The organism is Gymnodinialimonas ceratoperidinii (assembly GCF_019297855.1).
Lineage (GTDB): Bacteria > Pseudomonadota > Alphaproteobacteria > Rhodobacterales > Rhodobacteraceae > Gymnodinialimonas > Gymnodinialimonas ceratoperidinii.
In genome coordinates this window covers 1,837,912-1,892,434 of the sequence record NZ_CP079194.1, presented here as the reverse complement: position 1 = coordinate 1,892,434, position 54,523 = coordinate 1,837,912, and the positions used below count along the sequence as shown (strand labels likewise).

61 protein-coding genes and 1 tRNA gene (2 of these 62 running past the window's edge) are annotated in these 54,523 nt (G+C 63.1%); 36 read left to right on the top strand and 26 right to left on the bottom strand.

Annotated features, from left to right (window positions below; translation table 11 throughout):
• On the top strand, nt 1–204 hold the 3' portion of the coding sequence (locus KYE46_RS09250; protein WP_219000340.1) for a GNAT family N-acetyltransferase. 84 nt of this gene lie to the left of the window's left edge; only the last 204 of its 288 coding nucleotides appear in the window; the start codon falls outside the window, past its left edge; the stop codon is at nt 202–204.
• 285 nt (nt 205–489) lie between these two features.
• Nucleotides 490–2,535 carry an NADH:flavin oxidoreductase gene (locus tag KYE46_RS09245; protein ID WP_219000339.1) on the top strand — a complete coding sequence of 682 codons (2,046 nt, stop codon included), beginning with the start codon at nt 490–492 and terminating at the stop codon, nt 2,533–2,535.
• 138 nt (nt 2,536–2,673) lie between these two features.
• Here KYE46_RS09245 and KYE46_RS09240 read toward each other — a convergent pair whose 3' ends face one another.
• The 6 genes from KYE46_RS09240 to KYE46_RS09215 all read right to left on the bottom strand — a co-directional run bounded on the left by KYE46_RS09240 (nt 2,674) and on the right by KYE46_RS09215 (nt 9,949).
• On the bottom strand, nt 2,674–4,374 hold the full coding sequence (locus KYE46_RS09240; RefSeq protein WP_219000338.1) for a PQQ-dependent sugar dehydrogenase: 1,701 nt from the start codon (nt 4,372–4,374) through the stop codon (nt 2,674–2,676).
• Between the two features lie 50 nt (nt 4,375–4,424).
• Nucleotides 4,425–5,645: an alginate lyase family protein gene (locus KYE46_RS09235; protein WP_219000337.1), complete on the bottom strand. Its 1,221-nt coding sequence runs from the start codon at nt 5,643–5,645 to the stop codon at nt 4,425–4,427.
• Entirely contained in the window at nt 5,646–7,154 is a 1,509-nt protein-coding gene (locus tag KYE46_RS09230; protein ID WP_219000336.1) for an HlyD family secretion protein, read from the bottom strand.
• The gene (locus KYE46_RS09225; protein WP_219000335.1) at nt 7,151–8,728 is read right to left on the bottom strand and encodes a glycosyltransferase; all 1,578 of its coding nucleotides are present in this window, start codon (nt 8,726–8,728) and stop codon (nt 7,151–7,153) included. The genes KYE46_RS09230 and KYE46_RS09225 overlap by 4 nt, the downstream gene beginning before the upstream one ends.
• Nucleotides 8,729–9,019: 291 nt before the next feature.
• Nucleotides 9,020–9,709 (bottom strand): tyrosine-type recombinase/integrase, encoded by a 690-nt coding sequence (locus KYE46_RS09220; RefSeq protein WP_247716813.1) that lies wholly within the window; start codon nt 9,707–9,709, stop codon nt 9,020–9,022.
• Nucleotides 9,710–9,873: 164 nt separating this feature from the next.
• A tRNA-Thr gene (locus KYE46_RS09215) sits at nt 9,874–9,949 on the bottom strand.
• Between the two features lie 221 nt (nt 9,950–10,170).
• Between KYE46_RS09215 and KYE46_RS09210 the strand changes: the two genes are divergently transcribed.
• From KYE46_RS09210 to KYE46_RS09200, 3 genes are read left to right on the top strand one after another with little or no spacing between them, the layout of a single operon-like run.
• Complete coding sequence (locus tag KYE46_RS09210) at nt 10,171–11,046, top strand: hypothetical protein (RefSeq protein WP_219000333.1); 876 nt, start codon at nt 10,171–10,173, stop codon at nt 11,044–11,046.
• Nucleotides 11,043–11,561, top strand: a complete 519-nt coding sequence (locus KYE46_RS09205) for a GNAT family N-acetyltransferase (protein ID WP_283095190.1) — start codon at nt 11,043–11,045, stop codon at nt 11,559–11,561. Before KYE46_RS09210 ends, KYE46_RS09205 begins: the two co-directional genes overlap by 4 nt.
• Nucleotides 11,558–11,860 (top strand): hypothetical protein, encoded by a 303-nt coding sequence (locus KYE46_RS09200; protein WP_219000331.1) that lies wholly within the window; start codon nt 11,558–11,560, stop codon nt 11,858–11,860. Before KYE46_RS09205 ends, KYE46_RS09200 begins: the two co-directional genes overlap by 4 nt.
• On the opposite strand, the gene KYE46_RS09195 is transcribed toward KYE46_RS09200, so the two are convergent.
• Nucleotides 11,857–12,129 (bottom strand): DUF2312 domain-containing protein, encoded by a 273-nt coding sequence (locus tag KYE46_RS09195; protein WP_219000330.1) that lies wholly within the window; start codon nt 12,127–12,129, stop codon nt 11,857–11,859. The genes KYE46_RS09200 and KYE46_RS09195 overlap by 4 nt on opposite strands.
• 128 nt (nt 12,130–12,257) lie before the next feature.
• On the opposite strand from KYE46_RS09195, the gene KYE46_RS09190 reads away from it, so the two are divergent.
• Complete coding sequence (locus KYE46_RS09190; protein ID WP_219000329.1) at nt 12,258–12,473, top strand: hypothetical protein; 216 nt, start codon at nt 12,258–12,260, stop codon at nt 12,471–12,473.
• 159 nt (nt 12,474–12,632) lie between these two features.
• Here the strand turns inward: KYE46_RS09190 and KYE46_RS09185 are convergent, their stop codons facing one another.
• Both KYE46_RS09185 and KYE46_RS09180 read right to left on the bottom strand, forming a co-directional pair.
• Nucleotides 12,633–13,160, bottom strand: coding sequence for an ester cyclase (locus tag KYE46_RS09185; protein WP_219000328.1), 528 nt, complete (start codon nt 13,158–13,160; stop codon nt 12,633–12,635).
• A 21-nt stretch (nt 13,161–13,181) separates the two neighbouring features.
• The gene (locus KYE46_RS09180; protein WP_219000327.1) at nt 13,182–14,228 is read right to left on the bottom strand and encodes an ABC transporter ATP-binding protein; all 1,047 of its coding nucleotides are present in this window, start codon (nt 14,226–14,228) and stop codon (nt 13,182–13,184) included.
• A gap of 100 nt (nt 14,229–14,328) precedes the next feature.
• Between KYE46_RS09180 and KYE46_RS09175 the strand changes: the two genes are divergently transcribed.
• The 4 genes from KYE46_RS09175 (at nt 14,329) to KYE46_RS09160 (ending at nt 17,599) form a co-directional block, all read left to right on the top strand.
• On the top strand, nt 14,329–15,309 hold the full coding sequence (locus tag KYE46_RS09175) for an ester cyclase (RefSeq protein WP_219000326.1): 981 nt from the start codon (nt 14,329–14,331) through the stop codon (nt 15,307–15,309).
• Nucleotides 15,310–15,373: 64 nt separating this feature from the next.
• Nucleotides 15,374–15,808: a protein tyrosine phosphatase family protein gene (locus KYE46_RS09170; RefSeq protein WP_219000325.1), complete on the top strand. Its 435-nt coding sequence runs from the start codon at nt 15,374–15,376 to the stop codon at nt 15,806–15,808.
• Nucleotides 15,805–16,677, top strand: a complete 873-nt coding sequence (locus tag KYE46_RS09165) for a DMT family transporter (RefSeq protein ID WP_219000324.1) — start codon at nt 15,805–15,807, stop codon at nt 16,675–16,677. Before KYE46_RS09170 ends, KYE46_RS09165 begins: the two co-directional genes overlap by 4 nt.
• Nucleotides 16,678–16,681: 4 nt before the next feature.
• The gene (locus KYE46_RS09160; protein ID WP_219000323.1) at nt 16,682–17,599 is read left to right on the top strand and encodes a lysophospholipid acyltransferase family protein; all 918 of its coding nucleotides are present in this window, start codon (nt 16,682–16,684) and stop codon (nt 17,597–17,599) included.
• Here KYE46_RS09160 and KYE46_RS09155 read toward each other — a convergent pair.
• Nucleotides 17,584–18,285, bottom strand: coding sequence for a DUF1223 domain-containing protein (locus KYE46_RS09155; RefSeq protein ID WP_219000322.1), 702 nt, complete (start codon nt 18,283–18,285; stop codon nt 17,584–17,586). The genes KYE46_RS09160 and KYE46_RS09155 overlap by 16 nt on opposite strands.
• A 248-nt stretch (nt 18,286–18,533) precedes the next feature.
• Here KYE46_RS09155 and KYE46_RS09150 point away from each other — a divergent pair, with 248 nt between their 5' ends.
• Nucleotides 18,534–19,127, top strand: a complete 594-nt coding sequence (locus tag KYE46_RS09150; protein WP_219000321.1) for a phosphatase domain-containing putative toxin — start codon at nt 18,534–18,536, stop codon at nt 19,125–19,127.
• A gap of 58 nt (nt 19,128–19,185) precedes the next feature.
• Here the strand turns inward: KYE46_RS09150 and acnA are convergent, their stop codons facing one another.
• Nucleotides 19,186–21,972: an aconitate hydratase AcnA gene (acnA, locus tag KYE46_RS09145; protein WP_219000320.1), complete on the bottom strand. Its 2,787-nt coding sequence runs from the start codon at nt 21,970–21,972 to the stop codon at nt 19,186–19,188.
• Between the two features lie 259 nt (nt 21,973–22,231).
• Between acnA and ccmA the strand changes: the two genes are divergently transcribed.
• The 5 genes from ccmA to KYE46_RS09120 are packed head-to-tail and all read left to right on the top strand — an operon-like array spanning nt 22,232 to nt 25,089.
• Nucleotides 22,232–22,867, top strand: coding sequence for a heme ABC exporter ATP-binding protein CcmA (gene ccmA, locus KYE46_RS09140; protein ID WP_219000319.1), 636 nt, complete (start codon nt 22,232–22,234; stop codon nt 22,865–22,867).
• The gene (ccmB, locus tag KYE46_RS09135) at nt 22,864–23,520 is read left to right on the top strand and encodes a heme exporter protein CcmB (protein ID WP_219000318.1); all 657 of its coding nucleotides are present in this window, start codon (nt 22,864–22,866) and stop codon (nt 23,518–23,520) included. Before ccmA ends, ccmB begins: the two co-directional genes overlap by 4 nt.
• A gap of 44 nt (nt 23,521–23,564) precedes the next feature.
• A complete protein-coding gene (locus KYE46_RS09130; protein WP_219000317.1) occupies nt 23,565–24,308 on the top strand; it encodes a heme ABC transporter permease in 744 nt (247 codons plus the stop codon).
• A complete protein-coding gene (gene ccmD, locus KYE46_RS09125; RefSeq protein WP_247716812.1) occupies nt 24,308–24,493 on the top strand; it encodes a heme exporter protein CcmD in 186 nt (61 codons plus the stop codon). Before KYE46_RS09130 ends, ccmD begins: the two co-directional genes overlap by 1 nt.
• The gene (locus KYE46_RS09120) at nt 24,490–25,089 is read left to right on the top strand and encodes a DsbE family thiol:disulfide interchange protein (protein WP_247716811.1); all 600 of its coding nucleotides are present in this window, start codon (nt 24,490–24,492) and stop codon (nt 25,087–25,089) included. The genes ccmD and KYE46_RS09120 overlap by 4 nt, the downstream gene beginning before the upstream one ends.
• A 46-nt stretch (nt 25,090–25,135) precedes the next feature.
• On the opposite strand, the gene KYE46_RS09115 is transcribed toward KYE46_RS09120, so the two are convergent.
• The 3 genes from KYE46_RS09115 to KYE46_RS09105 all read right to left on the bottom strand — a co-directional run bounded on the left by KYE46_RS09115 (nt 25,136) and on the right by KYE46_RS09105 (nt 26,408).
• Complete coding sequence (locus KYE46_RS09115; RefSeq protein ID WP_219000316.1) at nt 25,136–25,633, bottom strand: MarR family winged helix-turn-helix transcriptional regulator; 498 nt, start codon at nt 25,631–25,633, stop codon at nt 25,136–25,138.
• A 101-nt stretch (nt 25,634–25,734) separates the two neighbouring features.
• Entirely contained in the window at nt 25,735–26,010 is a 276-nt protein-coding gene (locus tag KYE46_RS09110) for a succinate dehydrogenase assembly factor 2 (protein ID WP_219000315.1), read from the bottom strand.
• A complete protein-coding gene (locus KYE46_RS09105; protein ID WP_219000314.1) occupies nt 26,007–26,408 on the bottom strand; it encodes a helix-turn-helix domain-containing protein in 402 nt (133 codons plus the stop codon). The genes KYE46_RS09110 and KYE46_RS09105 overlap by 4 nt, the downstream gene beginning before the upstream one ends.
• A gap of 109 nt (nt 26,409–26,517) precedes the next feature.
• Here KYE46_RS09105 and KYE46_RS09100 point away from each other — a divergent pair, with 109 nt between their 5' ends.
• From KYE46_RS09100 to KYE46_RS09085, 4 genes are all read left to right on the top strand, one after another.
• Nucleotides 26,518–27,720: a pyridoxal phosphate-dependent aminotransferase gene (locus KYE46_RS09100; protein ID WP_219000313.1), complete on the top strand. Its 1,203-nt coding sequence runs from the start codon at nt 26,518–26,520 to the stop codon at nt 27,718–27,720.
• Between the two features lie 64 nt (nt 27,721–27,784).
• Complete coding sequence (locus KYE46_RS09095) at nt 27,785–28,624, top strand: carbohydrate ABC transporter permease (RefSeq protein WP_247716810.1); 840 nt, start codon at nt 27,785–27,787, stop codon at nt 28,622–28,624.
• Nucleotides 28,625–28,703: 79 nt separating this feature from the next.
• Nucleotides 28,704–29,318, top strand: a complete 615-nt coding sequence (locus KYE46_RS09090; protein ID WP_219000312.1) for a class I SAM-dependent methyltransferase — start codon at nt 28,704–28,706, stop codon at nt 29,316–29,318.
• Between the two features lie 70 nt (nt 29,319–29,388).
• On the top strand, nt 29,389–29,805 hold the full coding sequence (locus KYE46_RS09085; protein WP_219000311.1) for a hypothetical protein: 417 nt from the start codon (nt 29,389–29,391) through the stop codon (nt 29,803–29,805).
• A 39-nt stretch (nt 29,806–29,844) separates the two neighbouring features.
• Here KYE46_RS09085 and KYE46_RS09080 read toward each other — a convergent pair whose 3' ends face one another.
• Entirely contained in the window at nt 29,845–30,717 is an 873-nt protein-coding gene (locus tag KYE46_RS09080) for a hypothetical protein (RefSeq protein ID WP_219000310.1), read from the bottom strand.
• 100 nt (nt 30,718–30,817) lie between these two features.
• On the bottom strand, nt 30,818–31,231 hold the full coding sequence (locus KYE46_RS09075; protein WP_219000309.1) for a DUF6314 family protein: 414 nt from the start codon (nt 31,229–31,231) through the stop codon (nt 30,818–30,820).
• A 111-nt stretch (nt 31,232–31,342) separates the two neighbouring features.
• On the opposite strand from KYE46_RS09075, the gene purB reads away from it, so the two are divergent.
• The 5 genes from purB (at nt 31,343) to KYE46_RS09050 (ending at nt 37,377) form a co-directional block, all read left to right on the top strand.
• Nucleotides 31,343–32,647 carry an adenylosuccinate lyase gene (gene purB, locus KYE46_RS09070; RefSeq protein ID WP_219000308.1) on the top strand — a complete coding sequence of 435 codons (1,305 nt, stop codon included), beginning with the start codon at nt 31,343–31,345 and terminating at the stop codon, nt 32,645–32,647.
• A gap of 89 nt (nt 32,648–32,736) precedes the next feature.
• Nucleotides 32,737–33,837 carry a FliG C-terminal domain-containing protein gene (locus KYE46_RS09065; RefSeq protein ID WP_219000307.1) on the top strand — a complete coding sequence of 367 codons (1,101 nt, stop codon included), beginning with the start codon at nt 32,737–32,739 and terminating at the stop codon, nt 33,835–33,837.
• Nucleotides 33,838–33,884: 47 nt separating this feature from the next.
• Nucleotides 33,885–34,901, top strand: coding sequence for a ligase-associated DNA damage response exonuclease (locus KYE46_RS09060; RefSeq protein ID WP_219000306.1), 1,017 nt, complete (start codon nt 33,885–33,887; stop codon nt 34,899–34,901).
• A complete protein-coding gene (locus KYE46_RS09055) occupies nt 34,898–35,782 on the top strand; it encodes an alpha/beta hydrolase (RefSeq protein WP_219000305.1) in 885 nt (294 codons plus the stop codon). The genes KYE46_RS09060 and KYE46_RS09055 overlap by 4 nt, the downstream gene beginning before the upstream one ends.
• Nucleotides 35,779–37,377: an ATP-dependent DNA ligase gene (locus KYE46_RS09050; RefSeq protein WP_219000304.1), complete on the top strand. Its 1,599-nt coding sequence runs from the start codon at nt 35,779–35,781 to the stop codon at nt 37,375–37,377. Before KYE46_RS09055 ends, KYE46_RS09050 begins: the two co-directional genes overlap by 4 nt.
• A gap of 47 nt (nt 37,378–37,424) precedes the next feature.
• Here the strand turns inward: KYE46_RS09050 and KYE46_RS09045 are convergent, their stop codons facing one another.
• Together KYE46_RS09045 and KYE46_RS09040 are read right to left on the bottom strand one after the other, a co-directional pair.
• Nucleotides 37,425–38,108, bottom strand: a complete 684-nt coding sequence (locus KYE46_RS09045; RefSeq protein WP_219000303.1) for an LCCL domain-containing protein — start codon at nt 38,106–38,108, stop codon at nt 37,425–37,427.
• 175 nt (nt 38,109–38,283) lie between these two features.
• On the bottom strand, nt 38,284–39,063 hold the full coding sequence (locus KYE46_RS09040; protein ID WP_219000302.1) for a gamma-glutamyl-gamma-aminobutyrate hydrolase family protein: 780 nt from the start codon (nt 39,061–39,063) through the stop codon (nt 38,284–38,286).
• 173 nt (nt 39,064–39,236) lie between these two features.
• On the opposite strand from KYE46_RS09040, the gene KYE46_RS09035 reads away from it, so the two are divergent.
• The 4 genes from KYE46_RS09035 (at nt 39,237) to dtd (ending at nt 42,592) form a co-directional block, all read left to right on the top strand.
• Complete coding sequence (locus KYE46_RS09035; protein WP_219000301.1) at nt 39,237–39,788, top strand: cytochrome b/b6 domain-containing protein; 552 nt, start codon at nt 39,237–39,239, stop codon at nt 39,786–39,788.
• A gap of 117 nt (nt 39,789–39,905) precedes the next feature.
• Nucleotides 39,906–41,033: a TFIIB-type zinc finger domain-containing protein gene (locus KYE46_RS09030; RefSeq protein WP_219000300.1), complete on the top strand. Its 1,128-nt coding sequence runs from the start codon at nt 39,906–39,908 to the stop codon at nt 41,031–41,033.
• Nucleotides 41,034–41,222: 189 nt separating this feature from the next.
• A complete protein-coding gene (locus tag KYE46_RS09025) occupies nt 41,223–42,152 on the top strand; it encodes a carbohydrate kinase family protein (protein WP_219000299.1) in 930 nt (309 codons plus the stop codon).
• Nucleotides 42,149–42,592 (top strand): D-aminoacyl-tRNA deacylase, encoded by a 444-nt coding sequence (gene dtd, locus KYE46_RS09020; protein WP_219000298.1) that lies wholly within the window; start codon nt 42,149–42,151, stop codon nt 42,590–42,592. The genes KYE46_RS09025 and dtd overlap by 4 nt, the downstream gene beginning before the upstream one ends.
• A gap of 2 nt (nt 42,593–42,594) precedes the next feature.
• Here the strand turns inward: dtd and KYE46_RS09015 are convergent, their stop codons facing one another.
• Together KYE46_RS09015 and dksA are read right to left on the bottom strand one after the other, a co-directional pair.
• The gene (locus KYE46_RS09015) at nt 42,595–43,761 is read right to left on the bottom strand and encodes an FAD-dependent oxidoreductase (protein WP_219000297.1); all 1,167 of its coding nucleotides are present in this window, start codon (nt 43,759–43,761) and stop codon (nt 42,595–42,597) included.
• Nucleotides 43,762–43,838: 77 nt separating this feature from the next.
• On the bottom strand, nt 43,839–44,261 hold the full coding sequence (gene dksA / locus KYE46_RS09010; protein WP_428845053.1) for an RNA polymerase-binding protein DksA: 423 nt from the start codon (nt 44,259–44,261) through the stop codon (nt 43,839–43,841).
• Between the two features lie 164 nt (nt 44,262–44,425).
• Between dksA and KYE46_RS09005 the strand changes: the two genes are divergently transcribed.
• From KYE46_RS09005 to KYE46_RS08975, 7 genes are all read left to right on the top strand, one after another.
• Complete coding sequence (locus tag KYE46_RS09005; RefSeq protein ID WP_219000296.1) at nt 44,426–45,268, top strand: AAA family ATPase; 843 nt, start codon at nt 44,426–44,428, stop codon at nt 45,266–45,268.
• 138 nt (nt 45,269–45,406) lie between these two features.
• Entirely contained in the window at nt 45,407–45,829 is a 423-nt protein-coding gene (locus KYE46_RS09000) for a GNAT family N-acetyltransferase (protein WP_247716809.1), read from the top strand.
• A gap of 50 nt (nt 45,830–45,879) precedes the next feature.
• Nucleotides 45,880–47,208: a DUF2927 domain-containing protein gene (locus tag KYE46_RS08995; RefSeq protein ID WP_428845088.1), complete on the top strand. Its 1,329-nt coding sequence runs from the start codon at nt 45,880–45,882 to the stop codon at nt 47,206–47,208.
• Between the two features lie 21 nt (nt 47,209–47,229).
• Nucleotides 47,230–47,394, top strand: coding sequence for a complement resistance protein TraT (locus KYE46_RS08990; RefSeq protein WP_219000293.1), 165 nt, complete (start codon nt 47,230–47,232; stop codon nt 47,392–47,394).
• Nucleotides 47,395–47,407: 13 nt separating this feature from the next.
• On the top strand, nt 47,408–48,592 hold the full coding sequence (locus tag KYE46_RS08985; RefSeq protein WP_219000292.1) for a vWA domain-containing protein: 1,185 nt from the start codon (nt 47,408–47,410) through the stop codon (nt 48,590–48,592).
• Between the two features lie 57 nt (nt 48,593–48,649).
• Nucleotides 48,650–48,853 (top strand): hypothetical protein, encoded by a 204-nt coding sequence (locus tag KYE46_RS08980; protein WP_219000291.1) that lies wholly within the window; start codon nt 48,650–48,652, stop codon nt 48,851–48,853.
• Between the two features lie 52 nt (nt 48,854–48,905).
• Nucleotides 48,906–49,604, top strand: coding sequence for a M48 family metallopeptidase (locus KYE46_RS08975; RefSeq protein WP_219000290.1), 699 nt, complete (start codon nt 48,906–48,908; stop codon nt 49,602–49,604).
• 70 nt (nt 49,605–49,674) lie between these two features.
• Here KYE46_RS08975 and KYE46_RS08970 read toward each other — a convergent pair whose 3' ends face one another.
• The 6 genes from KYE46_RS08970 to KYE46_RS08945 form a co-directional block, all read right to left on the bottom strand.
• Nucleotides 49,675–50,214 (bottom strand): RSP_2648 family PIN domain-containing protein, encoded by a 540-nt coding sequence (locus KYE46_RS08970; RefSeq protein ID WP_219000289.1) that lies wholly within the window; start codon nt 50,212–50,214, stop codon nt 49,675–49,677.
• Nucleotides 50,211–51,407: an RSP_2647 family RNA methyltransferase gene (locus KYE46_RS08965; RefSeq protein ID WP_219000288.1), complete on the bottom strand. Its 1,197-nt coding sequence runs from the start codon at nt 51,405–51,407 to the stop codon at nt 50,211–50,213. The genes KYE46_RS08970 and KYE46_RS08965 overlap by 4 nt, the downstream gene beginning before the upstream one ends.
• Nucleotides 51,408–51,463: 56 nt before the next feature.
• Nucleotides 51,464–52,090 carry a DUF6778 family protein gene (locus tag KYE46_RS08960; RefSeq protein ID WP_219000287.1) on the bottom strand — a complete coding sequence of 209 codons (627 nt, stop codon included), beginning with the start codon at nt 52,088–52,090 and terminating at the stop codon, nt 51,464–51,466.
• Between the two features lie 209 nt (nt 52,091–52,299).
• On the bottom strand, nt 52,300–53,064 hold the full coding sequence (locus tag KYE46_RS08955) for an HpcH/HpaI aldolase family protein (protein ID WP_219000286.1): 765 nt from the start codon (nt 53,062–53,064) through the stop codon (nt 52,300–52,302).
• A 187-nt stretch (nt 53,065–53,251) separates the two neighbouring features.
• On the bottom strand, nt 53,252–54,403 hold the full coding sequence (locus KYE46_RS08950; RefSeq protein WP_219000285.1) for a FliM/FliN family flagellar motor switch protein: 1,152 nt from the start codon (nt 54,401–54,403) through the stop codon (nt 53,252–53,254).
• Between the two features lie 67 nt (nt 54,404–54,470).
• Nucleotides 54,471–54,523, bottom strand: partial view of an ATP-binding protein gene (locus KYE46_RS08945; RefSeq protein ID WP_219000284.1) — the final stretch only. Its footprint extends 2,629 nt past the window's final position; only the last 53 of its 2,682 coding nucleotides appear in the window; its start codon lies off the right edge, out of view; its stop codon occupies nt 54,471–54,473.

Here is a 54,523-nt window from a genome sequence, read left to right as displayed (position 1 = left end):
CTGACATACTCCCGGCTCGGCAACGCCTCGATCATCATCAATCACACCGGCGTTCCCGACGCGCTCCGTGGGCGTGGCGTCGGTCAGGCATTGGTACAGCGCAGCGTCGAGGACGCCCGCGCCGAGGGTCGAAAGATCGTGCCGCTCTGCCCCTTCGCAAAAGCGCAGATTGCCAAACGTGCCGAATGGCAGGACGTGCTGTAAGCGCCAGCCTCGGGACCAATCACACTCGGCGCGTTGTCCCTTGAGGAACCATCTTCTCGATTGCCACCGAGTCTCTTGACAGGTGAGCCATCTCGGCTGAGCGTCTCCCAGAGATATGCAATCAAGCCTAGGCCTTATCCGGCTGCGGCCAATGGGAATTTCTGAAACCTTGCCGACGACAAAAGCCGACATTTCCCGTCGACCGCGCGTGTTGTCGACACCAAGCCAACGACGCGCTACCGCGAGCTTCCTTCCACGAGAACGCGTCTTTCGATGAGGCCAACCATGTCCCATGATCCCCTCTTGCAGCCCTACCAGTTGAAACACCTGACGCTTCGCAATCGGATCATGACGACAAGCCATGAACCCGCCTACCCCGAGGACGGCATGCCCACGGATCGCTACCGCGCCTATCACGAAGAACGCGCCAAGGCGGGCGTCGCGCTTGCGATGACGGCAGGCTCGGCGGCGGTGTCGAAGGACAGCCCTCCGGTGTTCAACAATGTGCTGGCCTACAAGGACGAGGTTGTGCCCTGGATCCAGCGATTGACCGATGGATGCCATGAGCATGGCTGCGCGGTCATGATCCAACTCACGCATCTGGGCCGCCGCACCACGTGGAACAAGGGTGATTGGCTGCCCTCGGTATCGTCGTCCAAGCACCGCGAACCAGCGCACCGCGCCTTTCCGAAGCTGCTGGAAGACTGGGACATTGAGCGCATCATCACCGACTTCGCAGATGCAGCCGAGCGGATGCAGGCGGGTGGCATGGACGGGATCGAGCTGCAGGTCTACGGACATCTGCTCGACCAGCTGTGGTCGCCGCTCACCAATGATCTGACCGGTCCCTACGGGGCGGACACGCTGGAGAACCGGATGCGGTTCCCGATGGATGTCTTGGCCGCGATCCGCAAGCGTGTCGGAGACGCGTTCATTGTCGGTCTCCGCTACACGGCGGATGAGGTCCAGAAAGGCGGCATCACCGAAGAGGAAGGGTTGGAAATCTCCAAACGACTGGCGGCGACCGGTCAGGTGGACTTCCTGAACGTGATCCGAGGACGCATACACACCGACCCCGCAATGACCGATATCATCCCGGTTCAAGGCATGAAGAGCGCGCCGCACCTGGATTTTGCAGGCCGCGTGAAGGCTGCAACCGGCATGCCGACGTTTCACGCGTCGCGCATTCCCGATGTCGCAACGGCGCGTCATGCGGTGCAAGCCGGGCTTCTGGATATGGTGGGCATGACCCGCGCCCATATGGCGGACCCCCATATCGTCAGGAAAATCGTCGAGGGGCGCGAGGAGGATATCCGCCCCTGCGTCGGCGCAACCTATTGCCTCGACCGTATTTATCAGGCCGGAGATGCGCTCTGCATCCACAACGCGGCTACGGGACGCGAGCTCGCGATGCCGCATGACATCACACCCGCAGATCAGAAGCGGAAGGTTGTCATCGTCGGCGCGGGCCCGGCCGGGTTGGAAGCCGCACGGGTCGCGGCGGAACGTGGGCATGAGGTTATCGTCTTCGAAGCGCAACCCGAACCCGGCGGCCAAGTGCGCCTGACAGCCCGCAACGCGCGTCGCAAGGAAATGATCGGCATCATCGATTGGCGCATGGCACAATGCGCCGCCAAGGATGTCGTGTTTCACTTCAACACGTGGGCGGAGCCAGAGGATGTGACGGCCCTGTCCCCCGATGTCGTGATCATAGCGACGGGGGGCCTTCCCAACACCGAGCTGTTCGAAACCGGCAAAGAGGCCGAGCATGTCGTCACGTCTTGGGACATCATCGCCGGCGACGTGAAGCCTGCGGAACATGTTCTGATCTACGATGAAAGCGGAGACCACGCCGCACTGCAGGCCGCCGAAGTGGCCGCCAAAGCTGGTTCGAAAGTGGAAATCATGACCCCCGATCGCACCTTCGCCCCAGACGTCATGGCGATGAACCTGGTGCCTTACATGCGAAGCCTACAGGACAAGGACGTGACCTTCACCGTGGCCCGCCGCCTTCTTGGAGTGGCCAAAGCGGGCAACAAGCTGAATGCCAGTATCGGGACGGACTACTCCGATTACGTGAGCATCGGCACCTACGACCAGATTGTCGTCAACTATGGCACCCTGCCGCTGGATGATCTGTACTTCGATCTCAAACCGTTGAGCTACAACGGTGGTGCAGTTGACTACGACAGCCTGATCGATGGGGCTGAACAGCATGTCATCCGTAACGAAAACGGGCAGTTCCAGCTCTTTCGCATAGGTGATGCCGTCTCCGCGAGGAATACCCACGCAGCAATCTATGATGCGCTGCGACTGGTTAAGGATATCTGAGGTTCATAACGGTCTATAAGCGCAAACTAATAAACATCGTTTGTAGCAAGATGCCCTCAATCAAGTTTCTCAGTCGTGTTCGAAAACCGCCTAAGATAGTGCCAAAATTCGGCGAACTCTGAGCATTGAGGATCGCGCTTAGTCACCGTATGTCACCAGCTCCCCCACATATACCGAAGTCGTGGATTTCATCGTAATAAGCACGCGGCGATCATCTAATCTGTGTATCCGTGCATCAGACCGAAGATAATCGCCCAAGTCTGTCAGTGAAGTCGTTAACCACGGGGTCGTATCAGGTCTTGAGTCGTGATCGTATCCTACGGTCAATTGCTCGACGCGGCCGGTGCGACCATCAGCATCCGTCTGCGCAAGGTCGCTGCCGCGCACTAGGAACACCTCGCCGCCATGGGTGAAGTTGGCCAGTAGAATGCCGAAGTCGCTGTCGGGCAGTTGTATTGCCCCGCCTCCGCTCAATGCTAGTAGACGACGTTCGTCGGGCTCATCGGCTGGTTGCGAAAGGAATGCGGCCGGTTCGACGAAGTCATGATCCTCTCCCGTGAAACGGACGCCACCGCCCGCTATGTGCTGCGCAGGACCCTCACGCTCGGGCCAGCCAAAATCCTCACCCCCACGCGCAATGTTCACCTCGTCGAAATCATCATCGCCGATATCGACGATCACGAGGCGCCCATCGGGAAGGAAGAACAGGTTGTGCGGGTTTCGCAATCCCCGCACAAACACCAAGTCGTCGGCTTCCCGACCAGCGCGTATGCTTTCAATCGGGTCCAGCCTCAGGACGCTGCCGAAAGGGGCCCGCACTGGCAGTTCATCCTGCGACCCGTCGTTGAACCTGTTGTCGCCAACGGAAACGAAAAGGTCGCCATATCCTTCATCTCCGACACCAAGATACGGATTGAAAGCGATTTGCCGAATGCCGTGGTTTTGAGTTCCCATCCCGAACTGGAACACTACTCGCGCGCCGGACACCTCGAAACGCCCTTCGAGAAATGCGGCAGGCGACACGGTCAATTCGACCAGTGACGCCACATGGGCGGCATCGGGCGCCATTGGCGACAAGAACGGCCCCGGCAAATCGGACTCTGCGGTCGTGTTCACGCTGAGGTAGAGACGGCCGTTCGATGCAAACGCGGGATGCGCCGCCACACCGCGCAGCCCCCCGTGCATCGAGCTGCTCACGTCTACCTCCAGGTCGAGGCGGTCCGCCAACAGCGCGGAGATCGAAAGGCGGTCGCGCATGTCTCCATCATCCCCAATCAGGAACAACGCCGCGTCATCGCGCACGCCGACCGACGCGATCACGACCTGGCTGCCGATGGCGACGGCGGATTGCGCATGGGGCGCCCGCCCCGAGGACGAGCTGGACGGCAAGTCCGCAAGGCGCCGGACGCTGAGAACCAGGTCACCGGCAGCCACGATCGGACCTCGCCCTATGTCTTCCGAGGTGTGAACCTCCGGAAAGGTCTGCCGCACACGGATCGCAATCCTGTGCCGGATCCCGTCCGATTCAATCTCAACCCAATCCGTTCCGGGCTGTTCCAGATCGGGGGTGTAGAGCGCGACGTCGCCCGTCAAGCGGACATCACCGTGGAACGGTCCCTCAACAACCCGCGCGCTGCCATCAACTGCAAGGATCGGCAAATCCCGAGCGCCGATCAGTATCTGGTGATTGATTATTTCTGCATGCGCGAGCGAACCAGCGCTCAAGGAAATCGAGACGAAAATGGCGCGGATAAAGGTAGGTTTCATTTCCACGGCCACTAATCCTTTACTGCGCCGAATGATGCCGGCAGCGGCATATTGGTGATTGCTGCCTTCCACGACAGAATGCCTTTTTCATGTATGCAATGTGGCAGGCGGCATGATGTGGTTCAGTTCGTGGCGATCTCCGGCCTGTAAAACAACAAGCTCGTGGCGCCCCCGAGACTGCGATTATACAATGGACGTCGCCCCTCCATCAGTGTGCGCGCGCGCGGATCGGCTGTCCTTGCAAAATAAGGTTCCAACCACGATAAATACTGGCTGTCCGTCATCTGGAGAAGTACCTGCTCATCGTCGACCCCAAGTGCGCGGACCAATTCGGGGTTATGGGTAAGATCCAATGCCATCCCCGCGATGTCGTGAATGCTGACCCCGTCAATTTCGATTGAATACGCCCTTATGCCCTGTCGCTCCATCATCTCGGCCAGCATCACCAGGTACATGGTGGCAAAGTTCTGATAGTGAACCGCACGCCGACCCCGAAGCATTTCCATCGGTAGGTGTCCGTCTTCCTCCGCCTCGTGCAACGCAAGCATGAAAGATCTTACGCCGAACTGGTACAGTTGATCGTGACGCGCCATGATGCCGATCGCCATCGCATAGACGCCGCGCCGATAGAGGTGGTTGTTGCAGCACGCCCGGCTTGGCAGCCCACTGATGCTGCTGTGGCGTAGAGCCACTGCCACCAGCCATGCGTCAATTTCAGCCAGATCGTCGGACCGACTCTCAACAACGATATCCCGCACGGACATGAGTGCGAACGCAATGCTGAAAAGGGTGCTTTCAGTGGTGTACCAAGCTTGCGGCGAAAACTCGGAATAGACGAACTCCTCCAGCGCTCCCGCCCGTGCCCACTGCAGCAAGACATCGACGATACAATCGGCATGGTAGCCGTCATTTAACACGGTTTCAGCGGCCGACAGCGCGCTCATTGCATCTTCAAACTCAAGGAAGACCTGAACCATTTCGCGCCAGGCAGTGTTGTCGACGTAGAATCCCGGCAGAACGATCTCATGATCGGGAACCGGTAACGCCATGACGGCCTGGCAGCTCTTCCCAAGCATATGCACATCAATCCAGTTCTGGAGTTCCGGTGACTCCGCCCGCGCGAGGTAGGCACGCCTGGCAGGAGCGTCGAAGTAGCCTGCCAAGGGATCTTCGACATGGTATCCCGAGACGTCAATCGAGGTGAGGATCTCGTAGGCATCCTCGGCTTCCTGGGCAATCGACGCGTCGGACCCAAAGCCGAGACCAAACGCCAGCGACAGGGTAAGGACCTCGGCCCCATGCCAAAACTTCCCGATGCCCGGCAACATCCAGCGATAGAACATTCAACCGCTCTCCAGTCCGTCAGCCACATCTTCAACGTCCCATATTTGGGATAATCGATCCCAAAGTGATAGGTTACGGCGCCGGATCGAAACCTCGACGGGTTGACCTATCAAAGAGGAATTCAGCGCTTCGCCGACAGTTAATATGACCGACGCCAACGTCGGCTCCTGTCTAAGCCATTGTGGGAAACCGACGCGAGGCTGCTGCCTTGGATCAAGGGTAATGCGCTCAACCAGTCCGTGGATCGTTTCTCCGGTCGCGACATTGGTGACCAATGCAGTTTGTCCCACGAACATTGAGCCGATATCCAGAACATGCACCAAGGCTTCTACTCGCAGCGCATCCTCGACCGTGCGCGCCAGAACGGCCACCGTGTCGCCGGGAACTACCCATGCGGCATCTTCCTGATGCCAGGTCACAATGCACTCGCAAGGGGAATATCCGACCAAGCTCGACAGGCGAACTTCCAGCGCACTGAGTTCGCCTTCAGTTAATGAAAGTGTGCGCCGGATGTCCTGCACCGACGCGCGCCCTCCCACCATCGAAAGCAAATCCGTCGCGTTTGCATCTCCAAGTGGCACACCTTCATGCGTCACGGCCTGCGGCGTGCCCTCAGCAGCGGTCAGACCGTCGCTCTGAGGTTCGCCGATCGCCACCGATGCGCTTTCAGCCGATGCCGACTCAGCGTCTTGTAGCATCTGCGTCAGGAATTCTACACGCGCCCGCAGCTCGTCCGCGTCGGCCACCAGTGATGCTGAATGTACCGTATACAGCAGATCATCTCGGCTGACCGACTGACCCAACGTCTCAATGGGTGTCCTGATTTGCCCCATCTCGGCGCTCATCATCTCCACCGCAGGCGCCGTGACAGTGGCGAATTGCGCCTTAATCAGAAAGAAGCGCTCGAACGCGGACGCACCGACGAAGCCGATTGCGCCCAAGATCACGACCGCCGACAAAGCGATGCCCGCGATGTTTTTCAACCGCCGCGCAGGGGGAACCGGCGTAGCCGGGCTCGACGTCACAGCTGTCTGCGTCTCGGGATCATGGTCTTCGATCAAATCGCTCGTCGTCGGCACATGTCCCGCATGGTAGCTGCGCACGAGCCTTCGTAGAGCTTCGCGACTGCGTCCGTTCATCTTTCTGAACGTAAAACGCGTTAGATTGTCCGACACATCTTTCTGCTCTTCGTTTACTTCCGCAGTCCCAACGAACACAGCAACCACGCCGTAAAGATCGACGTGCAAACTGACTTCGACCGTTGCGCCGCTAGCAAGTGGGTCATTAGCCGATTGCCGCTGACTGATGGGCTTGGTGTAAACCTCGAATTCGTCGAGTGTCAGTGCATGACCTTTGTAATGGTTCGACCCCACCGTCACGAGAAACGGCAATTGCACGGGCTCGATCAGGTTGGTATTCCGGTGGATCATGCGAACGCCGTCATGTCCTCTATTTCGTAAAAAATTTTTCGTGGCGCCCGATGCCTGATCGAAATCCGTGCGCGTCATCGGCCACCTCCCAAGAATTCAGCGGCGCTGACGGCAGAGGTAAACGCACGCATGGCCTGAGAACTTGTCCCGCTGCTTACAGACCCGAGTTGGCCGGTGAACAAGCCGATGCCGACAAGAAAAGTGCCGATGGACGCGGCATACAACAGAAACCCGCTCCATTCCTGTACTCGTATTGGCTTTCTTTTGTTTGATATGGCCTGGCGGGTCCAACTCTGGCGATCCGGATGAAACAGGATCCAACTCTTCATGAACGCGCCCCAGATTTGGTTGTAGTACATCAGGAATGGCCAACTTGCGGAGAACCGTCCGTAGTTCATGGCTGCGCCGATGCTCATCACGGTGCGGGTCAGGATCGCCCACGCCAAATAGTAAAATATGAAGACTGGCGAGATGAAAATTGCGAGCAAGAGGGTTGCAAATGGACCCGCAAGGGAGGTCCAGATCGACAGTCTTTGATCAATCAGGGACCACCAGACGAATAGTCCGATCGAGCTCGGTCCCAATGCAATCGCCCGGCCGTTGGTGCGCAACATGTTCCCGAACCATCTGCGCATCAGTTGTGTTGTAGATGGAATGAAACGGCCTGGAGAGGGAAGCTCCTCCTGCCCGAAACTCGCGACGTCCGGCACGTAGAGCATCTTCCCGCCGCGCCGCAGAACATTAAACCATGTGCTCTTGTCATCCCCAGTCAGAAACTTGATCTCTCCAAGGCGCCAATGGTCGGTGCTATCGTCCTCGACCTGGGCAATGAGATCCGACGACGTGGCGATGTCGGTGCGAAAAAGAGAGTAGCGCCCGGTAAGTACAAGCAGCTTCCGAGAAAGCGCCATCGATGCCATGATTGTATGCCGCTGTGCCAACCGTAGCGCATACCAGTTCCGCGTCAGAAAGCTTCCGTGGACATACGCATCATTGTTTGTCGTCACAGCAGCCAAGTCGGGGTCAGCAGAAAAGAACGGCAAAACGCGGGATATTGCGTCGCGCTCGAGCACGACATCGCCGTCCATCAAGATTGTCACTGACCTTGATGGCGGAAGGTCGCGCGCAACTACACGCAGCGCCTCACCGATGGCCGCTCGTTTCCCTGCGCCCAATTGGAACTGGGCGACGATCTCGACATTCTCCGGACAGCCGGCAGAAAAATAAACACGGTTCAGCAAGCGACGATCGCGGTCGGAAGTGATGGAGGCAACGATGGTCGTTGGCACCCTGCTTTCGACCGCAGCGTCGATCACCGACTCGTAACAACGAATGAAATAATCGTCGGGGATCTTGTAGGACAAAACGACAGCATAAACGCGACGGACGAGTTGCTGCGACGCCTCGGCTTCTCGCCGCATGCGTGGAAATACACGCTTTAGATAGATCCGCGCTCGGAGTTGGTGACACAACCACCAGGAATATCTCCAGAACGCGATGAACCCGATCGTAAGGAAAAACGGCACCGCCGCCTCTGGTCGCGCGCTCGACAATGCCAAATGCCAGATAAATGTCGTTACACCAATAAAGATTGCAGCCGACCTAAACTCACAAGCCCAAGCCGACTGGTGCTGTTGCGTTGCACACAACATCTCAACACCCCCCACCAAAAAATACTCTATACTATCAACACATTGCGTCCCATTAGTTACAGCTTGGTAACCATTCTTAACCCAACATGTGATTCGTTTGGTAAGAATCTGGACATGCGACATGGGTTTGCTGCACAAATCGGGTGAACGGCGAGGTTACCCCTTCCCCGGACAGTCGTGTTCTGTGGCTTGATAAACTGGGCGGCACCACCATGCGGTTTCTAATTACTATCGAGGCGCTATAGCTCGCCGCACCGACCTTCGAGAAGAACGGGGCGACACGATGGACCGCTATGATCGGGATGGATGTTGCGACAGGCGGCGAGAGCTTCTGTTGGACCGGACCCGCTCTGACATTGTCCCATCGCCGTCCTTCGAATTCCTCACTGACTCAACTACATCGACCCAGCCCGTGCCTAAGCCCCAGCCAGTCGATCCAACTGACCGCACCAAAAGGGACACGCCGCCAATTTTGGCGCGGAGGCGCTTGGCGGTCTCATAATTCCCCTTGGCCTCCACCTTGCGCAAACAGGCCAAAACGGTTGGCGAGGTGATTGCAGTGATTGGCAGAGCGCCGAAGTCCGCGCAGGCCATGCCCAGCAACCATTCTATTTTCGCCTTCGTCGCGTCCGCTTTCCCTTCGCGTCGGCCCTTGTCGATGAAGGCTTTGGCTTGCGCCGCGAAGGTATTGCCTCGTATTTCTCTATCCACCCGCTTCTGTTCTTGTTTGACCGCTCCCGGATCACTGCCATCGGCCAAAGTGGAACGGGCCTGATCCTTCAGCTTCCGGGCGGTCGCGAGGCCGACACTGGGATAGGCTCCAAACGACAGGCGCTTTTCCCGGCCATCAATCCTGTACTTCAGATGCCACAGTCGCGACACCGACGGGGTCACTGTTATGTAGAGACCGTCTTGGTCGCCGACCTTGTAGGGTTTCGCCTTGGGTTTCAGGATACGAATCTTCGCGTCGCTAAGGGGCATCTGGGGGCATCCTGTTTTTCGCGTTTCCGCGACGCCTCCAAAAGCGCCCCCAATGCGGGGGCATTCCATGGGATGTGGCTGGACAAGACCGGACAACCACCCATCGCATATCCCTTACGCATAAAGCCTTGGTGAAGGCCATTGGATGATCTCAAATTGGAAAATGGTGCCCCCACACGGACTCGAACCGCGGACCTACTGATTACAAATCAGTTGCTCTACCAGCTGAGCTATAGGGGCACGTGCAGCATCGTGGCTACGCGACGCGCTATAGCAAGGTTTTGGCCCGGCGGGCAACGGCGAAATTGAGGGGGTGCTCGCGAGCGTCAGCCCCGCCTCTTCCGATGCTCCATCATAGGCAATTCGCCCAGCGAGGCGCGGTGCGTTGGAACGGGAATTGCGTCGCGTTGCCGGTTACGGTTACAGTCTCGCAAAACTCTGATCAGGGCAGAAATCAGACCATGCAGGTTGTCTATCATCTCGGCGCACCCTGCACCGATGCAGACCAGCTCCTCGTCTCTCTTCTCAAGAACCGTTTGCGGTTGGCGCAGGCGGGGATATCCGTGCCGCCGCCGGGGCGGTATCGTTCGGTCATCCGGGATACGGCGCGGGCGCTGAAGGGGCGACCCGCCGGCGAAGATGTCCAGGATGCGCTGCTCGACGCGATCGTTGATGACGCGGAAGTCGATCGCCTAATCCTCTCGGACCCGCGTTTCGTCTGCATCAATCGCCTGGTGGTCCAGGGTGCCCAGATCTGGCCCATGGTGGATCGCTCCGCCACCGGTTTGCGGGCCTTGTTCCCCGAGGCCGAGATCGAATTCTTCATCGGCATGCGTGATCCCGCAACCCTGATCCCGGCGCTGTTCAAGGCCTCTCGCTTCACCGAATTCGAAGAATTTACCGAGAACATGCAGCCCCATGCTGTGACCTGGTCCGAGACGATGCGGCGCTTGCAGATGGCGCATCCCGACTGCCGGATCACGACTTGGTGCAACGAGGACACGCCGCTCCTGTGGGGCGAGATCCTGCGCGCGATGGCAGGTGTGGGCCCTACTGCCAAACTCGTCGGGGTCGATGACCTTGCGGCCACGATCATGGAGGAAGAGGGCTATCGGCGCATGCGGGGATGGCTGGACCAGAACCCGCCTGAAACCGAGACCCAACGCCGTCGCGTCCTCGCCGCGTTCCTCGAGCGTTACGCGAAGGAAGAAGAGATTGAAGAGACGCTGAACCTGCCGGGCTGGACCGAAGACCTGATGGATACGCTGTCCCAAAGCTACGACGAGGACATGGAGGTGATCAGCCGCATTCCCGGTGTGACCCTGCTGACACCGTGACCGTCCCGGCGCGGCTCCGGATCGGCGCGCTGGAGGCCCATCGCATCACGCACGGAGATGCAGAATTCATTAGCGATCTCATGAGCTTGCCAGAGATGCGCGCGCACCGACCCGATCCGAGTGCGCCCTCGAAGGACCAGCTGGACGACAGCCTCGCCAAGGATCTCGATCATTGGGCGCACCATGGTATCGGCCGCTACGTCGTCTGCCACGAAGCGAAACCCGTGGGCCTCTGCGGCCTGACCCGACGCCCCGGATACCCCGGGTGGAACCTCTCCTATCACCTGCATCCCGAACACTGGGGAAAGGGATGGGCGGGGCTGATGGCGCGGGCCATGGTCGCACTGGCCGAAACCCATACGAAAGAGGCTTACCTCCACGGACTGGTGCGCCCGGCCAACCCGGCTTCGGCCCGTGTGCTGGAAAAGGCATGCTTCACCGAGGCCGGTACCGTCGCACTCGGCGGTGCGGAAAGCCGTCTCTGGATACGCGCCTTGGGCACCGCGCGAACTTGAGGATCGAGATCTACGCGTCAGATCTTAACGCCCTGCGCGCTTCGCCAGATCGTGCGGCCATCGCCTACGCCGTCCTGCACACCCATGCCCAAGCCGGACAACACGGCGCGCCGGACCAGCTGCGCGAGATCTTGCGCCGCGTCCTCTACACACCCGAGGTGGAGCTTGCCCCTTGGCTGACGGCACACGCCCGCGCCCATAACGGCGCGGTCTCACACCACCTTCACCAACACATCCGCGCAAGCATGCCAACGCTCCAAATGGGGCGCTGGCTTCCCCTGCCCCGCACCTCGGCTTAGCTCATGCCGAGCGCTTCCTTGTACATCTCGAGAACGGCTTCTTCCTCGGCAATATCGTCAGGCTCGCGCTTGCGCAGAGCAACGACCTTGCGGATCACCTTGGTGTCGTAGCCGCGCGACTTCGCCTCGGCCATCACCTCTTTCTGCTGCTCGGCGATGTCCTTCTTCTCCGCTTCCAGCCGCTCGAAGCGCTCGATGAACTGGCGCAATTCGTCCGCGGTCACGCGGTAGCTGTCAGGGCGGGCGTCGGTCTCTTGCATGTCATCCATTGGGATTTGATCCTTCTTGACTCAATGGGCCTCTCGATCCCCTTCCGTAGCCGCGCCGACCCGCGCCCGCAAGACTTGCAGCCCACGCCAGTTTCACTAGTGTCTGGCGAAACGAAAAGGGGTCGAAGATGGGTTGGTTGGTCTTGATAGGCAGCGCGCTGGCGGTAATCGGCCTGTGTCTGCTCGGTTATTGCATCTATCAAGCCATCAAGGCCAAGCGCTCCGGACTGGACGACGCCGCGATGCGCCTGCGATTGCAGAAGATCGTGGCGATAAACATGGGCGCGCTTCTGCTGTCCGTCCTGGGCCTCATGTCCGTGGTTCTAGGCGTCTTCCTCGGCTGAACACGCTCCCCCGCTCCCCTTCATCTTGGCCAGAACAACTCCGGGGGAGAGAGGCTCTTGCCGAAGGGAAGAGCCTCTTGGGGGCAGCGCCCCCCGCCCGCCGCTCGACGGGCCATGAACGACCTGCGCCCTTAAGGGCGCGCTATCTGCAACGTTTCATCAACCCGGCGCGGGCGGCTCTTTCGTTCCAGCGTCGAAAGCTTCCCACCCCTCGCCCCCGAATACGTCGACGCCCAACTGCGCGAGCACATCCGGGAAGTCGACCATCACGTAGTTGTCGACGATCTTGCCGTCCACGACCTTCCAGAAATCCATGTAGCGGATGGTCACCCGGCGCCCGGTGGGCTCGACCCCCATGAACCGGCCCGAGTGCGTGGCCTCCTGTCGACCGAAAGCCGCGGCCCATTCGCCCATGTAAAGCCGGGCTTCGTCGACGCAGACCTTGTCCGAGAACGCGGCCTGGAACGGTTTTTGCCAGTTTTCCTGAAACTCCCGCAGACCCTCCTTGGTGCCGCACCCGCGGTTGCCCATCCAGCGGAAACCCTCGGCGAAAAACTCGCCGATGTCGGCGATCCGGTGATCGTTCAACCCGTCGACCATCCCTTCGATGACGGCGCGGGTGGCGTCGGTCTTGTCCATGTCGGTGTCGCGCGTCAGCACGGCCTGCTCGGGGCGGCTTCCCTTCATCTCACTCTCCTGATCGTGGTGTTACAGTCGCTGCCCGGTCTGCGCATCGAAGAGATGCGTGATCCCTTCGGGCAGTGCGATGCCCACCGGTGCGCCGATCTCCGCGCGGTAATCCTTCGCGGCCTTCACCGCCACCAGCGTCCCGCCGGCCCGGACCGTCACCATCGTGGCATCGCCCAACAATTCCATCGAATAGACCTGCGCGTTGATCTGGCCCTGCCCCGGTTCGGTCACTTCGGCGTCTTCTGCCCGGAACCCGAGGGTCACCTCGCCCGAGGCCCCGACCAGTCCGGGAACCGAGACGTTTTCGCCCTGGAATGTCCCGTCCACGATCTCGCCCTGCATCAGGTTCATCGCGGGCGAGCCGATGAAGCCTGCCACGAAGGTATTGGCCGGATTGTCATAGATATCCGTCGGCGTGCCGACCTGCTGGACCACCCCTGCCTTCATCACCACGACACGGTCAGCGAGCGTCATCGCCTCGATCTGGTCATGGGTCACGTAGATCGTGGTCACCTTCAACTCATGGGACAGGTTCTTGATCTGCGCCCGGGTCGAGACCCGCAGCTTGGCGTCGAGGTTCGAGAGAGGCTCGTCCATCAGGAACACCTGCGGCTCGCGCACGATCGCGCGGGCGAGTGCCACACGCTGGCGTTGGCCACCCGACAATGCGGCAGGCTTGCGGTGCATGAAATCTTCCAGCTCCACCATCGCGGCGGCGCGGGCCACGCGGGCCTCGTGCTCGGCCTCCGGCACCTTGCGCACCTTCAGGGGGAAACGGATGTTCTCCCAGACCGTCATGTTGGGGTAGAGCCCGTAGCTCTGGAACACCATCGCCACGTCGCGATCCTTCGGGTCCAGTCCCGTGACCTCGCGGTCACCGATCCAGATTTCGCCTTCCGTGGGGTCTTCCAGACCCGCGATCATCCGCATGGTCGTGGTCTTGCCACAGCCCGACGGACCAAGGAGCACGAGGAATTCCTGATCCTCGATCTCTAGGTGGAAATCATCCACACCAATGAAGTTTCCCCACCGTTTCGATACGTGGTTCAGCCGGATCCGTGCCATGATTCATCCTTCCGCGCGCTTTTTCTCCCGGCCATCTAGACAGTCCGAACCGATTGGCGCAAGGATTTTGCATAGGTTTGCAAAAATAGAGGAGAGAGTGATGCGAGACCTGCTGCAAGACAAGGCCCGGGTATGGGAGCATCTGACCCGTCTCGCGCAGGGCGGAGATGTGGCCCGGGCCTACGCGCCCGACGCCATGGCAGAGATCGCCTTTCCCTATGACACCGCCACGGGCGCGCAGATCGCGGGCTTTTACGCTGACCTGACCCGCGCCCTGCCCGACGCCGAGTGGCGCCCCGAGATTTTCATCGCTGGCGACAACCACCCTGACACGCGGACGACGGACAGACGATTCTCACCTCTCGTGGGCTCTTTCGGGCATTGGCAGGGGACGTTCACTGAACCGCTTCTCGGCATTCAACCCACGGGCGGCGTTGTGCATTTGCGGATGTGCGAGGTGCATCACCTCGACAGCGCGGGCAAAATTAGTCGCGCGTGGATCCTGCCCGACTTCCTCGACCTGATGGATCAGGCCGGTCAATTTCCGCTCCCGCCGATGAACGGTGCGCGGGGCATGTGGCCCGGCCCCCGCGGCGGGGGCGGCGTGCGGATGGGAAGCGTCGATGAAATAGGCGGCGCGGCCTCGATGGCGCAGGTGCTCGACATGCACAACGCGCTCAACACCCATGTGGGGCCGGACGTCAGCGGGTTGACCATGGCCCATTGGGACCCCAACTTCATGTATTATGCCGCGGCGGGCATCGGCATCTGCCGTGGCGTCGAAGGTTTCCGACGCAATCATCAGATCCCGTTCCGCGAAGCGGTGCCGGACCGTCACTCCCGCGGCCATTTCGTGCGCATCGCCGACGGACCCTTCGCGCTGACCGGCGGGCGGCTCTACGCCACTCACACCGGCCCCTATCTCGGGATGCCCGCGACCGGCAGGCAGGTTCATATCGACGTGATGGACTTCTACCATTTCGACGCGGACGGTCTGATTTGCGAAAACTGGTTGCCCTTCGATGTTCTAAGAACGGCCAACCAGATGGGGGTCAACTTGCTGCCGCAAGATGGTGGGTGAGGTCTGGCCCTTTCGCGGCGTTTGAGGCAGGTTGCGCGCAACAAACTCAAGCCTCGGAAAACCCATGGACCTTCGCCAGATCACTAAGACCTATTCCGTCACCCCCCAGATCGCGCCCGAGGATGTCGCGACGCTGGCCCAGATGGGAGTGAAGACGCTGATCTGCAATCGCCCTGACATGGAGAACCCGCCTGCCCTGCAGGCGGCCGCCATCCAGGCCGAAGCCGAGGCCCATGGCATCGATTTCGTCTTCAACCCGTTTCAGGGCCACACGATGACTCAGGATCACGTGGACGAGCAGCACGACGCGGTTGCCGATGCAGAAGGCCCCGTCGTGGCCTATTGTGCCTCGGGCAATCGGTCGACGGTGGTCTGGGCCTTCGGCGCTGCGGGCCACGTGCCGGTCGATGATATCATCGCCCGTGCCACCTCGTTCGGCTATCCGTTCGAGCAGCTGCGCCCTGCTTTGGAAGCCGCTGCGGCGCGTAACAAGGGGTGAGCAAGCTCTCCGACACGTCACAGGGCATCATCCTGATGCTCGCTGCGATCTTCCTGTTCTCGGCCATGGATGCGACCGCGAAAGTCCTGATGGCGCGTTTCGACGTGCTGGAAGTCGTCTGGGCGCGCTATGCGGGGCAGATGTTCGTCGTGGCGCTGATCCTGCTGCCGCGCCTGCCGTCGCTGATCCGGACGCACCATCTGGGCCTGCAACTCCTGCGCTCCGCGTTTCTGTTCGGCGCGACATGGTGCTTTTTCACCTCCCTGTCCTTCATGGAAATCGCCTCGGCCACGGCGGTGATGAACATTCATCCGGTTTTGCTGACCCTCGGCGCGGCGCTTCTGCTGCGCGAGCGGCTTGGACCTCGGCGGATCGTGGGCATTGCATTGGCACTGACCGGCGCGTTGATCATCATCCGTCCGGGCGGCGATGTGATGTCATGGTCGTCCCTGCTGCCCCTCGGCGCGGGCATCTGCTATGCCTCCTACGCGCTGACCACCCGGTTTCTCGGGCGCGACGAGCCGATCCTGACGTCGTTCCTCTATACCGCATTGATCGGCACCATGGCCGCCACCGCCCTCGTGATCCCGGTGTGGGAGCCTCCTGCCGCATCAGATTGGGGCATCTTCCTGTTTCTCGGCATCGTCGGTGCGGCGGGGCAGTTCCTGCTGATCCAGTCTCTGAGCATTGCCGAGGCCGGCGCCGTGGCGCCCTTCGGCTATGCGGGCGTCGTCTACTCGACCTTCTGGGGCCTCGTCATCTTCGCAGAGGTCCCCGACGCCGCCACGATTGTCGGTGCGCTTGTGATCGTCGGGGCCGGTGTCTATGTCTGGCATCGCGAAAAGCGCGCCGTCGCTGTTGGAGCCTGATCCCATGTCCACCCCCAGGCGCAGATTGTCTGACTGGATCGTCGACCGCCTGTGGCGCGGGCTGATGTGGGGCGCGCTGCGCCTGCCCCACGGCACGCGTGTCGCGGCGATGGGTTGGCTGTTTCGCAATATCGTAGGTCCACTGACCGGCCGCGCGTCGCAAGCCAACGCCAACCTTCAAATGGTCTATCCCGAGATGCCAAAGCCCGAGCGTCGCCGGCTGACCAAGGCGGTCCTTGAAACCGTAGGCCGCGTCGTGATGGAGAACTACGCCACCGCCCATCAGATGAAGCGGGCGTTGCTGTGGCAACCCTCGGGCCCCGGTTGGCGTGCCTGCGAGGAGGCGCGGGCCGAGGGCCGTCCGATCCTGTTTGTCTCAGGCCACTACGGGAACTATCAGGCAGGACGGGCGGCCTTGAACGTGCGGGGCTACCGCATGGGCGGGCTCTACCGTCCGCTCAACAACGATTACTTGAACGCCCATTACATCGCGACGATCGAGGATGTCGGCGGCGGTGCCTTTACCCGAGACCGACGCGGGCTCGCCGGGTTTGTGAAGCACATCCGCTCGGGCGCGCAGGGGGCGATCCTGATCGATCAATACCTCTACGACGGAGAAATCCTCGACTTCATGGGTCACCCCGCGCCGACCTCGACCGCCGCGGCGGAGATGGCCTTGAAGTATGACGCGCTCCTGGTGCCCATCTACTCGACACGGCTGGACAATGGGCTCGATTTCTCCATCGAATTGGAAGAACCCATCCCCCATTCAGAGCCGATCGCGATGACGCAAGCGTTGAACGACAGCCTCTCGGCGCGGGTTCACGCGGCGCCGGAGCAATGGTTCTGGGTGCATAATCGATGGAAGCCAGAACGCGCCGAGAAGGCACGCCGCCGCGCCGCGCGTCAGTCGAGCCGGTAGGCGCCGAGAATCTGCCCGTACCCGTCGGCCTGGACGATCACGACATGGGGCATGTCCTCTTGCGGCACGACCTGCGCCTCGAAGGAGGTCGCGCCGGACCAATTCGCCACCACCTGCCAGGATCGCACGACATTGTGGTAGGTCGTGGTCAGCCCCGCGTTCTCGCCGCGGGTGATCTCGACCTGTTCGTGGGGCGAATAGGTCACCACCTGCACCACCATCGCGGGCGCTTGGCCCTGCCCGATCCATGATGCGCTGACATGCCAGCCTTCGGCGTTGTCCTCGATCTCGAAGCTCACCGGGTTGGGCGCGCTGCGCCGCGCGGCAATCGCCTCGGCCGCCTCCATCACGCGGTTGCCGACGACATGATCGATTCCGTCGATGACCATCTGCGGCGTGTAGACCACCGTTGATCCTGCAGCGTAGCTGTAGGCGTGCTGGCGCTGCGTGAAGGCCGGCTGAGCGAAGGTATCGGCCCACCCGATGTAGTCCCAGTAGTCGACGTGCAGCGCCAGGGCGATGATGTCGTCACGCTCCGCCAATTCGGCGAGAAACGAGTCTGCGGGCGGGCAGGATGAACAGCCCTGAGACGTGAACAATTCCACGACCACCGTCTCCTCGGCCAAGGCAGCCGTTGAGGACGCAGCGAGCGTTGCCGCGCAAAGTAGTCCGAAGCGATGGGTCATCTGGCGTTCATCCGTCCTGAAGCGTGTATCCTGATAGCTATGGCATGAAGGGGCCGAAGGCCAATCAAGCGTTCGCGAGAGGTTGTGACAGACCTTTGAGGAGCCGATGCAAGCGGACAGGCGGCAACCGCCGCCACATGGCGCGCTGCATCATCGGGAATTGCAATCATCCCGGCAGTTTGACCCTGCGTCTGGTCAGACGCAAGCCGGGTAGACGCCGCAAGCGCGCCCGTGCTACCGAAACCGCCATGTCACAGCCACCGCCCCCTTCCGCCGCACTCGCGTGGTTCCAGTATTGGCTGAAGGATCACGGGGCCCTGCGCGCGCTCTGGCGCAACTTTCACAAACTCGATGACGACGTCTGGCGCCACAACCACCCAAGCCCGAAACGCCTGGCACGCCTGAAGGAAAAGGGCGCGGTCTCGGTGCTGAGCCTGCGGGGCTCCTCCTCGGACCATAGCCAGCGTGAGGCAGCCATCTGTGCCGAGCTTGGCCTGAACTTTCGCGGATTGAGTCTGCGCGCGGTGCGCCTGCCGCAACGCAAGGCGCTGCTGGAATTGATCGCAGCCCTGCGTGACATGCCCAAACCTTTGGTTATTCACTGTAAATCAGGCGCGGACCGTACCGGCCTTGCCTCGGTGATCTACCTTCACGTCTTCAAGAACGTGCCGCTGGCCGAAGCACGGGAACAATTGGGGATGCGGTTCATCCACAACCCCTATGGACGTGCGCGGATCGTGAATGTCCTGTTGGACGCCTATGCTGCCGCCCATGAGACGACCGGCATCGGGTTCGAGGAATGGGTCCGGACCGTTTACGACCCTGATGCGCTGACCACCTAAACCCAAACGCAAACGGGGCCCCCGAAGGAGCCCCGCTGCAATGCTTTCGCGCAGTGGCTTACTCCGCCGCGATCGGATCGCGCGCGAGGTTGCGCAGCACGTAGTGCAGCACGCCGCCGTTCTCGATGTACTCGATCTCGACACCGGTATCGATCCGGCACTTCAGCGTGATCTCCTTGGTGCTGCCGTCACCCATGGTGATGGTCGCGGGGACTTCCGCCAGCGGCGTCACCGTGTCGAGCCCATGGATCGACACCGTCTCGTCGCCTTTGAGGCCGAGTGTCTTGCGGGTATCGCCGCCGGTGAACTCGAAGGGGATCACGCCCATGCCGACGAGGTTGGAGCGGTGGATACGCTCGAAGCTCTCGGCGATCACGGCCTTGACGCCCAGAAGGTTCGTGCCTTTGGCCGCCCAGTCACGGGAGGAACCCGCGCCGTACTGTTCACCGCCGAAGATCACCAGCGGGGTGCCCTGCTCCTGATAAGCCATGGCCGCGTCGAAGATAGAGGTCTGCTGACCGTCCGGCCCGAGGGTATAGCCCCCTTCGACGCCGTCCAGCATCTCGTTCTTGATACGGATGTTGGCGAAGGTGCCGCGCATCATGACTTCGTGGTTACCACGACGGGAGCCGTACGAGTTGAACTCCCGCACCGGCACCTGACGCTCCACGAGGTACTGACCGGCGGGGTGGCTTTCCTTGAAGGAGCCGGCCGGGCTGATGTGGTCGGTCGTGATCATGTCACCCAGAAGCGCCAGCACTTTCGCGCCTTCGATGTTCTCGATCTTCTTGGTGTCCATGGTCATGCCCTGGAAGTAGGGCGGGTTCTGGATGTAGGTGGACTGCGGTGGCCAGTCGTAAGTTTCGGCGTTGGTGGTCTCCACCGCCTGCCACTTTTCGTCGCCCTTGAAGACGTCCGCGTATTTGTCCTGGAAGGCTTCGCGGGTAACGGTCTTCTCGACCAGATCCGCGATCTCCTTGGAGGTCGGCCAGATGTCCTTGAGGTAGACGTCGTTCCCGTCCTTGTCCTGACCAAGCGGGCTGTTGGCGAGGTCATGGTTCATGTCACCCACCAGCGCATAGGCCACCACGAGCGGCGGCGAGGCGAGGTAGTTGGCGCGCACATCGGGGCTGATCCGGCCCTCGAAGTTGCGGTTGCCCGACAGGATCGAGGTGCCGATCAGGTCATAGTCGTTGATCGCCTTGCTGATCGGCGCTTCCAGCGGACCGGAGTTGCCGATGCAGGTCGTGCAGCCGTAGCCCACGAGGTTGAAGCCGATGGCGTCGAGGTCTTCCTGCAGGCCGGCGGCCTCGAGGTAGTGCGACACCACCTGAGAGCCCGGTGCCAGCGAGGTTTTCACCCATGGCTTGCGGTTCAGGCCCAACTCGCGCGCCTTGCGCGCCACGAGGCCCGCGCCGATCATCACGTAGGGGTTCGACGTGTTGGTGCAGGACGTGATCGAGGCGATCACGATGGAGCCGTCATGCAGCTGGTAGTGGCCGTCGTCGGTCTGCACGTAGCCGCGGTTGTGGTGCCCCTCGTCGCCGGGGATATCCTGCGGCTCGGGCTGGCCGCCCTCACCTTCCCAACGGATCTCGGCATTGGCGGAGGCGTCCTTGCCTTCGCGCACACCCTTCACGTATTTCGCGAACTCCGTATGCGCGGAGGTCAGCGGGATGTGGTCCTGCGGACGCTTGGGACCGGAGATCGCCGGCACGACGGTGCCCATGTCGAGGCTCAGCGTCGAGGAATAGACCGGCGCGTAATCGGCGCCGCGCCAGAAGCCGTTTTCCTTGGCGTAGGCTTCGACCAGCGCGATGCGATCCTTGTCGCGGCCGGTGTTTTCCAAGTAGCGGATCGTCTCGGCGTCGATCGGGAAGAAGCCGCAGGTGGCGCCATATTCAGGCGCCATGTTGGCGATCGTCGCGCGGTCAGCCAGCGGCAGGTTGTCGAGGCCTGCGCCATAGAATTCCACGAATTTGCCGACAACGCCGTGCTCGCGCAGCATTTCCACGACGCGCAGGACGAGATCGGTACCGGTGGTGCCTTCCATCATCTCGCCGGTCAGCTCGAAGCCCACGACCTCGGGAATCAGCATGGAGATCGGCTGGCCAAGCATCGCCGCCTCGGCCTCGATGCCGCCCACGCCCCAACCAAGGACGGCCGCGCCGTTAACCATGGTGGTGTGGCTGTCGGTGCCCACGAGGGTGTCGGGGTAGGCCACTTCCTCGCCGTTCTGGTCCGTGTCGGTCCAGACCGTCTGCGCCAGGTATTCGAGGTTGACCTGGTGGCAGATGCCGGTGCCGGGCGGCACGACGCGGAAGTTGTTGAAGGCCGACTGGCCCCACTTGAGGAAGGTGTAACGCTCGATGTTGCGCTCGTATTCGCGGTCGACGTTCATCTGGAACGCGCGCGGGTTGCCGAACTCGTCGATCATGACCGAGTGGTCGATGACCAGATCAACGGGGTTGAGCGGGTTGATCTTCTGCGGATCACCGCCAAGGGCCTTGATGCCGTCACGCATGGCGGCGAGGTCGACCACGGCGGGCACGCCGGTGAAGTCCTGCATCAGCACGCGCGCCGGACGGTATGCGATTTCGCGGGGGTTCTTGCCGCCCTTGTCAGCCCATTCGCTGAACGCCTTGATATCGTCGACAGAGACAGTCTTGTCGTCCTCGAAGCGCAGCATGTTTTCCAGCACCACCTTCAGGGCGGCAGGCAACTTGGAGAAATCGCCGAGACCCGCGGCCTCTGCGGCGGCGATCGAGTAGTAAGCGACCGACTGGTCACCCACGGTCAACGTCTTGCGGGTTTTGGATTTATCGTGGCCAACGGTGATGGGCATAAAGCGGCTCCTGTCCGGTGAGTGCTGCGAATGTCGATATCTGTGGGTGCATGTGCCACCTCTTTCCCTCGCAAACAAGCGGTCAAAAGGTCCCTGCGACAAATTTGGTATGCAATTGCATACAGTCAAGGGGCGGAGAGGTCCACCGCGAAAACTCGGCGACACTGACGTAGCGGGAGGCTGACCTGCACCGCTTGCGCCGCGTGACGCGCCCTCTTCCCCTCTTCCCCGCCCGTGCCAAACCCGTTACCGAATGGTCATGGTTCTGTCTGTCTCCGATCTCGCCTGCGCCCGTGGGCCCGCGCAAGTCCTTGCAGGCGTGACCTTTTCCCTTGATCGAGGCGAGGCATTGATCTTGCGCGGCCCCAATGGCGCCGGCAAAACCACGCTGCTGCGCACCCTCGCAGGCCTGACGCCCCCGATCCGGGGCCGCCTGTCTCACGCCGAGGATGCCATCGCCTACGCCGCCCATGCCGACGGGCTGAAGGCGCAGCTCACCGTCACGGAGAACCTGCGTTTCTGGGCCGATATCTTCGGACAGCACGACATCGAGCCGGCGCTCTTGGCCTTCGCGCTTCACCCGCTGGCAGAACGCACGGCAGGAGAGCTTTCGGCAGGCCAAAAGCGCCGCCTGTCGCTGGCGCGGCTCTTGGTAACAGGACGCCCGATCTGGGCGCTGGACGAGCCGACGGTCTCTCTCGACACGGAGAATACCGCGCGGTTTGCGGCCGTGGTGGAGACCCATCTGGCACGTGGCGGCTCCGCCATCATTGCCACGCATATCGACCTCGGGCTACCGTCTGCGCGGACCCTCGACATCACGCCCTATGTCGCCAAGGGCATTCCCGCCGCCGACACGCTCGCCGACGATCCGTTTCTGGGGGCGGCTCTATGATCGGCCTGCTGAAACGAGACCTGACGCTCGCCTTCCGCGCCGGCGGCGGCTTCGGCCTGAGCCTTGCCTTCTTCCTCGTGTTCACCTCCCTCGTGCCGCTCGGGATCGGGCCCGAGACCGGACGGTTGGCCGAGATCGCCGGAGGCGTGCTCTGGCTCGGGGCGCTTCTGGCCTGCCTGCTGTCTCTCGACCGCATCTTCCAGCTGGATTGGGAGGACGGAACGCTGGACCTGATTGCCACCTCGCCACTACCGCTGGAGGCCGCCGCCGCGCTGAAAGCCCTGGCGCACTGGCTCACCACCGGGCTGCCGCTGGTCGCCGCGGCTCCCATCCTTGGCCTTTTGCTGAACTTGCCGGCAGCCGCCTACCCGTGGCTGATCGCGTCTCTCGCCGTGGGCACGCCGGCGCTTTCGGCCATCGGCACCTTCGGCGCTGCGATCACCGTCGGGATCAAGCGCGGCGGGCTGCTGCTGTCGCTGCTGGTGCTGCCGCTCTACGTGCCGACGCTGATCTTCGGCGCATTGTCCGTGTCGCGTGGCGCGGCGGGGCTCGATGCCCTCACGCCCCTGCTCCTGACCGCCGGTATCACCCTGGGCTCGAGCGCCATTTTGCCCTTCGCCGCCGCCAGCGCCCTCCGCGTCAATCTGCGCTAGCTTTGCGTCCGAACGCCCCATTGTGACGGGCAGATCACCCGCCTATGTTCCGGCCCATGTCCTCCTTCTGGGAATACGCGAACCCGCGACGGTTCATGGCAACCTCCGGCGCTGTTCTGCCGTGGGTGACAGCCTTGGCCGCGCTGTTCCTGATCGGCGGTCTGATCTGGGGTTTCTTCTTTACTCCCAATGACTTCCGTCAGGGATCGACGGTCAAGATCATCTACATCCACGTGCCTGCGGCGATCATGGCGACCTCGGCCTGGTTCATGATGCTGGCGGCCTCGCTGATCTGGCTGATCCGCCGCCATCATGTGAGCGCGCTGGCGGCCAAGGCGGCGGCCCCGGTGGGCATGGTGTTCACCTTGATCGGGCTCTTCACCGGTGCGGTCTGGGGGCAGCCGATGTGGGGGTCGTGGTGGGAATGGGACCCACGGCTGACCGCCTTCCTGATCCTGTTCCTCTTCTACCTCGGCTACATGGCCCTGTGGGAGGCGATCGAGAACCCCGATGCGGCCGCCGATCTGACGTCGGTCCTCTGCCTCGTGGGCACCGTCTTCGCGGTGATCTCGCGCTACGCGATCCTGTTCTGGAACCAGAGCCTGCATCAGGGTGCCTCGCTCAGCATGGACGCGGAGGAGAACGTGGCCGACGTCTTCGCCTATCCGCTGTGGACCTGCATTGGCGGGTTCTTTTTCCTGTTCGTAACGCTCGTCCTTTACCGGACCCGGACCGAGATCCGGGCGCGGCGCCTCAACGCGCTGATCGTGCAGGAGCGGATGGCCTGATGGTGGATCTTGGACAATACACGGCGGTGGTCCTGTCCGCCTATGCGGGCACGATCGTCTGCCTTCTGGCATTGATCTTCGCCTCCGTCGCCCGGTCTCGCCGTGTCGCGCGGCGTTTGACCGAGGTTGAGGCGCGGCGCGGCAAAGGTGCCGGCAAATCTCCTGCGGAAGGATCTCTGACGTGAAGCTCAATTGGCTCATGATCTTGCCGCTGGCACTAACCGCGACGTTCTTCGGGCTTGCCGGCTGGAAGCTGACGAACAACCAGAATGCTCAGAGCACGGGCGTGGATACGCAAGCGCTTCCGTCCGCGCAGCAAGGACGTGCCGCGCCGCCGCTGGATCTGCAGGTTCTGCCGGGCTCCGACCTCCTGACGCGCGACGCCCTTGAGGGAGAGGGCCTCGTGATCCTCAATTTCTTCGCCTCATGGTGCCCGCCCTGCCGCGCGGAGCATCCGACCCTGACGGCGCTGGCCGAGGCAGGCGTGCCGCTTTACGGGGTCAACTACCGCGACCGAGAGGCACAGGCCCTGTCGTTCCTTGAGGAACTGGGTAACCCCTATGACCTGATCGGCACGGACCCGGCGGCGCGTAACGGGCGTGACTGGGGCGTGGTGGCGATGCCCGAGACCTTCTTCATCAACGAGGAGGGAGTCATCGTCCTGCATTTCCGAGGGCCCATCGTGCGCCGTTCCCTCGACGCGCAGGTTCGCCCCGCCCTGCAGGAGGCGGGCTACAGCTTGCCGGATCTCGAGCCGTTGGAAACAGCCGAAACCAATTGAGCGCCATGGTAAGGCCCACCGCCCGCGCAGGCGATGCCCTTTCCTCTCAATAGATGTAACGAATCTGATCGGACCAGAACCTTTCGATCCGTTTCAGGGAGTGGTTCAGGCGATCGACACCGTCCGCACTGAGCACGCCCTGCTTTTCCAGCCCCTCAGAATGCCGCTCGAACAGGCCGTCCACGGTATTGCGGACATGGCGGCCTTTCTCGGTCAGGCGCACGCGAACCGAGCGTCGGTCGATCTCGCATTTCTGGTGGTGCATGTAGCCCATGTCGACCAGCTTCTTCAGGTTGTAGCTGACATTGGAGCCTTGGTAATAGCCGCGCGACTTCAGCTCACCCGCAGTCACCTCGTTGTCGCCGATATTGAACAGAAGCAGCGCTTGGACGGCGTTGATGTCGAGCACGCCGAGACGTTCGAATTCGTCCTTGATCACGTCGAGGAGCAGACGATGCAGGCGCTCCACCATCGCGAGAGATTCCAGATAGCCCGCCAGAAACCCGGCTTGGGCTGGTGAGGCAAGGGGCGCATGCATACTCATTATTTGGCTCCGCGATCACTGCTGTCGCTGTAGATTCGGAGAAAAACACCAACATTCCGTTAAGACAGAAATCTGGCCCAGCTTTCAGCCACTTACGCGGCTCAAGCGCCCCGCCCGACAGTCGGCCGCATGTCGGCGCCGATCCGCTCCACCATCGGCGCGAGCTCAGCCGGCGCGTCGGATTGGCCGGATATCCACTGGTAGAGGTCATGATCGGACTCGGCCATCACGGCCTCGAACGCGTCCAGAGTGGCATCGTCGGCCGCCTCAAGGTTGCGATCGGCCCAACCGCCAAGAATCAGGTCCATCTCCTTGATCCCGCGATGCCACGCCCGAAGGCGCAGCCGCTTCACCCGGATTTCGCGTGTCTCGCTCATTGGTTGCCCAAGGCCGCGCGCAGACGTTTCTCGATGCGCCCCATCCGCTCTGCCAGAGACACCTGTTCCTGCCGCATCTGTCTGAGATCAATCAGGATCTTTTCGATGTCGGCATCGACCGGTTGGGTCAACTCGGGGCTGTCGAGCCCCTCGCCCTGACCGGCCAGCAGCCACATCATCGACACGCCCAGAATACCCGCCAGCGTGCCAAGTTTGTTGGCCCGCGGCTCGGATTGGTCCTGTTCCCACGCGCGGATCGTCTTGACCTTCACCCCCAGTCGTTTCGCCAGTTCCGGTTGCGTCAGACCGGCCGCTTCCCGTGCGCCCGTGACCCGGTCGCCGAAGGTCGTCGTTTCCGCGTCGAACCAGGTGGCTCCGTCGTGTGACTGGTCGTCCATGGGAATGTCTCTCCTAGAGGTTGATCGCACCGATAGGCCGCTCTATGCACCTATCCATACGCAATATAGCCCGACCTTCCCGGGCTCCATCCCCAAAGGACGCGACACGATGCCCTTCCTTTCCGACACGCTCGCCCGGGTGAAACCCTCTCCCACGATTGCCGTCTCCAACCTCGCCGCCGAACTGAAGGCACAGGGCAAGGATGTGATCGGTCTGGGCGCGGGTGAGCCTGACTTCGACACGCCCCAGAACATCAAGGACGCGGCCAAGGTAGCGATCGATGCGGGCAAGACGAAGTACACGGCGGTTGATGGCATTAAGGAGCTGAAAGAGGCGATCGTCGCCAAGCTCAAGCGCGATAACGACCTCGATTACACCACCGCGCAGGTCACGGTCGGCACCGGCGGCAAGCAGATCCTGTACAACGCGCTGATGGCGACGCTGAACGCAGGCGACGAGGTCATCATCCCCGCGCCTTACTGGGTCTCCTACCCCGACATGGTGCTGCTGGCGGGCGGTGAGCCCGTCTTCGTCGAGGGCCCCTCGCAGACCGGCTACAAGATCACGGCCGAGCAGTTGGAAGCCGCGATCACGCCGAAGACCAAGTGGTTCATCTTCAACTCGCCCTCCAACCCCACCGGGGCGGGCTACACGGCCGAGGAATTGAAGGCGCTGACCGATGTGCTGCTCAAGCATCCCCATGTCTGGGTGATGACCGACGACATGTACGAGCACCTCGTCTACGACGATTTCGAATTCGCCACCCCCGCGCAGGTGGAGCCTCAGCTCATCGACCGCACGCTGACCTGCAACGGCGTGTCCAAGGCCTATGCCATGACCGGCTGGCGCATCGGCTACGCGGCAGGCCCGGAAGAGCTGATCAAGGCGATGCGCAAGGTGCAGTCGCAATCCACGTCGAACCCCTGCTCCATCAGCCAATGGGCGGCGGTCGAGGCGCTGAACGGCCCGCAGGATTTCCTCGCCCCCAACAACGAGACTTTCGCGCGCCGTCGGGATCTGGTGGTCAAGATGCTGAACGAGGCGGAAGGCATCGACTGCCCGACGCCCGAGGGCGCTTTCTATGTCTACCCCTCGATCAACGGCTGCATCGGCAAGACCTCTGCCGCGGGCACCAAGATCGACACCGACGAGGCGTTCGCCAAGGCACTGCTGGAAGAGACCGGCGTGGCCGTGGTATTCGGCGGGGCCTTCGGCCTCTCGCCCGCCTTCCGCGTCAGCTATGCCACCTCGGACGAGAACCTGACCGAGGCCTGCTCGCGCATCCAGAGCTTCTGCGCCGCGCTCACGTAAGCTGATCGCGCCGCGAATGTTCCACTTGCGAGGGCGTCCCAATGGGGCGCCCTTCCGCGTTTGAATGGACCGATTTCCTCAATCCGTCCGGGCGTTTAACCGGCTGTCGCTTGTCACCCGCCCCGGCGGGCGCTACGCCGTTGCCATGCAGCGCGCGAGATTATCCGACCATTTGATCCTGATCCTCGGATGCCTGCTGCTTCTGGGGCCGCCGGCGCTTTTGTTGGTCCGTGGCTTCTCGATTTCCGCGCTCGCGGACCTGATGACACCTTCATCCCCGCGCCCCGATCTGATGCAGATGCTCGGCACCTCGCTGATCATCGCCACGGGAGTCGCGCTGTTGAAAACCGTCACTTCCCTGCTGGCCGCCTTCGCACTGGTCTTCTTCCGTGTGCCCGGTGCGCGGGTGATCTTTCCGCTGCTCCTGCTGCCGTTGTTCCTGCCGATCGAGTCCCGGATCATGCCCACGGTGCTTGTCACCGACGCCCTGGGCCTGCTCAACACCTATACCGGGCTGATCCTGCCGATCACGGCCACGGGCCTCGGCACCCTGATCCTGCGACAGCAGTTGATGCAGCTTCCGCCGGAGGTGATCGAAGCCGCACAACTCGATGGGGCGGGGCCGCTGCGGGTCTTTTTCGACATCATCGTCCCGCTGAGCCTGCCGATCGTCGCGGCCTTGCTGGCGTTCTTCTTCGTGCTCGGCTGGAACCAGTATCTCTGGCCACTGATTGCCACCCCGTCCGCGCCGGACCGTGCCACATTGGTGAGCGGGATCGCCCTTCTGCGGATCGGCTCACCGGCGTCGATCACCCTTGCGGCCATAGCCTTGGTGCCGCCCCTCATCGTCTTCGTGATCGCGCAACGCTGGATTGCCAAGGGACTGGCGCCGATCCGGGCCTGACGGGGACACGCGAGGCGCGGTTTCCCCTTAACCGGGCGGCAGAGCGCGCCTTAGGGTGCCGGTGAACGGGAGCATTGCCATGACCACAGCCAGCACATTCTGGGACAAGGCCGCCACAAAATACGCGGCGAGCAAGATGTCAGATCCCGAGGGCTATCGCGCCACGCTGGAGCGCACCCGCGCGCATCTCCAACCGCAGGATCATGTCCTGGAAATCGGCTGCGGCACCGCCTCCACCGCGATCGAACTTGCCCCCTCGGTCGCACATTTCACGGCGACGGATATCTCCTCTGCCATGATCGATATCGGACGCGAGAAAACCCGCGCGGCGGGTGTCGAGAACATCTCTCTCTTCGTGCGGGAAGCCTCTGACGTGCCGGAGGGGCCGTTCGATGCCATCCTCGCCTTCAACCTGTTGCATCTGTTGCCAAATCAGGCAGAGACCTTGGCGCGTGTTCACGCCAGCCTGAAGCCGGACGGGCTCTTCATCTCCAAAACGATCTGCCTTGCGGAGAAGTGGTATTTCAGACCGCTGATCGGCGTCATGGCGCTCTTCGGGAAAGCGCCATTCGTCACCCACCAAAGGGTTGATGAGCTGCGCGCCGCGATCCTCGCGGCCGGGTTCGAGCCGGTTGAAGAACTCATTCAATCCGGCGCCGCCCCGCGCCTTTACTTGGTTGCCCGGCGCGTTTAGCCCTGCGCCTTGACGCCTCGGCCGATTGCCGGGACAGTCGCTGCAGCAGATTTCCCGGTACAGGGCTCCGATGACCGACCTTCCCGAGTATTATTTTCGCATCCGTGAGAACGGTGCCGCCGTGTTCCGCGTTTCGACGGAGAACCGTCAGCGCCGGATCGAGATGGACGAAATCGCCGTCGTCAACATCCGCAACGGCAACGTCAAACCCCATGGCGAGCATGTGCTCACCGACGAGGAAAACGCCGTCATCGCCGAGTGGATCGACGAGCGTCGCGCGGTTCTGAAAGACCGCGATATCGACGATATCCACCGCGCGATCGATTACCTCAACCTCACCACCCACTGGGCCAACAGCCGCGCCGATGACGAGGATCTGGAAGACGTGACCGACCGGCTATTGCTGGCCATGCACGATCTGCGCAGCGTGCTGGTGCGCAAGAAGGCGGACCGGATCATGGCCGCGCAGGAAGCCGAGAAGGGCTGAGGCGGCAGCGCTGCCACCGCTCCCGCCCGGCGTCCCGGTCTACTGGGCCGTCAGCACATAGCCCGCTTCGCCTGCCACAGGCTGGATCAGCTCGAAGCAATTGCCCGGACCGTCAGTCGCCATCCAGACATGGCCGAGGTCGGTGTCGAAGGAAATCTGCTCCCCCGCATTCATCCCGCCCATTTCGACCGGATTGCCATTGCCGTCGATCCACAGGAGCGCGCGGTATGCGCCGCTCTGGTTGTGGAAAGTAATCACCGTCGACTGGTTGGTATTCTGCGAGGCAACCCGCCCGAAGTTGTCGCAGGAGAGGTAGGCCGATTGCGTCACGCTCGGCGCGGTGGGGCGGGAGCCGCTTTCAGGCGTCAGGTCGCCGATCCCGTCGCAATCGGCCAGAAACGGCCCGATCGTGTCGGGGCCATTGCCGGTGATCGTATAGCCGCCGCTGGAGCCGACCCGCTCGAAGCTCACCGTCTCGCTGCCCGCGATAACCAACCACGCCGGGTCCGAGGCGCGAAGCGTCAGATCAACGCCGGAAATGCCGACCTCCGCCATGGTCCCAACGACACTGCCCTCAACCTGCGCCTCGCGCCCGTCGGCGCTGCGGATCAGCATCGTCGCGGCGTCCCCGTCGGACATGCCGCTGATGTCGGCCGAGACGGAAAGGGAAATCAGAGGACCCTGCGCGCCGATGAAACATTGGCCGGCGATGATCACGTCATCGGTTTCGGGCACCGCATACATGAGGCTGACATTGGTCTCGAAAACGTTGTCGCTCACCTCGGTGTAACGCGCCCAATCATGGCCGCTGATCGCGGGTCCGACATCGGGCGTCAGACCGCCCTGTTGCGCGGAAACCGCAAGGGGCAGGTTGAGGGCCGCAAGGGCGGCGGCAGCAAGAAAATGGCGCATGGAAAGGCTCCGCAAAAAAGGGGTGGCGAACAATGCAGCAAGCGTGGGCGAGAGCGCATTGCATTGCAAGCGGCGGATATCCCGCAGGCTTTGATGCCCCTCAATCCCGTTCGAAAAGCGTTTCCAGCAGCATGTCCTTGCGCGGCCCCGTCACGCGCCAGCGGGTTGTGAAGCGATCGGGGCCATCGAAGGCGTAGCGCACCCGGTAGGTATCGGGCGGGCAGTCGTGGAGCGCCTCCTGACCCGGCGCGGGGACCCGGTGAAAGGGCCGGCCATCGTCGAAGAAGACGTCAATCTCAGCGCCCTGCCCCTGCCCCTGCCAGAGATAGCGACGCGAGGCCTGCATCGGCGGCGCGCTCCCGTAGCGAAGGGTGCCGTCCTCCACCTGCAACAGCCCGTCTCCCTGCGGCGTCCAGACGGCGCTGCCGGTAAACCGCCCCACGAGATCGGCGCGATAATCGGTGATCTCTCGAGTCAAAACCCAGCGCCCCGCAAACCAGTCGAGCGCGATCATCCTGCCACCGTTCCTGCTGCCAATCGCCCCACCGGGTTGCTCCCTTCGCGCCGTGGCCGTATCAGCCTGCGTAACGTCAGACAGCCGAAAACCACCCTGAAAGGCAAGCCCATGATCCCCCGCTATTCCCGCCCCGAAATGGTCGCCATCTGGGAGCCCGCCACGAAGTTCCGCATCTGGTACGAGATCGAGGCCCACGCCTGCGATGCTCAGGCCGATTTGGGGGTGATCCCGCGCGAGAATGCCGAGGCAGTCTGGAAGGCGCGCGACGTGGAATTCGACGTCGCCCGCATCGACGAGATCGAGGCCGTCACCAAGCATGACGTCATCGCCTTCCTCACGCACCTGGCCGAGCACGTGGGCAGCGAGGAGGCGCGTTTCGTGCACCAGGGGATGACCTCCTCGGACGTGCTCGACACCTGCTTCAACGTCCAACTCGTGCGCGCCGCAGACATCCTGCTCGACGACATGGACAAGCTGCTGGCCGCGTTGAAGAAACGCGCCATGGAGCACAAGATGACCGTGCGCGTCGGCCGCTCCCACGGGATCCACGCCGAGCCCACCACCATGGGCCTGACCTTCGCGCGCTTCTACGCCGAGATGGACCGCAACCGCGCCCGTCTCGTGCAGGCGCGCGAGGAGATCGCCACCGGCGCGATTTCCGGCGCCGTGGGCACCTTCGCCAATATCGACCCGGCGGTGGAGGAACATGTCTGCGCGAAGCTTGGCCTCTCGCCCGAGCCGATCTCCACCCAGGTGATCCCGCGCGACCGCCACGCGATGTTCTTCGCGACCCTGGGCGTCATCGCCTCGTCGATCGAGAACGTCGCGACCGAAATTCGCCACATGCAGCGCACGGAAGTGCTTGAAGGGGCGGAGTTTTTCTCGATCGGGCAGAAGGGTTCCTCTGCCATGCCGCACAAGAAGAACCCGGTGCTGACCGAGAACCTCACCGGCCTCGCGCGGCTGGTGCGCATGGCGGTCGTGCCGGCGATGGAGAACGTGGCGCTCTGGCACGAGCGCGACATCTCCCACTCTTCCGTCGAGCGCGCCATCGGGCCGGATACGACAGTGACGCTGGATTTCGCGCTCGCCCGTCTGACCGGTGTCATCGACAAGATGCTGATCTTCCCCGACAACATGCTGGACAACATGAACAAGTACCCCGGTCTGGTCATGTCGCAGCGCGTGCTTCTGGCGCTGACGCAAGCAGGCGTCTCGCGCGAGGATGCTTATGCCATGGTGCAGCGTAACGCTCTGAAAGTTTGGGAAGAACGCACCGATTTCCGCGAAGAACTGCTGGCCGATGAAGCGGTTGTCGAGGCGCTTGGCGTGGACGGCATCGAAGAGAAATTCGACCTCGGCTACCACACCAAACACGTCGACACGATTTTCGCACGCGTCTTCGGAGAATAACGCCGCATCGCCCCGGATCGCCCCCGCCAATAACGGAACCTTAAGGCTTTTGCCCTAGGGATCATCTGCGGGGACGAGAAAGGGCCGACATGGCGATGCTGCGCGACGTTCAGGGCAATGGTCCCTCGGTGACGCTGAATGCCGGCGCTCAGCGTGCCGGCGTGCAGGGTGCGGCTGGCATGATAGATGTCACGCCGCGGCGCATGGGTCAGCAGCAGAAGGCGGCGGTCATCGTGCGGCTTCTGCTAGGGCAAGGCGTCTCGCCCGGCGTGCAACGGCTTGCGCCGCACCACCAGACCCGGTTGGCGCATATCATCTCGGAACTTGGCAATATCGACCGCAAGACGCTCGCAGCCGTGGTCCGCGAATTCACCGACCAGATCGACAACCTGGCACTGAGCTTCCCCGACGGGTTGAGCGAGACCTTGGAACTGCTGGAGCCGCATCTTGGCGAAGATGCGCTGAATGCCCTGCGCCTGGCCGCCGCGAGCAGCGAAGGCAATGATCCCTGGGCGCGGGTCTCCAAACAGACGGTCGAACGGCTCGCCCCCCTGATGGAAAGCGAAAGCGCCGAGGTTTGCGCGGTGCTCCTCTCGAAACTGACGGTCGCCAAGGCAGCAGCGCTTCTGGGCGAGGTGCCCGAAGACCGGGCACAGATCCTCGCCCACACGGTCGCCCTGACCGAGACGATCTCACCCGATCTCGTGGACCGGATCGGCGTTCATATTGCACAGATCCTCGATGCGGTGCCGCCGCAGGCCTTCACGAAAACGGCGGCGGAGCGCGTCGGCGCGATCCTGAATTCCACGCCGCAATCCTCTCGCGACAAGATGCTGGAAGGCCTCAACACACGCGATGCGCCCTTCGCCAAGGAGGTGCGCAAGTCGATCTTTTCGTTCAACCACATCCCCGAGCGGGTCGATCCGCCCGACGTCCCGATCATCGTGCGCAAGGCCGATGCGCAGACGATCATCGTGGCCTTCGCAGCCGGCCTCACCGCCGCGCCGCTCTCGGTCGAATTCCTGCTGGAGAACATGTCAAAACGCCTTGCAGAGCAGATGCGGGATGAGGCGGAAGGCCTTGGCACGCCAAAGCCGGAGGAGGGCGAAGCCGCCATGTCCGATCTCGTCGCGACCATCCGCGAACTCGCCGATCAGGGGGAGATCACACTCCTGCCACCCCCAGAATAATCCAACGCGCCCTCGCCGGGACCCGGGGGGCGACCTATATTCCGGATATGGTTCTGGAATTCACCGAGAAGGGCATCTATTGCCCCGCCGCCGATGCCTATATCGACCCGTGGCAGCCCGTGCCGCGTGCGCTGATCACCCATGGCCATTCGGATCACGCCCGCTACGGCCATGGCTCCTATCTGGCGACGGAGGCCTCCGCCCCGATCATGCGCCACCGTTTGGGGGACATCAAACTCCAGTCGACCCCCTACGGCGAAACCCACACGATTGGCGACGCCCGTATCAGCTTTCACCCTGCCGGCCACGTACCGGGTTCAGCGCAGATCCGGGTCGAGGTCGGAGGAGAGGTCTGGGTCGCCTCCGGTGATTACAAGACCGTCGACGACGGCCTGTCGGAGCCCTTCGAGCCGGTGCGCTGCGACGCCTTCATCACGGAATCCACCTTCGGCCTGCCCATTTATGAATGGCCCTCGCAGGACTCCCTCGCCCGTGACCTGAACACATGGTGGGCGACCTGCGTGGCAGAGGGCAAGCGCGCCGTTCTGGGCGTTTATGCCCTCGGCAAAGCGCAGAGGATCATGCGCCTGCTGGACCCGTCGATCGGTCCGATCCTGACCCACGGCGCGGTGGAGGCGTCCAACCGGATCCTGCGCGCCCAAGGCATCAGCCTGCCCGACACGATCCAAGTCGCGGAAGGCGTCGATGCCAAGAGCCACCCCAATGCCATCGTCCTCGCGCCGCCGTCAGCATTCGGCACCCCATGGATCAAGCGCTTCGGCGCGGTCTCGACGGCGTTCGCCTCCGGCTGGATGCGCCTGAGGGGCGTGCGGCGCAGGCGGGCGATGGACCGGGGCTTCGTCGTCAGCGATCACGCGGACTGGAATGGGCTCAACGAGGCAGTGGCCGCGACCGGGGCGGAGCGTGTCTTTGTCACGCACGGCTACACGGCCCAATTCTCTCGGTGGCTGTCCGAACAAGGCTATGACGCGGGCGTTGTGGAGACGGAGTTTGGCGGTGAAGATGGCGATGACGCGCAAGTCATCGAAGAGGGCACGGCATGAAAGAGTTGACCACGACAGACCGCATCTGGCGCGGCGTGGCACGCTATGTGGATCGTCCGACGCTGCGTCTGGTCCGATCGCAACGGCTCCTCCGCCTCCTCTTCTCGATCAGTGCGCCTCTGGGCTGCGCGATGCCCGCCGACGCCGAGGTCAGCCAGAAATCCAATGGCGACATCCACATAACGCCTGCCGGGTTCGCGCCTGACGCGCCCATCCTGATGTACCTGCACGGTGGTGGCTTCACCATCGGCAGCCCCCGCACCCATGCGGCGCTTGGCGCGCATCTGGCGGCGGCGTCCGGCCTGCGGGCGGTCCTCCCGAAGTACCGACTGGCGCCCGAGCATCCCTTCCCCGCCGCCAAGGACGACGCCATCGCAGCCTTCGACGCGCTGGTCTCTGCCGGGACCCCGCCGGCCGCGATCTGCGGTGACAGCGCTGGCGGCTGCCTCGCGTTGCAAGTCGCCTGTCACGCCCGTGACAGCGGCGCACCGATGCCACACGCGCTCGGGCTGCTCGCCCCGATCGCCGACCTCTCCGGCGAGGTCGAGGCACGCTTTGCCGACGCCGAGGACGAGATCCTCATCCCGCCGTCCTGGCCTGAGCGGATCAAGGATGCGTATCTGCCCGGGTTCGCGCGCGACACCGCCGAGGTCTCACCGCTCTTCGCGGACCTCTCCGGACTGCCGCCGACGCTGATCCAAGCCGCGCGCGGAGAGGCGCTGGCGCAAGATGCGCGGCGGCTGGAGGCAGCCATGGACGATGTCACACTGGACCTCTGGCCGGGCCTTCCCCACGTTTGGCAACTCCATGCGGGACGCACACCCACGGCGAATGCAGCACTGGCCGAGATGGGCGCGTTCATCGCGTCGAAACAGCCGTGAAGGCCTTCGCCGCCCTGTTCACGACGCTGGATCAGACCACCAAGACCGGTCTGAAAACAGCCGCCTTGGCCGAGTATTTCCGCACCGCGCCCGAGAATGACCGTCTTTGGACGATCGCTCTCCTCTCGGGGCGACGACCGCGCCGGGCGGTCAACAGCACGAAGCTGCGCGAGTGGGCGGCAGAGCGCGCGGGCATTCCACTCTGGCTGTTCGAAGCTTGCTACCCCGTTGTCGGTGACCTCTCGGAAACCATCGCACTGGTCCTGCCGGCCCCGGAGAAGCAATCCGACAAGAGCCTCAGCGAATGGATCGCCATGCTGCGCGGGCTCGAGGCCGTTGATGAGGACGCGCGCAAGGCCGCGATCCTTGCCGCATGGGACGCGCTCCCGCCGATAGAACGGTTTGTTTTCAACAAGTTGATTACTGGCGGCTGGCGTATGGGGGTCAGCCAGAAACTGATGACACGCGCCTTGGCGCAGGCGACGGACATTGAAGAGGCCGAGCTGACCCACCGCCTGATGGGGGAATGGACGCCCGACAGCGTCACCTGGCAGAGCCTCATCGAGGCTCCTGATCCGACCGCGGGCCTCAGCCGCCCCTACCCCTTCTACCTCGCCTATCAGTTGGACGGAGAGCCGGAGGATCAGGGGCCGGTCAAGGACTGGCTTGCCGAGCGGAAATGGGATGGGATCCGCGGCCAGCTGATCCTGCGCGGCGGCGAGCGGTATCTTTGGTCGCGCGGAGAAGAGCTCATGACAGAGCGGTTCCCCGAGTTCGCCGCGCTGCTGGATTATCTGCCCGACGGCACGGTCATCGACGGCGAGGTTTTGGCCTACGACAAGGAGCAGGAAGCGCCCCTCTCGTTCAACGCATTGCAGCCGCGCATTGGCCGAAAGACGGTCCCGAAGAAGCTTCTGGCGGAAGCGCCCTGCATCCTCATGGCCTATGATCTGTTGGAGTGGCAAGGCGAAGACATGCGCCAGCATCCGCTGTCCGAGCGTCGTGCGATTCTGGAGAGCGCGATCAGCGGCTTGCCGAAAGAAGCGCCGATCCGGATTTCACAGAAGGTCGATGCCGAGACCTGGGACGATCTGCGGGAGGCTCGGGCCATCAGCCGCGATCTCGGCGCCGAAGGCCTGATGCTGAAGCGCCTTTCCGCTCCATATCTGGCGGGTCGAAAGAAGGGGGACTGGTGGAAATGGAAAGTCGATCCCTTAACCATCGACGCCGTGATGATCTACGCTCAGGCCGGCTCCGGACGGCGCGCCACGCTCTATACGGATTTCACCTTCGCCGTCTGGGACGGGCCCGACCTCGTGCCGTTCACCAAGGCTTACTCCGGCCTGACGGACAAGGAATTCGCCTCGATCACCGCTTGGGTGCGGAAGAACACGCTCGAGCGCTATGGCCCGGTTCGACAGGTCAAACCCCACCATGTGTTCGAGATCGCCTTCGAGGGCATTCAGGCCTCTGCGCGGCACAAGTCAGGCGTCGCCCTGCGCTTCCCGCGCATGCTGCGCTGGCGCAAGGACAAGCCAATGGAGGAAGCCAACACGTTGGATGACCTCAAGCAGATGCTGGAACAATACGGTTGATCTCGCCGTTAAGGCATAACTTTAATAATGCAATGCAAATACCTGATCTAGTTGTTAAAAATGAAGCTTCGAGGCCAAGACGGATAGTCTGAAGTTGCCACACCATTGCGCATCGTACCGGCATAGGCGGCTTGCGGGCCGAGCACTCGGACCGTGACGGTGCCGCCTCTTGAGGGTGTCACCAGCCCCCGATGTGTGGCCGCCCCGCAGATCGAGCTGTCTGACGTGTAGACGTCAGTCCCCCAGACCGTTCCGCCCGCATTGTTGTTGGTGGGACACTCGAAGGCGAAAACCTGTCCGACTGCGCCGCCTACGCCGAGCGAGTCTGCCGAGTCGCCCCAAGTGATGCGACGAATTCCGCCTGTCAGGGGACGGGCACCGGTGATCTGGAAGCTGGAATCCCACGAGCCATAGTCGGAAGTGGTCACCCCGTTCTGACTGGAGCCGCTATAGAAACTCATCCCCGGCACCTGTTGGAAGCCCACGACACCGCCGCGATCGTGGGCGATCCAGCCGAAGTGGACGGCAGCGGTGCAAATCGAGCTGTCGGAGGTATAGGTTCCCGTTCCCCAGACCGTATGGAATGAACCATTCGGCGCGCATTCGACTTGTCCCGCGGCGCCCGGGTTATTCACACCGAGCGTGATCAGATTAGCGCTCCAGTCAGCCAAGGCCGGACTGGCGAGACAGAAAATTGCAGCCGTAGCCGCTTTGAAAACCTTGAGAAACATCAGCGATCCTTCCGGTAAATGGACTGTAAGCAATCATCTCCGGGTCGTGAATGCAGCCTTGGCGGCACACGGGCTCCATCCCGGCACACCGCAAAAGCGTTGACCCTAGGGAAGCATGCCCGAGCCCTTGTCGCGCTCGCAACGAAATTCTTGAATCGCCGAACCGAGGAAGCGCTCAGGCCACGTCGCTGACTGTCACCGGGCGCTTGCCCGCAGCCCAAGCGGCAGCCGCCTCACCAAAGGCTTCGAAAAGCGGGCGCGACACCGGATCGTGGGCGGCGCGATATTCCGGATGCCATTGAACGGACAAGGTAAACCCGGGCGCGTCGGCAATGTAGATCGCCTCGGGCGTACCGTCAGGCGCATGGCCGTCGATCACCACACGGGGGCCGGGTTTCTTGATCCCCTGGCCGTGCAGCGTGTTGGTCATCACTTCGGTCGCGCCCATCAATTTGTGGAACGGGCCGCCCTCGGTGAAGGTCACGACGTGGCGCAACTCGAACTTCTCTTCAAGCGTCCCATCGGGTGGCATCCGGTGGTTCATCCGCCCCGGCAGATCGCGGATCTCGGGGTAGAGGGAGCCTCCCATCGCGACGTTGACCTCCTGAAATCCGCGGCACAGCCCAAGGATCGGCAGACCGCGCGCGACGCAGGCGCGGATCAGCGGCAGGGTCAGCGCGTCGCGGTGACGGTCCATGGTGCCGTGGGCGTCGGTGTAATCCTCGCCATATTCCTCGGGATGCACATTGGGACGCCCGCCGGTGAAGACGAAACCGGCGCAGGTCTCCAGCAAGCTCTCCATATCCACGAAGGATGGATTTGGCGGCACGATCATCGGCAGACCGCGCGACACCTCGGCCACGGCCTCGGAGTTCATCGTGCCCCCGGCGTGGGTCTCGTATGACTCGTTGATGAGGTGGTGGTTGCCGATAATGCCGATCAGGGGGCGGGTCATACTGCGTCCATCATTGTGATCATGGCCGTTTTGTAGCGGGCGGAGGGTCAAAGGAAAAGGCGCTTGCTCGCGCAGAGCCGTTGCACGACCGCACAACTGGCACGGGTTCACGCAGGCGTCATTTCACGGAACGCCCGCGCGCGCTATGCTTTAGCCTCTACCAGAGGTCACAAATGCCACTTCCGTCCCTTCGCCTGCCGTCACGGCGCACTCGGCTCAAGATCCTTCATTGGAGCATTGTGCCGTTCTTCATCTGGTTCGTCTTTGCCGATCCGGAAGTGCTACGCCGGATGGGTCCGGGATGGTTTCAACTGCATTCCATCAACGGGCTGATCTTCGTGACCCTCGCCCTGATCTGGACGATCTGGCATCTGCGCAAAGGTCTGGCCTCCCGCCCCGGCCCGAAACTTCCCCCAAAGGCACGGGCCATCCATCCAATTTTGCACAAGAGCTTGATCTGGGGGCTGTTTTTCGTGGCGCTGACCGGGTTCGGCCTTGGTCTGACTTCTGCTGTGTTGATGCGTGCCGGTGGGATCTTGCCGATCGCACCGCCTCTGGACATGCCACAGGCCCACGCCGTGGTTTCTTGGATCCACGTCTATCAATTCTACGCGCTGGCGGCGATCGCGGTCGCCCATGGGGCCTTTCACACGTGGCGTCACCTGCGCCTGCGTGACAACGCGCTCCGCATCATGGCGCCGAAGTTTCTGCACCGCTTTCTCTGACCCTCGGGCCGTCCCCGTAGCCCTTCTCCTGCCAAGTTGCGGTTTTCCCTGCTTGATCCCGGCATCGTCTCGCAAGAGACTGCCCCCGACACCCATTGCCTCGGAAAACCTCTCGCCATGACCGACACCTTCGATCGCGAACCCGAAAGCGCCCGCCCGGAAGACGAGCATCGCTTCCCCTGCCCCAACTGCGGATCGGACATGCGCTATGCGCCGGCCGAGGGAAAAATGATCTGCGACCATTGTGGCAACGAGGAGCCGATCGAGGTCACCGACGGCCCCTGGGGCGGCGGCGTTGCGATGGTCGAGAACGATTTCGAGGCCGCTGTCCGGGGCGAGGTTGCGGCATCCGAGATGGAGGAGACCCGCGTCTCGACCTGTCCCAATTGTGGCGCGCAGGTCCAGTTCGACGGCGCCGATCACAGTCAGGAATGCCCGTTCTGCGCCACCCCCGTGGTCGCCGACACCGGCACCCACCGGCACATCAAGCCCAAGGGGCTGATCCCCTTTCAGCTGACCGAACGCGAAGCCCACAAGGCGATGAACGATTGGCTCCACGGGCTCTGGTTCGCGCCCAACGGCTTGAAGGAATACGCCCGGAAGGACAGCTCTCTGGATGGCATCTACGTGCCGTTCTGGACCTACGATGCCGATACCGCGACCCGCTATCGCGGCCAGAGGGGCACGGCCTATTACGTCACCGTGAAGGGTCCGGACGGCAAACCGAGACAGGAGCGCCGCATCCGCTGGACCCGCGCGTCGGGCCGTGTCAGCCGGTTCTTCGATGACATCCTCGTGCTGGCGTCCAAATCCTTGCCGAAGCGATACACGGACGCGCTGGCGCCGTGGGATCTCAGCGGTTTGGCGGAATATCGGCCGGAGTTTCTCTCGGGCTTCCGCGCAGAGGGCTACACCGTCGAGTTGGACGAAGGCATGCTCGAGGCCCGCGCCATCATGGACGCCCAGATCCAGCGCGACATTCGCCGGGATATCGGCGGCGATGCGCAGCGGATCGACGCGATGGACACCCATGTGGACAAGGTGACCTTCAAGCATATCCTGCTGCCGGTCTGGATCGCTGCCTACAAATACCGCGGCAAGAGTTTCCGCTTCGTGGTGAACGCGCAAAGCGGCAAGGTGCAGGGCGAGCGGCCCTACAGTTGGGGCAAGATCGCGCTGGCGGTCATCGCTGCGCTCATCGTGGCGGCGGCGGTCTTCTACGGGTTGGAGGTCATGGATCGCTGAGCGAGGGCGGTGGGGCTGGTCGCTGTCCGCTGCGTCGGCCATCTAGGATTTTCACGCCTCTTCGTGTAGCCTAAGCACTGACGTCGCGCGTCTCAGCGCCGTGGCGTCGTGCCCGCGTTGCGCGAAATAGGCTTCCCCAAGGCGCCTGTTACCGCTAACACACTCCCGAAATTGAGATGGAGAGACCCCATGATCCTGTGCGCCGGTGAAGCCCTGATCGACATGCTGCCCCGCCGGACCGAGGCCCATGAAGCGGCCTTCGCCCCCTACCCCGGCGGATCGGTCTTCAACACGGCCGTGGCCCTGTCGCGCCTTGGGACCGAGACAGAATTCTTCTCGGGCCTGTCCACCGACCTCTTCGGTGAGCGGCTGGACGGTGTCCTGATGGCAAATGGCGTCGGCAGCACCTTGGCGCACCGCGGCGATCGCCCGACGACGCTGGCCTTCGTGACGCTGAACGATGGCCATGCGAGCTACGCCTTCTATGATGAGAACACCGCCGGAAGGATGCTGACCGAGGCCGATCTCCCCACGATCCCCGACAGCGCGAAGGCGTGTTTCTTCGGGGGAATCTCCCTTGCCGTAGAGCCCTGCGCCGATGCCTATGCCGCGCTGATCGCGCAGGCGGACAAGCTGAACCGTGTCGTGATGATCGACCCGAACATCCGCCCCGGCTTCATCGCCGACGAGGCGCGTTTCCGTGCGCGGCTCGACCAAATGCTGGCGCATACCGACATCATCAAGGCCTCGGACGAGGATCTGCGGTGGCTCTTGGGCGATCACCCGCTGCCGGTGCTGGCTGAAAAGCTCTCGGAAAAAGGGCCGTCGGTCGTGCTTGTCACCCAAGGGGCTGCGGGCGTCACGGGGTTCCATGGCGATCTCGAGATCCACGTCGACGCGCAGGCCGTGAAGGTCGTCGATACCGTCGGTGCGGGCGATACGTTCAATGCTGGCGTTCTGGCGGGTCTTGAGGACGCGGGCGCGCTCGACAAGGACATGATCGGCAAGGGTCTTGATGGGGAGACCCTGCGCGCGGCCATGACGCTTGGCGTCCGCGCCTCGGCGGTGACGGTGACGCGGGCCGGTGCCAACCCGCCGCGCCGTGACGAGCTGACGTGAGGGCGCTGCTCCAACGGGTCAGCCATGCGCGCGTGGAGGTCGATGGCGCGCCGGTCGGTGAGACAGGACCGGGCCTGCTGATCCTGTTGTGCGCCATGCAGGGTGACACCGAGACCGAGGCAGAAAAGCTGATGGCCAAGATCAGCAAGCTGCGGATTTTCAAGGACGACGCGGGCAAGATGAACCGCTCGCTGCTCGACAGCGGCGGCAGCGCCCTCGTGGTGAGCCAATTCACGCTGGCCGCTGACACCGCGCGCGGCAACCGCCCCGGTTTCTCTGCGGCCGCGCCGCCGCAGGAGGGGGAGGCGCTTTACCGCCACGCAGCCGCCCATCTCCGCGCCCTCGGGGTCGAGACCCAGACCGGAGAGTTCGGGGCGGATATGGACGTGCATCTGGTTAACGACGGCCCGGTGACGATCTGGATCGACACGGCTGATTAACCTCAGGCCGAGCGCGTCACGTCGTGGTTATAGAGCCAGTTGAACCGGTTGGTGACGGCATGCGGGGCGAAGCGCGCCGCGGCCCGTAGCGCGGTATGTGCGGCGAACCGAAACGGCCCCGGCCGCAGGTGATAGTTCGTGGCGTTGTCGTTCGCCGCCTCCACGATCCGTGCCGTCCGCGGCTTGCGCAGGGCTTGATAGCGATGCAGGGCACGGCCCACGTCCGCTTCGACGCCCAGACAATCGGCCAGCACCCATGCGTCTTCCAACGCCATGTTGGCACCTTGTGCGAGGAATGGCAGCGTCGGGTGCGCAGCATCGCCGAGCAGCACGAGCGGCCCGTTGAACCACTGCGCCGCGACCGGGTGGCGATACAGCCCCCAAAGGTTCGGCTCTTCGACCCGCGCCAGCAACGCGCGGATTTCAGGGCAGAAATCGGTGAAGGCGGCGCGAAGGTTGCGCGGATCGTCGGTCAGCATCCAGTCTTCCACGGCCCAGGCATCGCGCTCTTCAACGGCGACGATGTTGGTTAACGTGCCGCCCCGCAGCGGGTAGCGCACCAGATGCCGCCCCGGCCCCATGAAAACCTGCGCCTCGGGCGCGAGCCGCTCTGCCGCCTCTGTCGGAACCAACGCGCGCCACGCGACCTGCCCCGTAAAGAATGCCTTCGAGCGCGGATTGAGGTGCGCGCGCCCTGCAGAGTGCAGCCCGTCCGCCGCGATGGTGAGGCCGTGGGTCTCTGTCGCGCCATCCGCAAGCATGAGGCGCACGGCATGTTCCTCGGCCTCGACGCCTCTCACATGAACTCCGAGGCGGATTTTCACGCCGGCTTCCACCGCGGCCTGATGGAGCGCACCAATCAGGTCCGCGCGGTGCACGAAATGGAACGGCTCTCGCAGAGACATCCGGAAAACCTCCGCGCCGCGCCGGAAATCGCGCAGGCACACCGCCTCCCCGCGCGTGGCCGCGCGAGCCACAGCATCGGCCACGCCGAGCGCTTTCAAAACGACCCATCCGTTTGGCGAGACCTGCAGGCCCGCGCCGACCTCTGCAATCGTGTCAGACCGCTCCAACACCGTGACGGAGGCGCCCCGCCGCGCACAGGCCAGCGCCGCCGCCAACCCGCCGATTCCCCCGCCGATGACGGTAATCTGTTTGCCTATGAGCATCCTGCGTCTCCATGCAAAAGGGCACCCGTCGGGTGCCCTTTTCCTGATCTTCGTGCCAAGCGCGGCCTGATCGCGGCTCAGTCGTCGCGGTGGACCTTCTCGCGACGCTCGTGACGCTCCTGCGCTTCCAGCGTCATCGTGGCGATCGGGCGGGCGTCCAGACGCTTGAGCGAAATCGGCTCTCCGGTCTTCTCGCAGTACCCGAACTCGCCGTCTTCCACACGCCGAAGCGCCTGATCGATCTTGGCGATTAGCTTGCGCTGGCGATCCCTCGTGCGCAATTCCAGCGCGCGGTCCGTCTCTTCCGAGGCGCGATCCGCAACGTCGGGAATATTGCGGGTTCCGTCCTGAAGCGTGGTGACCGTCGAGCGGCTCTCGTCCAACAACTCATCGCGCCATGTCAGCAGCTTGCGGCGAAAATACTCCACCTGACGCTCGTTCATGAATGGTTCGTCCTCAGCGGGACGATAATCATCTGGCAAAAAAACTTCTGCTTTCATCGTGCTCCCCTCAGTGGGGCTCATATTGCTCATGGTGTCTAACCTCCGCCAGTCCATGCGTCCCCCCGTGGCGGTCGATTACACCTGCGAAGGCGGGTTGTCACCAAGATAGTGAGTGCGGTAGCCAATTTGTAATTGGACACGCTCTCCGAGAGGAACCCGACTTGTTAAGATTTGACGGCACCGCCGATTATGTTGCGACCCAGGATCTGACCGTTGCGGTCAATGCCGCCGTGACCCTGGAACGGCCGCTTCTGGTCAAGGGTGAGCCCGGCACCGGCAAGACGGAACTGGCCCGCCAGGTGGCCGGGGCGCTCGAGCTGCCGATCATCGAATGGCACATCAAATCGACCACCCGCGCGCAGCAGGGGCTTTATGAATACGATGCCGTCTCACGCCTGCGCGACAGCCAGTTGGGCGAGGAACGCGTACATGATGTGCGCAACTACATTCGCAAGGGCAAGCTGTGGCAAGCCTTTGAACGGCAAGAGAAATGCGTGCTGCTGATCGACGAGATCGACAAGGCGGACATCGAGTTTCCGAACGATCTTCTGCAGGAACTCGACCGGATGGAATTCTTCGTCTACGAGACCGGCGAGACGGTGAAAGCACAGGTTCGTCCGATCGTCATCATCACCTCGAACAACGAAAAAGAGCTGCCCGACGCCTTCCTGCGCCGCTGCTTCTTCCACTACATCCGCTTCCCCGACATCGAGGTCATGAAAAAGATCGTGGAGGTCCATCATCCGGGCATCAAACCGGCCCTTCTGACGACCGCGCTCACGCAATTCTACGAGATCCGGGAGCAACAGGGTCTGAAGAAAAAGCCCTCCACCTCCGAAGTTCTGGATTGGCTGAAACTGTTGCTCGCGGAAGACCTGCAGCCCGAGGATCTGCGCCGCGACGGGGCGTCGGCCCTGCCGAAACTGCATGGTGCGTTGTTGAAAAACGAGCAGGACGTAGCCCTTTTCGAACGCCTTGCCTTCATGGCACGCGGGCAACGGTAGGCAAGCATTCGCCCACAGTGCGACGGGAAGGTTTAAGCCTGCCCGATTCCTGCCATAATTGGTCTGCACATTGCGCTGGCGCGCCAACAGAAGCTCAAGACAGGCAAGAACTTGACCCCGTCGCACACCATTCGCCCCTTGGGCGCAGAGGATCGGAAACAATGGGGCACGCTTTGGCGTGGCTATCTGGGATTCTACGAGGCCGAAATCGCACCGGACCATGACGACCTGCTTTTCCAGCGGCTGATTGATCCCTCTATCGACAACCTGCAGGCTTGGGTCGCGCAGCGCAGCGAGGATCTGGTGGGGCTCGTTCATATTGTCACACATGCGCATACTTGGCGCGCGGAACGCGTTACCTATCTACAGGATCTGTTCACGGCACCCGAGGTCCGTGGCACCGGGCTTGGTCGGGCCCTGATCGAAACCGTTTACGCGGACGCTGACGCGCAGGGGCGTGATACGGTGTACTGGATGACGAAAACCTCGAACACGACGGCGCGAAAGCTCTACGACCGGATCGCGCAACCGACTGACTTTATGAAGTATTCTCGAACCTGAAGGCCCAGTATTTGTCCCGTTTCCTGACCCTCACGGCGCCCGTCTTCGCCATGCTCCTCGCGGCTTGCGCGCCTTCGAACAGCACGGATGTGCCTGACCGGGCGGCGGCTGCAGCGCCCGGCACCTTGCCGGCGATGAATACATTCGGCGCGCCTCGGATCAGTTCGCCGACCCGCTCGAACTCGACGATTGCAGCCGATTTTCTCGATCTGAGCTTCCAGATGGAATCGGGGCGCACGATTGACCGGATCAGCCGGTTCGAGGGACCGATCACCGTCGCCGTCGCGTCCGGCGCGCCCGCGTCTCTCAACAGCGATCTTGATCAGTTGCTGCGGCGACTGCGGTCCGAGGCCGGCATCGACATCTCCCGGACGTCCTCGTCCGAGGCCTCGATCACCATCGAGACCATGCCGCGCTCGCGCATGCAGCGGGTCGTGCCGCAAGCGGCGTGTTTCGTCGTGCCCCGCGTCAGCTCTTGGTCCGAGTTCCGCCGGGCGCGCTCGGGGCGGTCACTGGATTGGACGACGCTCGACACCCGCGAGCGGGTTGCCGTCTTCATTCCCTCCGACGTGTCGCCGCAGGAAGTGCGCGATTGCCTCCATGAAGAGATCGCGCAGGCCCTCGGGCCCCTCAACGATCTCTACCGCTTGCCCGATTCCGTCTTCAACGACGACAACTTCAACGCGGTCCTGACCGGGTTCGACATGCTCATCCTGCGGACCTATTACGACGATGCGCTGCGTTCGGGCATGACCCGCGCGCAGGTGGCGAGCGCCCTGCCCGGCATTCTTTCGCGGATCAATCCGGGCGGTGGCGTGACCATTCGCGAGAGCGGATCCCAGACGCCCCGCGCCTGGATCACCGCGATCGAAGCCGCGCTCGGACCGGGCCAATCGGACGAGGCGCGTGTTTCCGCCGCCGAGCGTGCGGTGCGTCTGGCACAGCAGCGTCAATGGACCGATACGCGCCTCGCCTTCAGCTATTTCGCGCTTGGCCGCCTGACCCTGTCACGCGATGTGGAGACCTCGATCCAGGCATTCCAATCGGCCTCCACCATCTTCGAGCGTGTCGCCCCCAACGGGATCCAGTCGGCCCATGTGGACATGCAACTCGCCGCCTTCGCCCTTTCGGCAGGGCGCACGGAAGAGGCGCTGCGCCTGACCGAGCGCGCCCTGCCCGCGGCCACCCGCGCGCAAAACGCCTCGCTCCTCTCGACGCTTCTGATGATCCGCGCCGAAGCTCTGGACGATGTCGGACGCGCCTCCGAGGCCCGCAGCGTTCGGCTTGATAGCCTCGCATGGGGCCGTTATGGCTTTGGCTCCAACGCAGCCGTCAGCGCACGGTTGACCGAAGTCGCGGCGCTCTCGCCCGGCAGGTAACAGGCCAGAGGCGGGACGATCATGCTGAATTTCATGGGTGCTGTATTGGGCCTTGTCATTGGCGCTCTTCTGGCGCGCAAGCGCGGCGGCAACTGGGCAGACATCGCCCAATACGGGGCGGTCTTCGCGCTGATCGGGTTTCTGCTTGGCACGCTCGTCATGCTTGTGGTCCCGGCCCCGCAGTAGCTAGGCTGCGTCCATGTTCTTACCCTTTTTTCAGACCCTCCGCTCGGCCCGCATCCCGGTTTCCCTCCGCGAGTATCTCGCCTTTCTCGAAGGGGTCTCTGCGGGTCTGGTGACCTATGACGTCGACGGGTTCTACTATCTCGCCCGCGCTGCCATGGTGAAGGATGAGCGTCACCTCGACCGGTTCGATCAGGCCTTTGCCCATACCTTCGGCGGGCTGGAGGCGATCACCGCCGACGACGTGCTGGAAGCGGCCGAAATTCCCCGCGAATGGCTGGAAAAGCTGGCGGAAAAACACCTCTCCGAGGAAGAGCGGGCCGAGATCGAGGCTCTGGGTGGCTTCGACAAACTGATGGAGACCCTGCGCGAGCGCCTGAAGGAACAGGAAAAGCGCCATCAGGGCGGCTCGAAGTGGATCGGCACCGCCGGCACCTCGCCCTTCGGGGCCTATGGGTACAACCCCGAAGGCGTGCGGATCGGTCAGCACGAGAGCCGGCACCGACGCGCCGTGAAGGTCTGGGACAAGCGGGACTTCAAGAACCTCGACGGCGACGTCGAACTCGGGACCCGTAACATTAAGGTCGCGCTCAAACGTCTACGACAGTGGGCGCGCAACGGCGCGGCGGAGGAATTGGACCTCGACGGGACCATCCGCGCGACGGCCGAACATGGCTATCTGGACGTGAAGACCCGGCCGGAACGTCGCAACGCCGTGAAGGTGATCCTGTTTCTCGACGTCGGCGGCTCGATGGACGATCACGTGAAGGTGGTGGAGGAGCTGTTCAGCGCCGCGAAGGCTGAATTCAAGCATCTGGAATACTACTACTTCCACAATTGCCTCTACGAAAGCGTCTGGCGCGACAACCGGCGCCGCTGGTCCGAGACGATCCCGACCTTCGAGGTGATGAACACCTACGGGCCTGATTATAAGTGCATTTTCGTGGGCGACGCGGCGATGTCCCCCTACGAGATTGCCTTCGCTGGCGGGGCGAACGAACATTGGAACGAGGAGCCGGGGAGCACGTGGTTGCAACGCGCCCGCGCCCAGTGGCCGGACCACATGTGGATCAACCCGACGCCCGAAAAGCATTGGCGCTACACGCAGTCGACCCAGATGATCAACGAGATCTTCGAGGGGCGGATGGTGCCGATGACACTGGAAGGCATCGACCGCGGCATGCGTGAGTTGGGCCGCTGATCGCGCAACTGCGCCGGGCTTCGGCTCTAAGTGAACATCGTAGCGGGCTCTGCCCGGATGGGATGGCCGCGAGTTCTGCTGTGGGGTGCGGCGAGAGAGGTGATCTGGGTCACCTTCTATCTCGGGTTGAGCGACCCCTTCGGTGACCGGATCGACGCGCGGGCCATTCTGCTCGGCAATGCCTCCGATTTCCTTGTGGCAGACTTGGACACGGTCGGCCTCGGTGCCGCGCTTCTGACCCGGATCAGGCAGGCGAATTAGCCGCGCGCCGATTTCCATTGCCGCCGCGGATAGCGCACCCCATATCTAAGCCATGTTGAAGCTGACCCCCATCCTGCTCGCCGTGGGCTACGGCCTCGTGATGTACCTGTTCTCGGCCTGGCGCACGAACCGCGACCTGAAGGCGCGCTCTACGGAGTTGGCGGATGCACGTCTGCGGGCCATTACCGAGAAGTTCGCCAAGGTCCTCGATGTCGAGAAGATCCGCGTCAACGTCTACGAGGTGGACGCGGTCAACGGGCTCGCTGCCCCGAACGGGCAAATCTACCTGACGCGCGGATTCTATAATCGCTACCTCTCGGGCGAGGTGACGGCCGAGGAGTTGGCCAGCGTCATCGCCCATGAGTTGGGTCACGTCGCCATGGGCCATACCCGGCGGCGGATGGTCGACTTTTCCGGTCAAAATGCGGTGCGCGTGGTGCTCGCCAGCGTCTTGGGGCGGTTCATCCCCGGCATCGGTGCGGCAATCGCGAACGCGGTCGGGGCGCTCCTTGCGGCGCGGTTGAGCCGGCAGGATGAATACGAGGCCGACGCCTACGCGACGTCCCTGATGGTCTCCGCCGGCCTCGGCGCGGGTCCCCAGAAGACGATGTTCGAGAAGTTGGAGCGCTTGGCGGGTCTGAAAGGCGGCGGCACGCCGGCGTGGTTGATGAGCCATCCGAAGACGTCCGAGCGGATCGCGGCGATCGAAGCGATGGAGGCGCGGTGGCGCTCTGAAGGGCCTGCAAACTAAGGGCTCAAGCGAACTGGAACGGTTACCTTCAAAGGCTGCGTGTATTTCCCGTATTTATGAAAAGATGAAGTCAGGCGCTCAGCGCTTTGCCGAGACGGGGCAGCCGGACGCGCTTGAGGAGCCCGCGCAGGGGCAGGTTCTGGCCTGAGAGGCGCTCGGCCTCGGCGTGAGTCTCGGCGACGGCCTGGGCCACGGCGTCCGGCTGCTCAAGCCACAGGTCCATCAAGAGCGCGTCTGGTGCCACCGCGCGGATGCCGTAGCCTGACAGCTCGCGCGCGGGAAAATCCTTGAGGTTCTGGGTCAGGATCACCTCGGCGCCGCCTTGAATCGCGGTGGCGAGGACGTGGACGTCAGCGGGATCGGGGAGCCAGAGCGGCGCCTCATCCCCCGGCGGCGTCAGAGCCTCGGGGAACTGCAGGTTGGCACGGGTGACCTCCGCCTGAGCAAGCTCCGCATCGAGCGCCCCGCCGTTCCGGGCGGCGGCGCGGGTCCATTCCTCCAACAAGCGGTCCGACCAGCGCGGCGCGATCAGGCCGCGTTCTGCGCAGCCGAAGACGATCTGGCGCAACACCGTGGGGTAGAGCACGCAGGCGTCGATGACCGCGATCATAGGGAGAACGCGAGCGCTTTCAGGTAGCCTGTGTCGCTCAGGCTCGGGTGGACCGGGTGATCGGGCCCGGCGAAGCCGGTGTAGATCAGACGCGGCTCGCGCCCCGCTCGGCCGATGCCACGGATGCAGGAGGCGCGGAATTTGCCGAGGTCCGCCGCGTGGGAACACGAGCAAAGCATCAAGGTGCCGCCCTCTGCCACGAGGGACGCGGCCAAGCGCGCCACGCGTTCATAGGCGCGCAGCCCCTTGTCGAGGGCCGGTTTCGACGGCGCGAAGGCCGGGGGATCGGCAATGACGAGGTCAAACGTCGCGCCCTCGGCCGCGAGCGCTTCCATCACCGTGAAGGCATCGCCCTGACGCGTATCAAAGCGCGCGTCGCAGCCCATCGCCTGGGCGCCCTGCCCCGCCAGCGTCAGCGCGGGCTCGGAGGCATCGACAGCAAGGGCGCTCTGCGCGCCGGCGGCCAGCGTGGCCAAGGCAAAACCGCCCACGTGGGTGAAGACATCCAGAACGCGCGCGCCTTCGGCCAAGCGCGCCATGAGGGCGTGGTTCGGCCGCTGGTCGTAGAAAAGGCCGGTTTTCTGCCCCCCCATGACGTCAGCCATGTAGGTCGCCCCGTTCATCGGCACTTCGATCGGACCGTCAGGGGCCGTGCCTGCGAGCGTCAGTATCTCTTCGGGCAAATCCTCCAACGCGCGGGCGCGCGATGTGCCGTTCTTGATGAGCGTCGTGGCGCCGGTTGCCTCCAGCAGCAGATCGCGCAGGTCATCGAGGCGCTCTTCCAGCCAGATCGCGTTGGGCTGCATCACCAGCGTGTCGCCGAAGCGGTCGACGATCAGGCCCGGCAGGCCGTCGCCCTCGGCGTGGATCAGGCGATAGTAGGGCGCGTCATAGAGCGCATCGCGCAGCCGAGCGGCCCGATTGATCTTGGCGCGCAGCCAGTCCTTGTCGATCACCGTATCCGGCGCGCGGTCGAGGATCCGCAGGCCGATCCGTGCATTGACGGTCGCGACCCCGATGCCGATTGGCTGCCTTTCGGCATCTTCCAAAAGAGCCAAGGCCCCCGCGGGTACAGCCTTGGACCGGCGATCGAGAACGAGGTCGTCCGCCCAGGCCCAGGGGTGGCCATGGCGGATGCGGCGGGCGTCAGCCTTGGGTTTAAGGCGGAGAACGGGAAAAGAGGGCGCTGTCATAGCGCCCCCTCTAGCGGGTTATTGAACGATCCGTAAGGTCGAAATTGCGAGACGGCTCAGTTCGAAGCCACCAGAAGCGGGGTGTTGACGGGGCCGATGAATTCCTCGGCCACCCAGGCCTGAAGACGCTCATTGATGCGGATGCGTTGCGTGATGCCTTGCGCGTCAGCCGCCACCGCGTCGTTGCCGCCGAGCGCCGGGAACGTGAGGTCCACATCGGTCGGACCCGAGAGAAGTGCGCCCGTCTCGGCATGGCGAATGGTCATCACGAATTCGATTTCCTGCTCGCTCGGGATGTTGGAGTAGCGCACCCGTTGGGTCTGGGCGTGGAAGCGACTGACGTTGAGCGTCACGATCACGGGGGTGGCGCCGTCGACAGCCTCGAATGCCGGCTCGAGCGCCGCGCTCATCAGGGCTGCGACCTGTGCATGGCGGTCGCCGATGGGATCTTCGCGCCAGACTATGTCGGCGCGCGGCTTGATCGTGTTGGCTTCCGAGGAGGTCAGGTCAGAGGGCACGATGACCTCGACACCGGCCACGTCCCAATCCTGAATCTCGATGTTTTCGATCACCGGAATGGTGTCCGGACCGATATCGCGCGACACATCGGTGGTGCCGACGCAGCCGGAAACAGCAAGGGCGGCGCCGAGTACCAGGGCGGGAATGAAACGGGTCGTCATCATGAAACTTCTCCTGCAAGGGCCGTCTTGAGACCCGGCTTGCCGAACTTGTTAAACCTTCATTTGCTCCACTCATGCGGTGGTGGAACGGAAGATTTCTCGCAGGCAAGCGCGGCGAAATGAGGCGCGGCGCGCGCCCTTTCCAAGGTCATATGCAGGAAAAAGTCTGCCGGGATTGAGGCCGTTTGAAGGCGGGCGAGCCGTGAGACTGCCTATTCGATCTCGCGGATACCGGCGATTTGCGCGCGCGCTCCGCTCAGGATCCAGGCGTGTTCGGATGCGATGAAGACGGCGCCGAAGCCGTATTTGCGCAAGGTCTTCGCCCGGTCGGCATTGGCCACGAAGGTCATGTAGGCCTTGCCGTTCGCGTTTGCGGCCTGTCCGACGCGCGCCATGGCGTCGTGCAGCTCGTCGCAATCCTGATCGGTCTGACCATAAGCCACCGTGAGATCGGCCGGCCCAAGAAACAGCGCATCGATACCGGGCGTCGCGGCGATGGCGTCGCAGGCCTCCACCGCTTCCGGATCCTCGATCTGCGCGACGACGATAGTTTCATCACGGCTTTGTTCGAGGATCTGCGGCATCGTGCGTGTCGCGTAGCCTGCCCAACGGCTCGAGCCGGCGTACCCACGGCCTCCGTGCCCATAACGCGCCGCCTTGGCGACTTTCTCGGCCACCTCCGCGCTGGTGACATGGGGTACGACGACGCCCACGGCGCCGATATCAAGCGCCGCTCCGATGTTCTCGGCGCTGCCCGAAGGCACGCGGATCAGCACGGGGAAGTCAGCGGCCCGGGCGACTGCAAGGCAGGCGTTGAGGGTCTGGCGATCGAAGGGCGCATGTTCGAGATCGATACAGACGAAATCGAGACCCGCGAGGATCAGGATTTCGAGAATATCGACCGAAGGCGTCTTCATGAAGGTGCCCGCAAGGGGTCGGTTCGAGGCGACGGTGGCACGAAACGCGGCGATGGACATGGGGCAAGCTCCGGTTGGCGGGCCCCGAAGGGCAGAGACGGTCGCGGCGAACTTGCCGAGGCATTCGGCCGAATGCAACCGGAGAACAGCGGCGTATCGCAGACGGCGCGTGTCGGACGTCACCGCACCGTGTCGGGGCAGCACGGGTCTGTTGGCTCGACCACGCGGATGAGCCTTCAGCCTGCGCTCAGCTCACAGGTGCGTTCGGATCGAAACTGCCAACGGACGTGGTGGCACCCAAGCCGCTCAAGCTGGCGTTCGGGTCGTAGCCGCCCTCTCCAACTCCGAGGCCCGCCGGGTTGGTCGCGATCTCGGACATCGCAGCCATCGCCATTGGCGCGGTGGCTTCCGGCGCAGCCACGGGCGCAAGCGCGGCCGTGGGCGGCGGTGCACTCAAGGGATCAGAAGAGGCATTGTCAGCCGGCGGCGGCTCCGGCGCGCTGGCCGCTTTTGCACCGCCTAGACGTACAGCCCGGCGGCCGGACAATTGCCCCAATCCTCCGCGCGCGAAGACATGTCCGCCCTCATCCTCAAGGGAAACGGCGCCGAGGTCTGCATGCTCGAACGGAATGAGATCTCCCTCAACCAGCGCCTCCACCTTGCCGAGAGGCATCACGACCCGCAGCAGGACCGCATCCAGTGCCATCGGCGCAGCCCCGAGCACGTCGAGCATCCGCTCGCTCCAATCCTCTGCCGCCGCGTCTTGCGGGGCGGCAGAGGCGTGTTTGCGGGCAATGGCGGGGTCACTGGGCAGCAGAACGGCAAGCGTGCCGGTCTTGTGCCCGCCCATGGTGACCGGGACCTGCAACAGGTGATAGCCCCGTTCCGGCATCAACAGGTTGAGTTGGGCGCGGTCGGTGATGGAGCTGCCGTAGCTCATCCGGTCCGGCCAGTCGCGGTCGGGCTGCCGGGCGGTTTCCAGCGCGAAGGCACCGAGCACAAGCTCCACGAAATCGCGGCACAGCGCCTCGTCGATGCGGGTGATCGCGCGGGGCGGTTGCTCTGCCTCTTCGACGTGGCCGGTTGCCTGCACCTCGATCAGCGAATCGACCAGCGGATGATCGAGGGCGAAAAGCCCCCTTCTGCCGTCTTCATCCTCGATCGCCGCGAGCAAGCCGTGTTCAGGGAGGCCGGGGACCGATTCCGACAGGGTCGCGTCCGGTGTGACGCTGACTTCGGCCACCGAAGGCGTCAGGGTGCCATAGGGCAGCGCCGCGCGACGGATGGCGCGGGTCAGTCCCGACTGCAACGCGGGGATCAGATCGCTTTTGCCCGTCCCGCGGCCTCGATGCGCCGCAATGATGCGGGAGATAACGGATGGCGTGTCGGAATCGGGCATTGCGGTGCGGGGCCTTCTGGCAAGTCACATGAGACAAGCCATCGCACAAAACCCGTTAATAAACCCCTTAAGCCGCGCGCAATGCGGCGCTTGGCAGTTGCACGCGGAACCGCGCGCCGC

Bases quoted from the DNA above. Each gene is read 5' to 3' on its own strand.
- KYE46_RS09245 (WP_219000339.1), top strand. From the start codon at position 490: ATGTCCCATGATCCCCTCTTGCAGCCCTACCAGTTGAAACACCTGACG.
- KYE46_RS09235 (WP_219000337.1), bottom strand. From the start codon at position 5,645: ATGTTCTATCGCTGGATGTTGCCGGGCATCGGGAAGTTTTGGCATGGG.
- KYE46_RS09230 (WP_219000336.1), bottom strand. From the start codon at position 7,154: ATGACGCGCACGGATTTCGATCAGGCATCGGGCGCCACGAAAAATTTT.
- KYE46_RS09225 (WP_219000335.1), bottom strand. From the start codon at position 8,728: ATGTTGTGTGCAACGCAACAGCACCAGTCGGCTTGGGCTTGTGAGTTT.
- KYE46_RS09220 (WP_247716813.1), bottom strand. From the start codon at position 9,709: ATGCCCCTTAGCGACGCGAAGATTCGTATCCTGAAACCCAAGGCGAAA.
- KYE46_RS09210 (WP_219000333.1), top strand. From the start codon at position 10,171: ATGCAGGTTGTCTATCATCTCGGCGCACCCTGCACCGATGCAGACCAG.
- KYE46_RS09195 (WP_219000330.1), bottom strand. From the start codon at position 12,129: ATGGATGACATGCAAGAGACCGACGCCCGCCCTGACAGCTACCGCGTG.
- KYE46_RS09190 (WP_219000329.1), top strand. From the start codon at position 12,258: ATGGGTTGGTTGGTCTTGATAGGCAGCGCGCTGGCGGTAATCGGCCTG.
- KYE46_RS09185 (WP_219000328.1), bottom strand. From the start codon at position 13,160: ATGAAGGGAAGCCGCCCCGAGCAGGCCGTGCTGACGCGCGACACCGAC.
- KYE46_RS09180 (WP_219000327.1), bottom strand. From the start codon at position 14,228: ATGGCACGGATCCGGCTGAACCACGTATCGAAACGGTGGGGAAACTTC.
- KYE46_RS09175 (WP_219000326.1), top strand. From the start codon at position 14,329: ATGCGAGACCTGCTGCAAGACAAGGCCCGGGTATGGGAGCATCTGACC.
- KYE46_RS09170 (WP_219000325.1), top strand. From the start codon at position 15,374: ATGGACCTTCGCCAGATCACTAAGACCTATTCCGTCACCCCCCAGATC.
- KYE46_RS09160 (WP_219000323.1), top strand. From the start codon at position 16,682: ATGTCCACCCCCAGGCGCAGATTGTCTGACTGGATCGTCGACCGCCTG.
- KYE46_RS09155 (WP_219000322.1), bottom strand. From the start codon at position 18,285: ATGACCCATCGCTTCGGACTACTTTGCGCGGCAACGCTCGCTGCGTCC.
- KYE46_RS09150 (WP_219000321.1), top strand. From the start codon at position 18,534: ATGTCACAGCCACCGCCCCCTTCCGCCGCACTCGCGTGGTTCCAGTAT.
- acnA (WP_219000320.1), bottom strand. From the start codon at position 21,972: ATGCCCATCACCGTTGGCCACGATAAATCCAAAACCCGCAAGACGTTG.
- ccmA (WP_219000319.1), top strand. From the start codon at position 22,232: ATGGTTCTGTCTGTCTCCGATCTCGCCTGCGCCCGTGGGCCCGCGCAA.
- ccmB (WP_219000318.1), top strand. From the start codon at position 22,864: ATGATCGGCCTGCTGAAACGAGACCTGACGCTCGCCTTCCGCGCCGGC.
- KYE46_RS09130 (WP_219000317.1), top strand. From the start codon at position 23,565: ATGTTCCGGCCCATGTCCTCCTTCTGGGAATACGCGAACCCGCGACGG.
- ccmD (WP_247716812.1), top strand. From the start codon at position 24,308: ATGGTGGATCTTGGACAATACACGGCGGTGGTCCTGTCCGCCTATGCG.
- KYE46_RS09115 (WP_219000316.1), bottom strand. From the start codon at position 25,633: ATGAGTATGCATGCGCCCCTTGCCTCACCAGCCCAAGCCGGGTTTCTG.
- KYE46_RS09110 (WP_219000315.1), bottom strand. From the start codon at position 26,010: ATGAGCGAGACACGCGAAATCCGGGTGAAGCGGCTGCGCCTTCGGGCG.
- KYE46_RS09105 (WP_219000314.1), bottom strand. From the start codon at position 26,408: ATGGACGACCAGTCACACGACGGAGCCACCTGGTTCGACGCGGAAACG.
- KYE46_RS09100 (WP_219000313.1), top strand. From the start codon at position 26,518: ATGCCCTTCCTTTCCGACACGCTCGCCCGGGTGAAACCCTCTCCCACG.
- KYE46_RS09095 (WP_247716810.1), top strand. From the start codon at position 27,785: ATGGACCGATTTCCTCAATCCGTCCGGGCGTTTAACCGGCTGTCGCTT.
- KYE46_RS09090 (WP_219000312.1), top strand. From the start codon at position 28,704: ATGACCACAGCCAGCACATTCTGGGACAAGGCCGCCACAAAATACGCG.
- KYE46_RS09085 (WP_219000311.1), top strand. From the start codon at position 29,389: ATGACCGACCTTCCCGAGTATTATTTTCGCATCCGTGAGAACGGTGCC.
- KYE46_RS09080 (WP_219000310.1), bottom strand. From the start codon at position 30,717: ATGCGCCATTTTCTTGCTGCCGCCGCCCTTGCGGCCCTCAACCTGCCC.
- KYE46_RS09075 (WP_219000309.1), bottom strand. From the start codon at position 31,231: ATGATCGCGCTCGACTGGTTTGCGGGGCGCTGGGTTTTGACTCGAGAG.
- purB (WP_219000308.1), top strand. From the start codon at position 31,343: ATGATCCCCCGCTATTCCCGCCCCGAAATGGTCGCCATCTGGGAGCCC.
- KYE46_RS09065 (WP_219000307.1), top strand. From the start codon at position 32,737: ATGGCGATGCTGCGCGACGTTCAGGGCAATGGTCCCTCGGTGACGCTG.
- KYE46_RS09060 (WP_219000306.1), top strand. From the start codon at position 33,885: ATGGTTCTGGAATTCACCGAGAAGGGCATCTATTGCCCCGCCGCCGAT.
- KYE46_RS09055 (WP_219000305.1), top strand. From the start codon at position 34,898: ATGAAAGAGTTGACCACGACAGACCGCATCTGGCGCGGCGTGGCACGC.
- KYE46_RS09045 (WP_219000303.1), bottom strand. From the start codon at position 38,108: ATGTTTCTCAAGGTTTTCAAAGCGGCTACGGCTGCAATTTTCTGTCTC.
- KYE46_RS09040 (WP_219000302.1), bottom strand. From the start codon at position 39,063: ATGACCCGCCCCCTGATCGGCATTATCGGCAACCACCACCTCATCAAC.
- KYE46_RS09035 (WP_219000301.1), top strand. From the start codon at position 39,237: ATGCCACTTCCGTCCCTTCGCCTGCCGTCACGGCGCACTCGGCTCAAG.
- KYE46_RS09030 (WP_219000300.1), top strand. From the start codon at position 39,906: ATGACCGACACCTTCGATCGCGAACCCGAAAGCGCCCGCCCGGAAGAC.
- KYE46_RS09025 (WP_219000299.1), top strand. From the start codon at position 41,223: ATGATCCTGTGCGCCGGTGAAGCCCTGATCGACATGCTGCCCCGCCGG.
- KYE46_RS09015 (WP_219000297.1), bottom strand. From the start codon at position 43,761: ATGCTCATAGGCAAACAGATTACCGTCATCGGCGGGGGAATCGGCGGG.
- dksA (WP_428845053.1), bottom strand. From the start codon at position 44,261: ATGAAAGCAGAAGTTTTTTTGCCAGATGATTATCGTCCCGCTGAGGAC.
- KYE46_RS08995 (WP_428845088.1), top strand. From the start codon at position 45,880: ATGCTCCTCGCGGCTTGCGCGCCTTCGAACAGCACGGATGTGCCTGAC.
- KYE46_RS08990 (WP_219000293.1), top strand. From the start codon at position 47,230: ATGCTGAATTTCATGGGTGCTGTATTGGGCCTTGTCATTGGCGCTCTT.
- KYE46_RS08985 (WP_219000292.1), top strand. From the start codon at position 47,408: ATGTTCTTACCCTTTTTTCAGACCCTCCGCTCGGCCCGCATCCCGGTT.
- KYE46_RS08980 (WP_219000291.1), top strand. From the start codon at position 48,650: ATGGGATGGCCGCGAGTTCTGCTGTGGGGTGCGGCGAGAGAGGTGATC.
- KYE46_RS08975 (WP_219000290.1), top strand. From the start codon at position 48,906: ATGTTGAAGCTGACCCCCATCCTGCTCGCCGTGGGCTACGGCCTCGTG.
- KYE46_RS08970 (WP_219000289.1), bottom strand. From the start codon at position 50,214: ATGATCGCGGTCATCGACGCCTGCGTGCTCTACCCCACGGTGTTGCGC.
- KYE46_RS08965 (WP_219000288.1), bottom strand. From the start codon at position 51,407: ATGACAGCGCCCTCTTTTCCCGTTCTCCGCCTTAAACCCAAGGCTGAC.
- KYE46_RS08960 (WP_219000287.1), bottom strand. From the start codon at position 52,090: ATGATGACGACCCGTTTCATTCCCGCCCTGGTACTCGGCGCCGCCCTT.
- KYE46_RS08955 (WP_219000286.1), bottom strand. From the start codon at position 53,064: ATGTCCATCGCCGCGTTTCGTGCCACCGTCGCCTCGAACCGACCCCTT.
- KYE46_RS08950 (WP_219000285.1), bottom strand. From the start codon at position 54,403: ATGCCCGATTCCGACACGCCATCCGTTATCTCCCGCATCATTGCGGCG.